Here is a 54,763-nt window from a genome sequence, read left to right on the forward strand (position 1 = left end):
GCCTAGAGCGTTTTCGAAGCAGGTGGAATCACCTTCTGGCTCAAAAAACGCGGTAAAACAAAGAACTAGGGCAGCCGAGCCGATTCAATCGGATCGGACTCTGCTCTAGATTAGCTGGAAGCGACCGAACGCGAACGTCGTCATGCCCGCGGAGGCGGGAGCGCATCGAGGCTGAGCCAGAGCGACAGCCCCTCGCCCGGTGCATCGGGCGGCCCGTCCGCGACGATCCGTACCGCATCGGCGCGCGCCCGGTCGAGGATCGCGGCGGGCACATCGGCGGAATGATAAAGGCGATCCGCTTCCCCCAGCAGCCGCGCCGCGCGCAGGGTCAGGTCGTCGGGATCGCCCGAAGTCATCCGGATCGCCTCCAGCCGCGACGCGGCCCGATCGCCGCTACCTGCCAGCCATAGCGGCACGGCAGAGGCTGCATCCTCCTGCAACGGATCGATCATCCCGCCCGGCGCCAGCCCGGCGTCGATCGCGCGCCGCCGCGCGCCGGCATCCGCCCAACGCGCGCGGATGGCAGGGCGTGCGTCGAACAGCGCCTCGGCCAGCGCCCCCAGACGCACGGGCAGCATCGCCTCCAGCCGTTGCCGCAACGCCTTGGCCAGTCCCGCCGACGCGCCGCCGGTGCCGATGGCGATCAACACCGGCGCGCGATCCACGATCGCAGGCAAGGTGAAATCGCACAGTTCCGGCCGGTCGGTCGCGTTGACCAGCACGCCCCGCGCGCGCAGCCGCAGGACCGTCGCTTCGTCGCCGTCGGACACGATGGCGATCCGCGCGTCCATATCATCCTCGCCGACGATATGCGCGCCCGCCCGCTCCAGCAGGCGGCGCTTGGCGTCCGCCGCCTCGCCTTCGCCGGTCAGGATGACCGGGCGGCCCGTCAACGTAAGGAAGACGGGCAGGCTCTGCATCAGCTTTCGACCTTCGGGGCGACCCAGTCGGGGATGATGTCGGCGTCGATCAGTGCCTGGATCGGCGGACGTTCGCGCACCACCGCCCATTTGTCACCCGATACCAGCACTTCGGGGGTCAGCGGGCGGCTGTTATAGGTGCCCGCCATGGTCGCGCCATAGGCGCCCGCGGTCATGAAGGCGACCAGATCGCCCGCCTGCACCACGTCCATGTCGCGATGCATGGCGAAAGTGTCGCCCGTCTCGCACACCGGCCCGACGACATTGGCGGTCTCGCGCGTCCCTACGGGGTTCACCGCGCGAATATCGTGCCAGGCGTCATAGAGGCTGGGGCGCATCAGGTCGTTCATCGCCGCGTCGACGATGACGAAGGGCGCCTTGGCTCCCTGTTTCACCCGCACCACGCGCGACAGCAGCACGCCGGCATTGCCCACGATCACGCGGCCCGGCTCGAACATCAGGCGCACCGGCCAGCCCTGCGTCACGCGGCACACCATCGCGCCATAATCGGCGGGGCTGGGTGGCAGCGGCTGCGAGGGGTCATAGGGCACGCCAAGGCCACCGCCCAGGTCGGCGGTGCGGATGTCATGGCCCGCCGCGCGCAGTTCCTCGACCAATGCGCCAACCTTGACGAAGGCGGCCTCCAGCGGAGCGAGGTCGGTCAGCTGGCTGCCGATATGGACGGCGACGCCCTGCACGTCGAGACCGGGCAGGTCGCGCGCCGCGGCATAGCTTTCCAGCGCGCGGGCATAGGGGATGCCGAACTTGTTTTCCGACTTGCCGGTCGAAATCTTGGCATGGGTGCCAGCGTCGACATCAGGGTTGATGCGATAGGCGACGGGCGCCTTCTTCCCCATCGAGACGGCTACTTCGGAGAGCATTTCCGCTTCCGGCTCGCTCTCCAGATTGAACTGATAGATGCCCTGCTCCAGCGCGATCCGCATTTCATCGGCGGTCTTGCCGACGCCGGAGAAGACGATGCGGTTGGCCGGGATGCCCGCCGCCACCGCGCGCAGCAATTCGCCGCCCGACACCACGTCCGCGCCGAGGCCCAGCTTCGCCAGCGTCGCCAGCACGGCGGCATTGGGATTGGACTTGACCGCGAAGGCGATCAGCGGGTCGGTGAGTTGCGACAGCCCCTCGCGGAACACGCCGACATGACGCTCCAGCGTCGCGGTCGAATAGATATAGACGGGGGTGCCGACCGCTTGCGCGATGGCGTCCATCGGCACCTGCTCCACCTGCATGGCGCCGTCGACATAGGTGAAATGATCCAAGGTCTGTTCCTGTTGATTTACTTTGGCTGCTTTTCGGGCGGCAGGTCGAATTCGTCATTGCCGCGCTGGCGCGACTGGGTGAGCAATTCGACGCTGCGCTCCGGGCGCGCCTGAATGGAGGGGGTGAGCAGATCGGTGCTGGTCGGCGCGGTCGCGGCGCCCACCGGCACGGCGGGCAGTTTCTGCCCCTGCACCGGTTTCAGGGGCTGACGCCCGCCACAGGCCGTCAGGGTTAGGGCCAGCGCCATCAGTCCCAGCCCGGCAAGCGTCTGCTTCCTCATGCTCCCAGTTCCTTCCTTGCGTCGGCGATGCGCGCGCGCACCTGCGACGGTGCGGTGCCGCCATGGCTCTGGCGGCTGGCGACCGATGCGTCCACGGTCAGCACCGCATAGACGCGATCGTCGATCCGCGCGTCGATGTCCTTCAGCGTCTCCAGCGGCAACTGGTCGAGCGGCGCCGCCGCCGCCTCCGCCGCCGCCACGGCGCGACCGGTGATATGGTGCGCCTCACGGAAGGGAATGCCGCCTTCGCGCACCAGCCAGTCGGCAAGGTCGGTGGCGGTGGCGAAACCGCTTTCGGCGAGGCCGCGCATCCGGTCGGTGCGGAACGTCACCGTCTCGATCATGCCGGTCATCGCCGCGATCGAGAGGCCCAGCAGGTCGTGCGCCTCGAACACCGGCGGCTTGTCGTCCTGCATATCCTTGGAATAGGCGAGCGGCAGCCCCTTCATCGTGACGCAGAGCGCGTTCATGCAGCCCATGATGCGCCCGGCATGGCCACGCACCAGTTCGGCGGCGTCGGGATTGCGCTTCTGCGGCATGATCGAGCTGCCGGTCGAATAAGCGTCGGGCAGCTTGACGAAGCCGAAGGGCTGGCTCGCCCAGATGATGAATTCCTCCGCCAGCCGCGACAGGTGCAGCGACGTCTGCGTCGCCGCCATCAGATAGTCGAGCGCGAAGTCGCGGTCGGAGACGCTGTCCAGGCTGTTGTCGGTCGGCTTGGCGAAGCCCAGCGCCGCCGCCGTCATGTGGCGATCTGTCGGGAAGCCGGTGCCGGCCAGCGCCGCCGCGCCCAGCGGACATTCGTTGAGGCGTGCGCGCGCATCGGCGAAGCGGCTGCGATCACGGCGCACCATTTCATAATAGGCCATCAGATGGTGGCCCAAAGTCACAGGTTGCGCCGATTGCAGATGGGTGAAGCCCGGCATCACCGCATCGACATGCTCCTCCGCCCGCGCCACCAGCGCGCGCTGGAGGCCGAGCAGTCCGGCTTCGACCTCGTCGATCGCATCGCGCACCCAGAGGCGGAAATCGGTCGCCACCTGATCGTTGCGACTGCGCGCGGTGTGCAGGCGACCGGCCGCCGGGCCGATCAGTTCGGCGAGGCGCGACTCCGTGACCATGTGGATATCTTCCAGGTCCAGGTTCACCGGCACGCCGTTCGCTTCATATTCGGCGGCGATCGTGTCGAGTCCCGCCGAAATCGCATCGGCGTCCGCCTGCGAAACGATGCCCTGTTTCGCCAGCATCGCGACATGCGCCTTGGAACCCGCGATATCCTGTTTCCACAATCGCTTGTCGAAGGGGATGGAGGCATTTATCTCACGCATGATCGATGCCGGGCCGGCGGCGAACCGGCCGCCCCACATGCTGTTGGAGCCTGCTTCCGTGATATCGTCGTTCCGCGCGCTAATGATACTGCTCCTGCCTGCCGCTCTGGCGGCCTGCGATAGGCAATCCCAGCCGCCGGAGCAAGATAGCGCGCAAGCCAATGCAGGCATTGGCGGAGAGGTTTCCGCGACCTCCGGCGAAGTGAAGGGCGGCGGCGCGAAAGACAGCGCCTTCAGCTACAAGCTGGACCGCAGCAAGGCCGGCGCCGCAGCGCCCACCCTGACCTTCCTCGATCCCGCTGGCGGGGACATGACGCTTCAGGATTTCGCGGGCAAACCGATGCTGGTCAATCTTTGGGCGACATGGTGTGCGCCCTGCGTCGCGGAAATGCCGACGCTCGACCGCATCGCCGCCACCCATGGCGCCAAGGGTCTGGCCGTCCTCACCATATCGCAGGACAATCTGGGGATGAAGGCGGTGAAGCCCTTTTTCGAGAAGCACAAGCTGCCCCACCTCAAGGGCTATGCCGACCCGGAAAACCAGCTTGGCTTCCACTATGCCACCGGCCAGTTGCCGACAACCATCGTCTACGACGCGCAGGGCAAGGAAATGGTGCGGGTGGTCGGCGCGATGGATTGGGAAAGCGCGGAGGGCAAGGCGTTGATCGACGCGGCCATGGCGTCCTGATTGCCGTGCCGGATCACTTGCTCAAACCGGAATACGCAAAGACGAACGAGGATGAGAAATCCTCCATGCCAGTTGATTGCAAAATGATATTCGACGAATGCAAAGACTCTGCTTGCCATATGAGCTATTCGGTTAATAGGATGATCGGCTTTTAGCGATAACATCTCAAGAAATATTACGATTTTCCTGCATTTTTTTGCACTGCAATAGAGGGTTTCAGAGAGCCGACCGTCGTCCCCCTTGTCATCCATAATGAAAAACCAGGGGGCATGAATGACGAGACTATCTGCACTGAAACTTTCCTTGATCATGGCATCGTCCTGGTCAGCCTGCGCGATGGCGCAGGACGCACCGCAGGAGCCGCAGGCCGATGACGGCGCGGCCATCATCGTGACCGGCACCCGCGCCGTCGGCATGTCGGCCGCCGACAGCGCCGCGCCGGTCCAGGTGCTGGGCGAAGCCGCCCTCGCCAAGGTCGGCCAGCCCAACCTCAACCAGGCGCTGACCCAGATCGTGCCGAGCTTCACCGCCCAGACCCAGGGCACCGACATGTCGAACTTCGCGCTGTCGGCCCGTCTGCGCGGCCTGTCGCCGAACCACACGCTGGTCATGGTCAACGGCAAGCGCCGCCATGGATCGTCGATCCTTCAGGTCATCGCCGGCCCGTTCCAGGGTTCCGCCGCGCCCAGCATCGACCTCATTCCGCCGGACGCCGTCGACCATATTGAAATCCTGCAGGATGGCGCCGCCGCCCAATATGGTACCGACGCGATCGCGGGCGTCATCAACCTGATCCTCAAGGATGAGAATGAGGGCGGCAGCTTCAAGGTCACTGGCGGCCAATATTATGACAGCGAAGGCGAGCTGTGGAGCGTCAGCGGCAATGCCGGCTTCAAGCTGGGCGAGGACGGCTTCTTCAACGTCACCGCCTTCCACCGGCGTCAGGATTATACCACCACCGGCACAGGGCAGGTCCAGATCACCAAGCCCGACGGCACGTTGCAACCCAATACCCCGGCGCAATGGTCGAACCTCACCGGCGACGCCCTGTCGGGCATCAACGGCGGTCAGGCCAAGTCCGAACTCAGCCTGCTCTTCTACAATATGGGCTATGATTTCGGCGGCATCGAATTCTACAGCTTCGGCGATATTTCCCGTCGTATCGGCTATGCCAAGCAGGGCTATCGCCACCCGTCGCGCATCTGCAATGTGCCCGGCAACAGGGGCGGCAGCATCACCACCGCGGCTTATGACCCCTCGCTCTGCCTGGGCAATACCGGCGTCGTCGGCATGGTGCCGCAGCAGAAGGTCGAGCAGGACGAATATAGCATCACCGGCGGCGTTCGCGGCGATGTTGCGGACTGGAACTACGACTTCGGCGTGACCTACGGTTCGGACAAGAACCAGATCTACACGATCGATTCCGCCAACCGCTCACTCTACCAGAATACCGGCTTCACCCCGACTGATTTCTATGACGGCATGTTCAAGCTGACCCAGCTGACCACCACGCTCGACATCCGCAAGGAATTCGACGCCGGCCTGGCTGGCCCGCTGACCTTCGCCTTCGGTGGTGAATATCGTCGCGAAAAATACACGATCGGCGCAGGTGACGAAGGTTCGACCTATCTGGAGGGCGGCCAGTCCTTCCCCGGCTATCAGGCGAGCGACGCCGGCACCTTCGGCCGCCATGTGAAGGCGGTCTATGCCAACGTCATCCTGGAGCCGGTGGACCGCTGGACCGTCGACCTTGCGGGCCGTTACGAAGATTATAGCGACTTCGGCGACACTAAGATCGGCAAGATCACGACCCGTTACGACTTCAACGATGCCATCGCCATCCGCGGCACGGCCAGCACGGGTTTCCGCGCGCCGACGCTTCAGGAAGGCAATTATTCGGCGACCAACGTCAGCCCGACCGGCGCCGTGCTTCAGCTGCCGCCATCCTCGACCGCCGCGCAGCTGCTAGGCTTCAGCGCATTGAAGCCCGAAAAGTCGACCAACTTCTCGGCGGGCATCGTTCTGCGCCCGATCCCGAAGCTGGCCGTCACGCTTGATGGTTATTACATCAAGATCAAGGACCGCATCGCCGGCACCGCGCAGATCCGCGGCACGGTCAATGGCGTGATCCAGCCGGGCAACGCAGCTACCGGCGTTCCGACCGGTCAGCAGGTTCTCGACGCCATCGCTGCCCGCGGCGTGGCCATCGACAATGTGCCGAACCTGGGTGTGGCGACCTTCACCAACGGCGTCGATACCCGCACCATGGGTCTCGACTTCGCGGCGAGCTATCCTGTCATGCTCGACTTCGGTCGGCTCGACCTGTCGCTGTCGGCCAACTACACCAAGACGAAGGTCACGAAGAACCGCATCCCCGGCCTCTTCAGCGCCCAGTCGGTCAGCTATCTGGAAGACGCGTCGCCCGACTACAAGATCGGCTGGGGCGGCCTGTTCACCAGCGGCAAGTTCAGCCTGAACGTGCGTGAAACCTTCTACGGCAGTTCCAGCGTGCTGGTATTCCCGGCGATCAGTGGCGCACCATCCTTTACCGGCGTCGTGAAGGCTGCGGCCATCACCGACCTGGAAGCCGGCTATGACTTCACCGACTCCGTCACCATCTCGGTCGGTGCGAACAACCTGTTCAACAAGCGCCCGGAAGTGCCCAAGCTGTTGACCGGCTACACCATCGCACCGGGCGTCTCGCCCTATGTGAATGGCAGCACGACCTATAATTCGCCCTATGGCCATGGCGCCTATGGCAGCTCGGGCGGCTATTATTACGCTCGCATCGACTTCAAATTCTAACCGAGGTCACGAAGGGAGGGCCGGTCCGGAAACGGGTCGGCCCTTTTCATTGGGGGAATTCATGAGCCTGTCCCGCCGTCAGGCACTGGGCGCTGCATTGGCGATGCCGGTCGCCGCGAAGGCCGCCCGCGCGGCCACGCCCCTGTTACCGGACAGGGGCAGCTTCGCCGCCACGCCGATCGCCTATCTCGACAGCGCATCGACCCATCCGATCAGCCTTGGCGCCCGCGCGGCGATGGACGCCTATGTCGCGGGCCGCACGCTCGATCCCGCCGCCCTCACCCGCAAGCCGGTCGACCGCGCCGCCACGATCGGCAAGTTCGCGCAGTTGGTGAATGCCGATCCCGACGAAATCACCTGGGTCCAGTCCACCACCATGGGCGAACAGGCGGTGCTGCGGGCGCTGGGCTTTCCCCATAAGGGCGGTCGCATCGTCACCGACATGCTCCATTTCCATGCCGGCTTCCCCATGTATCAGGAACTGGCGAAGCGGGGCCTCGACGTCGCCTGGGTGCAGGCGCGGGACGGCCGCATCCTGCCGGAGGACATGGCCAGGGCGATCACGCCCGGCACGCGGCTGGTCAGCCTCTCGCTCGTTTCCACCTATAATGGCTTCCAGCACGATCTGAAGTCCGTGTGCGACCTCGCCCATGCGGCCGGGGCGCTGGTCTATGCCGACATCATCCATGCCGCCGGCGCGATCCCCGTCGATCTCCACGGCAGCGGCGTCGATTTCGCCGCCTGCGCCACCTATAAATGGCTGATGGGCGATTTCGGGCTCGGCTTCCTCTACGCCCGGCGCGGCGTGCTGGACGCGCTGCCGCTCGCAGACTTCGGCTATTATGGCTTTGCCGCTCCCGGCGCACCACCCGGCATCGCCCTGTCGCCGCCACAGACCCATGTCTATCCGATGGACCCGCCCGGCGACACGCCGGTCAGCTATACGATGCGTCCTGGCACGCTTGGTCACTTCGGAACGGGCACCTATGCCCAATCGGTTATCGCCGCGACCGACCATAGCCTCGACTATATCGGCACGCTCGGCGTGCCCGCGATCCAGAGCCATGCCCAGGCATTGATCGGCGCTCTGCGCGAAGGCCTGACAACCAAGGGTTACAGGGTCATCACGCCACCCGGCACCACGACGCCGCTGTTGACCGCCCTGCTGCCTGACGCGAAGGCCCGGCTCGCCGAACCGCTGGCGAGGGCGCAGGTGCGTATCTCGCTGCACGATCATCATTTCCGCATCGCGCCTTCGGTCTTCAACGATATGAAAGATGTTGATCGCCTGCTCGGCGCGCTGCCACCCGCCTGATTCCGAGGGAGAGTCATATGAAGCGCCTTCTTGCCGCCGCCCTTTTGCTTGCAGCCACGCCCGCCTCCGCGCAACCCGCGCCCGCGCCGCAGCCGCTGCCCGCCAAGCTGCCCTTCTCTCCCGCCGTGCGCGTGGGCGACATCCTCTTCCTGTCCGGCCAGATCGGCCAGGTGCCCGCGGGCATGGACAGGCACAAGGAGGGGTTCGACGCGGCGGTGAAGGGCGCGATGGACTCGATCGGCAGGATCTTGACGGATAACGGCCTCGACTTCGGCCATATCGTCAAATGCACGGTGATGCTGGACGACATGGCCGACTGGCCCCGATTCAACGCCGCCTATCTTCCCTATTTCGACGGCAAGCGCCTCCCCGCCCGCAGCGCCTTCGGCACGGACGGGCTGGCACTCGGCGCGCCGCTGGAAGTGGAATGCCTCGCCGCGTTCAAATAAGGCTGGCAAATAAGGCTGGAGACATCGGCGTTGCGCGCGGGGCGGGCCTGTCAGACGTCCGCCACGCCGCCTGGCCCCCGCATCCGGGTGAAGATGTTCCAGGTCGCGATGAACAGGGCCGCGATCACCGGGCCGATAATGATGCCGCTGAAACCGAATAGCTCGATCCCACCCAGCGTGGAGATCAGCACCACATAGTCGGGAATGCGCGTGTCGCGGCCGACCAGGATCGGGCGCAGCACATTGTCGACCGACCCGATCACCAGCGCCCCGCACACCACCAACACCACGCCCTGCCAGATCGCGCCGGTCGCGAACAGATAGATGGCGACCGGCACCCAGACGATCGCAGTTCCCACAGCGGGCAACAGCGAGAAAGCGCCCATCAGCACGCCCCACAGCAACGCGCCCTGAATCCCCAGCGCCCAGAAGACGATGCCGCCGATCAGACCCTGTACGATCGCCACGACGATGCTGCCCTTGATCGTGGCGCGGATGACGATAACGAACTGCTCGAACAAGGCCGTGCGCTGGCCCGCCCGCAGCGGCGCGGCCGTGGCGATCCGTTCCGACAGCGCTTCCCCGTCGCGCAGCAGGAAATAGGTGAGGTAGAGCATCACGCCCAGCGCCACCAGGAAGCTGAAGGCGCTCTGCCCGATCTGGAAGGCCTGCGTCGCCAGCGTGCGGAAACTGCTGGTGATGCCCTTCGTCACCATGTCCTGCGCGGCGTAGAAATTGGTGAGGCCCAGCCGCCGCAGATAGGGCGTGGCCCAGTCCGGCAGGCTGTCCACCACCTGCGCGAAAAGCCGCGCGAAATTGATCTCGCCCGTCTGGATCTTGCCGTAGAAATAGGCCGCTTCCTGCAACAGCGCGGCCCCCAGCACGAAAGCCGGAACGATCACGATCGCCAGGATCAGGAACAGGGTGACGAGCGCCGCGCCGTTCCGATGTTTCGGCATGGCCGCCAATATCTGCCGGTTGATCGGCGCGAAGACGATGGCGGCGATCACGCCCCACAGGATCGCGGCGAAGAAGGGTTCGACCACCAGGGCAAAGGCGATCGACACCAGCAGCACGAAACCAAGGAAGAAGCCGTCCTCGATTTTCGGCGTGACGTTCAGCGGCGGCGGGGTGGGTTCTACGGTCATGGCCGTGTCTTTGCAAAATTTGCGCCCCAAATCCATCGCGCAACGATCATCATAACCTGCCCCCTGTCCTTTTCGCCGTTCCATCGGTAGAGAGGCCGCTTCCTTCGCTCTTTTGGGACCAGCATCGACCGTGGCACGCGAAATCACCGGATTTTCCAACCCGCTGGTGAAGCGCGTCCGATCCTTGCGCGAAAAGAAATATCGCAAGGCCGAAGGTCTTTTCCTGGCCGAAGGGCTGCGCATCCTGACCGAAGCGCGCGAGGAAGGCGTGCTGCCCGAAATGCTGTTCCACGCCGGATCGACGCACCCGCTGGCGCTGGGGCTGATCGATGCGATCGAGGCGAATGGCGGCGACGTGATCGAAACCACGCCCGATATCCTGTCCAAGATCAGCGGCAAGGATAATGCCCAGGCCGTGGTCGGCGTCTATCGCGACCGCCTCACCCCGCTGGAGAAGCTGGACCGGAGCAAGGCCGACATCTGGATCGTCGCCCAGTCGCTGCGCGATCCCGGCAATCTCGGCACCATATTGCGCACCGGCGACGCGGTCGGCGCGGGCGGCCTCATCCTGATCGACGATTGCGTCGATCCCTTCTCGGTCGAATCGGTGCGCGCCAGCATGGGCGCGCTCTTCACCCAATCCATCACCCAGGCGCGCTGGGGCGAGTTCATGCACTGGCTGCGGCAGGGACCGGGCGAACTGATCGGCACCAGCCTGAAAGCCACGCAGGATTATCAGGAACCGCGCTACCAAAGCCCCAGCTTCCTGCTGGTCGGCAATGAGGCGCAGGGCCTGCCCGAATCCTATGAGGCCGAATGCGACCAGCTGGTGAAGATGCCGATGCTGGGCAAGGCCGACAGCCTGAACGCGGCGGTGGCGACGGCCGTCATGGCCTATGAACTGCTGAACCAGAAACGGAAACAACAATGACCGTCATCCCAACAAAAGCTGGGATCTCTCTTTTCTTTTGAGGCGAACAGAAGAAAGGAAACGCCAGCTTTCGCTGGCATGACGAACGGGGGCAAAAACGAGATGACAGCAGCAAACGGCATGGGCGAAATGTGGCGGCACAAGCGCGTGCTTGCGGCCAGCCTCATTGGCACGGCGGTGGAGTTTTACGACTTCTACATCTACGCCACCGCCGCGAGCCTGATCTTCCCTTCGCTCTTCTTCCCCGCTTCCTCGCCCACGGCGCAGCTGATGGCCTCCTATGGCAGCCTCGCCCTCGCCTTCTTCGCCCGGCCCGTCGGCGCTGCCGTGTTCGGCCATTATGGCGACCGCATCGGGCGCAAGGCGACGCTGGTCGCCTCGCTGATGCTGATGGGCGGCTGCACGTTGCTGATCGGCTTCCTGCCGACTTATGCGATGATCGGCTATTGGGCGCCGCTGATGCTGTGCCTGCTGCGCTTCGGCCAGGGCTTTGGCCTCGGCGGCGAATGGGGCGGCGCGGCGCTGCTGGCGGTGGAAAACGCTCCACCCGGATGGCGCGCGCGCTTCGGCATGTTCCCGCAGCTTGGCGCGCCGGTCGGCTTCATCGCCGCCAACGGCCTGTTCCTGATCCTCGGCGCTTTCCTGACCGACGCGGATTTCTTCGCCTGGGGCTGGCGCCTGCCCTTCCTCGGCAGTGCGGTCCTTGTGATCCTCGGCCTCTGGGTCCGCCTCAAGCTCACCGAAACGCCGGAGTTCGCCGCCGCGCAAAAGGAAACCCCGCCGCCCGCCGTGCCGCTGGCGACTTTGCTGTCTTCGCACCTCGGCGCGGCGATCGCGGGCACCTTCGCCTGCGCCGCCTGTTTCGCCGTCTATTATATCGCGACCGCCTTTGCGCTCGGCTATGGCACCACCGCGCTCAGGATCGACCGCGAAATCTTCCTCGCGATCCAGCTCGGCGCGATCCTGTTCATGGCGCTCAGCATCATACTGGCCGGCTGGTGGTCGGATCGCACCAGCCCCACCACGGCGCTCGCCTGGGGCTGCGTCGGCACCGTGGCGATGGGCATCGTCTTCGGCCCGCTGATCGGTACCGGCGCGCTGCTGCCGATCTTCATCGCGCTCAGCCTCGCGCTGTTCGTCATGGGCTTCATCTACGGGCCATTGGGCGCCTATCTGCCGGCCCTCTTCCCGATCCAGCTGCGCTACACCGGCGCGTCCTTCGCCTTCAACCTGGGCGGCATAGTGGGCGGCGCGCTGGCCCCGATCGTCGCCACCTGGCTGATCGGCGCGCAGGGCGTCGGTCTGGTCGGCCTCTACATGTCGGCTGCCGCGCTCATCAGCCTTGGCGGCCTCTGGTTCACCAGCCGCAACCCCTAAGGCATTCTGAAGCCGGCTGAAAGAGCCGGTGGCTCGCAGAATGCCGACAACAAGAGCGCTTCAGATCGCCTTGCGCATCAGCAGCATCGGCACGCCGCTATCCTCGAACGGGCGCACGCCCTCGAACCCGAAGCTGTGGTAGAGCGGCACCCCCGCCATCGTGCCCGACAGTTCGAGCGCGGCGAAGCCCTCCGCCTTCGCCGCCGCCTCACATAGCGACAGGATCATCGTCCCCACGCCCTTCCGCACATGGTCGGGATGGGTATACATCGCCCGCACCCGCGCCGGCTCGCTCGCCGGGTCGAGCAGCCGGTCGTTGCGCCCGGCGCTGTGATTGCCGCCATAGGCGGTCGCGCGCCGGCTCCAGCCGCCGCACCCCGCAATGTCGCCGCCATCCTCGATCACGAAATAGGTGCCGTCCGCGATCAGCCGGCTGTCCAGCCCCATGAAGGCATGGCTGGTCTGCACCTGCTCGGGCGTCAGGAAAGTGGATTGCAGCCGGTCGATGGCCAGAGTCATGACAGCGGACAGCGCCGCTTCATCGGCGGGCGTGGCAAGGCGGTGGGTCAGCATGGCCCGCTCATGAATGGAAGCAGCCGGCCCCGCAAGGGACCGGCTGCGCGAAGATGGGAGGGGGAGGGATCAGAATTTGAAGCCGACCTTCCCATACCAGAAACCGCCGTTGAAGCCGAAGGGCGACACGTCGGGATAGATATCGCCGGTGAAGCGGCCACCGGTCGAGGCATAGACCGGACCCAGCGTCCCCTTCGTATTGGAGAATTTGTCAGGATAGTTGCTGAAGATATTCTGGGCGCCCGCGCTCAACGTGAAATTCTCGTTGATCTCGTAGCTGACCTCCAGGTCGAACACGAACTCGCTGCCGAAGGTCTGCGACACCGGGCCGTCATCCGTCACGGTATATTTGCCGTACCAGTTCATGCGTCCCAAAATGGACAGCGGCCCTGCGGTCCAGTTTTCGGTCAGGATGACGCGGGTCTTGGGCAGCGTCTTTTCCAGCTGGGCGACGCGCACATCCGATACCACCGTGGGATCGCGATCCGTGACCTTGGTCTTGTTCCAGTTGAAGGCCAGGGTCGAATTGAGCGAGCCGAGGTCGCCCACCATGAAGCGATAGCTGCCGACCACGTCGATGCCCTGCGTCCGCGTGTCGAACGCGTTGGTCAGGAACTGCACCTCGTTGACCGTGGCATAGTTGGCCAGGCCGAGCGACTGGAGCGTCGGCCGGTCCGCATCCGCGATCACGAAGGTGCCAGACGTACCGATGCGGTCCTTCACCTTGATATTATAATAGTCGATCGTCAGCGTCGCGCCCGGCGCAGGCGTGAAGACCGTGCCGACCGAGAAGCTGACGGATTCCTCGGGCGTCAGCGACTTGGCGCCCAGATAGGCGGCGACCGGACTCGTGACCGGCAGGGTCATCGATTCGATCGCGTTCGGGTTGCCGGGGTTGAAGGTCGTGGCGATGCTGCTCGAATTGACCTGTCCCGGCGTCGGCGCGCGGAAACCGGTCGCCACCGTGCCGCGCAGGGCTAGGATGTCGGGCACGACGGCATAGCGGGCGGAGAATTTGCCCGTGGTCGAGTTGCCGAAGTCGGACAGATGTTCGTAGCGGCCGGCGATGCCGAAGGACAATTGGTCGGTCACGTCGCCTTCGATGTCGATATAGAGGCCCTTGGAATTGCGGCTGCTCTCACCCGCGATCGCCGGGCCATAGCCGGGAAAGCCGTTGGCGCCGACCGGCAGGGTCACGGACAATTGCGTGCCGTCGGCATTCAGCACCGGCGTTCCGTCCTGATGGAAGACGAGGTTGCCGGTATAGGGACCGACCGCATAGGAGGCCGCGTCGCCCAGGCCCAGCTCATAGGATTCGCGGAAATATTGCCCGCCAAAGGCGATGGTGATCGGGCTGGCGAAGCCGACTTCCCAGGGATAGCTGAAGTCCGCGTTGAACAGGGTTTCGCGCTGTTGCAGCTTGCCCAGATAAAATTCGGTCGGCGACGTGATGCCCAGCGAGGGGTTCATCGTGCCGTTCATCGAATATTTCAGCGTCGACTGGCCATAGCTGCCCGACAGGTCGTAGTTCAGGCCGAAGCCCGTCGTGCCCTTATAGCCGACCGTGCCCGAAATATCGTCGATCTTGCCGAAGAAGATCGGGGTGAAGCCGCCCGAATAGACGCAGCTCCAGTTCTGCACCAGCGGATCGGAGCAGGTCGCGACCTGCGTATAATCGCGCGTGGTCGGATCATAGCCGTTTGGCGCATAGACATTGCCGCCAGCCGCACCAGTCTGAATGCCCGGCAGCGTGTTGTCGAAATCGGTGAAATAATCGTTGAAGATGCCGTTATGGCCGAAGCTGTTGCCTTCGATATCGACACCGGCGGTGTCAACCGATTGGCGATAGTTGAAGCTTTCCTCCTGGAAGCTGTGGCCATAATTGCCGAAGAAATAGACGCTGCTGTCATCGCTGAGGTCGAAATGGCCGTTGGCGAAGATGCGGTAGGATTCCATCTTCGGATTGCCGTAGCGCTGCGCCAGCGCGGGCACGCCGATGTCGGGCTGCTCCTGCGCCAGCAGATGGGCGCCGGCGCGGGTGACGCCACGGCTGGTCTTGCCGGCGTTCACATATTCGCCGCTGATGTTGATGACGCCGCTGTCGCCCAGCTTGAAGCCAGCGTTCAGCGCCACCTGAACATCCTTGCCATCACCGCGATAATATTGGCCGTAGCGGGCATAGCCGGAATAGCCGACATCGTCGCGCAGCGTCATGTTGATGACGCCCGCGATCGCATCCGATCCATATTGCGCCGATGCGCCGTCGCGCAGCACTTCGACCGCCTTCACCGCGATCGCGGGGATCTGCGCAAGGTCGGCGGAATGGGCGCCCGCCGACTGGGCGTTGGCGCCGATCTGCACCAGCGCGCTGCGGTGCATGCGCTTGCCGTTCACCAGCACCAGCGTCTGGTCGGGCGCCAGGCCGCGCAGGTTGGGGGGACGGACGAAGGAGGAACCGTCGCCGATCGCATAGCGCGCGACCGAGAAGGAGGGGACGAGATTCTGGATGACCTGGTTCATGTCGGCCGTGCCCTGCTTCTGCAGTTCCTGGCCGGAATAGACGTCGATCGGCGTCGGCGATTCCGCAACCGTGCGGTCGGTGCGACGGGTGCCGGTGACGATGATGGTTTGACCCGATGCCGCCGCCGGTTCTTGCGGTGCAGCATCCTGCGCCAATGCGGGCATCGAATAGAAGAGCGCGACGGCAATGGCGCCGCGCGAAATCAGACCCTCATATTTCATCCAAAAAGCCCCCAATTATGTCTTGTACAGAGGCCTTTTCGACATCCCCTTCCGACCCGTTTACCCTGACTTGCCAAGGCCGCATGAATAGGTGGCCGAAATCGGGGATTTCGGCGCGGGACTATTCAGCAACATCTGGAAACGGAAGGCTGGCACAAATCCACCAAGGGAGAAATGGCCCTTTTTTGCAGTGCCGCATAATCTGTTGCGCCTGCGAAGGTCGGACGTATGTCCGAATTTGTCAAATCATTGCAACATATAGAAAAAGGCGGCACCCCATGGGGGCACCGCCTGTTTCTTTTTTACAACTGTCAAGAAGCGATTTGGACTATCAGCCCTCGCTGCGCACGTCGCGGCGCTCGGCGATGCGAGCGCGCTTGCCGGTGCGGCCGCGCAGATAGTAAAGCTTCGCACGACGCACGACGCCGCGACGGACGACGGTGATCGAATCGATGTTGGGCGAATAGAGCGGGAACACGCGCTCCACGCCCTCGCCGAACGAGATCTTGCGCACGGTGAAGTTGGAACCCATGCCCTTGTTCGAACGGGCGATGCACACGCCTTCATAGTTCTGAACGCGGCTGCGCTCGCCTTCGATGACCTTCACGCCGACGCGCAGGGTGTCGCCGGGGCGGAAGTCGGGAATATCCTTGGCGAGGGCGGCAATGTTTTCCGCCTCGATCTGCTGGATGATGTTCATATAACGTCAGTCCTTGGTCTTTTGCTGCGCACCAGAGGGCGACTGGTCCCGAACGCCGATATGGCGTTCCCAAAGGTCCGGCCGCCTTAGCCGTGTATCGACCTCCGCCTGTTGTTTCCGCCAGGCGGCGATCTTCGCATGATCCCCCGATCGCAACACTTCGGGGATCGCGCGCCCCTCCCATTCCACCGGGCGGGTATAGTGCGGATATTCGAGCAACCCCGTTTCAAAGGATTCCTCGACTCCGCTGGAAGCCGCGCCCATTACACCGGGAAGCAGCCGAACACAAGCATCGAGCAGCAGCAAAGCCGCCATTTCCCCGCCCGACAGGATGATGTCTCCCATGCTGACCTGCTCGATCGGGCGGGCGTCGAAAATCCGCTCGTCAAACCCCTCGAACCGGCCGCACAGGATCGTTGCGCCCGGCCCCGCCGCCAGTTCGCGCACGCGCGCCTGCGTAATGGGCTTGCCGCGCGGCGTCATCGCAAGCACCGGCAGGTCGGATCGCCTTTCCAGCGCATGGTCGACCGCATGGCCCAGGATGTCGGCGCGCAGCACCATGCCCGCCCCACCGCCTGCCGGCGTATCGTCCACGGTGCGATGCCGGTCGGCGGCGAAATCGCGGATATGGATGGGATGGCAGGCCCATTTACCCTCGGCCAGCGCCCTGCCCGCGAGCGACACGCCCAGCGGCCCAGGAAACATCTCGGGATAGAGGGTCAGGATTTGCGCGGTGAAGCTCATTTACGATAGCCTTGGACGATCAGATACACGATGGCGAAGGCCACAAGATAGAGGATGAGCGCCGTCAGGCCGAGCATCATCGAACCCGCCATCGCCATGCCGCATGCGTCGACGCCGCAATCCTGCTTCGACGCCATGGCCGCCCGCAGGAACACGAAAGCCGCCAGCAGACAGGCCAGCAGTGGAAGCGGCAGCGCGGACAGCAGCGCGATGCGCCGGCTGCTCCAGCGCGGCCGCAGGGCGACGATCCAGTGCGAACACAGGACCGACAGGGCGGTGATCGCCAGACCGGAAATGAAGACCAGCCCGATGTCGCTCATGTCCGACGCCTTTTCCGCATCCAGGCCGCCGACATGCCGCCCGCCAGGCAGATGGCGCCGCAAATGGTGAGGACGACGCCGATATTCAGCAGCAGGTCGGCAAAGGGCCGTTCGGGATGCAGGAGCGATGGCAGGATGAACAGCATCGGCAGCGGGCAGATCAAGCCGACGGCGGCCGCGACCTTCACCCAGCGCGGCCATCCGATCCCGAACAGTCGCCATCCCGCGACGAGCATCATCAGCAGATAGATAGCGGTGACGATCTGGGCCATCGCCGCCGCTTAGAGCGAATCCCGGTCGGAGGGAACATCTGACGGCCGGAAAATCGCGGAAACAGAGGGGCACGCCGAAGCAAGCCCGCACCGGCATCCCGTTCCCCGCCGATCAGGGCAGCTTGATCGCCAGCTTCAGCTCCTGAATCTGCGCCGTTACGGTCGGCGCCAGCAGGATCGTCCCGGCTACCCTGCCCCGCTCGCAACGCCAGGTGAAGCTGCCCGACAGGTTGCCCGTGGCGGTGACGGGCGCATCGGTGCTGCACGCGCCGACCTCGCGCTTCAGCGTGGCGAGTTTCTTCGCCCAGTTGTCCATGTCGCTGTCCATCAGGAAGTTCATCGCCAGCCGGTCCTGCGCCACGCCGACACTCCCCGCGGCATAGATTCGCCCTGCCGCCCCATAGCCATCCGCCAGCAGCGCCGACACCGGCACGTCGCCCGCGATCAGCGCCCCCGCCTGCTTCAGCGCCAGCGCCGCATCCCAGGCCGGCCCTGCGCCGCCATTATAGGTGCGGTTGGTGAAGACGAAGATGCCGACGCCATAATCGGGCATCAGCATCACATGGCTGCCATAGCCCGGATAGCCGCCGCCATGCGCCAAGGTCAGCCCCAGATCGCAATCCTGCGCGATCCGCATGGCAAAACCATAGGCCGCCGCCTGTCGGCAGGCGGTCGGCCCGCTCTTCCCATTGCGCTGGGCGATGGTGACGAAATTGCTCCCCTCCGCCAGCATCCGCACGGCCGATCGCGATACCGGCCCGGTTTCGGCCTCATCGCGCGCCGGCCAGGCCGACAGCAGGAAGGCGACCCAACGCGCGTAGTCGGCGGCGCTCGTCTGCAGCCCGCCCATCGCGCCGAAGGCGCCATCCGCCATGGTCGGCTCATTCTTCCACCGGCCATCCTCCCAGCGATAGCCGAGCGCACGGCGCTCCAGCGGCCATTCGCTCACCTCATAGCCGCTCGATGTCATGCCGAGCGGCGCCAGCAGGCTCCTTTCGACATAAGCCCGATAGGACATGCCGCTCACATGGGCGATAATCCGCCCCAGCAGCGCATAGCCGAAATTGCTATATTCATAGCGGCTGCCCGGCGCGGTGCTGAACGGCACGCCCTGCGCCAATATCCTGCTGAACTCGTCCTGCGGCATCGGCGTCTGCCGGTCGCCCCAGGGATTGTCGTCGACGAAACCCGCGCTGTGGGTCAGCAGGTCGCGAATGCGGATATGCGGACTGTCCTTGGTCGGATAGGTCCAGCCGCGCATTTCGGGGACATATTTTTCCGCCAGATCGTCGAGCGACAGCTTGCCATCCTCGCGCAGCTTCAGGATCGACAGGGCGGTGAAAGCCTTGGTCATCGACGCGATGCGGAACAGGCTGTCGGGCGTCACCGGCCGCTTCTGGACCAGATCCTGCACGCCCAGCCCCTTCACATGGACCAGCCGCCCGTTGGCGACGATGCCATAGACCAGTCCCTGCGTATGGCTATCGACCTGAAAGTCGGCGAACAGACGGTCGATTTCGGGCATGGCGGCAGCGATCTTCTTCTCATCGGCCGCCCTGGCCGTCGCGGGGAGGAAGGCCAGAAGCAGCAGCAAGGGGAAGAAGCGTCGCGTCACCGGGTCCAGTCCTCCACCTTCAGGCCAGGGATATCGCCAAAGTCCTTCGGATTGCGCGTCACCAGCACCATGCCGAGCGCCAGCGCATGGGTGCCGATCAGACGATCGAAGCCGTTTCGGCGGACGCCCGCCTGCCGCATGACGCCGGCGTAGACGCGCGCAGCCGTGTCGTCGAAAGGCGCGATGCGCAGCAGGGACAGGAAACTGTCAATCCGTCGCCCGTCTCCAACCGGATCGGCCGACGAGCGGTTGCCCACCCGTAATTCGGCGGCAGTGATCGCCGAAACGGTCAACGCGCCGAATGACCCGGCCATGCGTTCGGCCAGAACCGCGCTGCGTCCCAGCAGGAAGTCGATGCAGACATTGGTATCGAGCAGATAGGCAGGCGCGGTCATGCGGCTTCCGTCGCACCGCCATTGTCGCTCCAGTCGCGCTCTCCCTGGCTGATGTCGCCCCGCCCCTCGCCCATGAAGCCGGCAGACATGCTGCCATAAAGCCCCATCAGTATATCGCGCGAACGGTCCTGCTTCCAGAAGGAGAAACTGCCATCGTCATGCGGGACGACCATCACCTCTTCCCCATCGGAGAGGCCCAATGTGCGCGGCAACCGCAATGCCAGGCTATTGCCCGACTTGAAGACCTTGGCCCGATATTCCTCGCCCATGGCTCCCTCCGTATATACGGAGTGTATATACTATTCGGCGAAGGCCGCGTCAATCAATGCGCCGTCGTCGCCCAGCGTGACGACATGCATCGGCGCCATGAAGCGCTTGCCGGGCTTGTCGCCGACGGATGGCCGCTGGACCTCGATAATATCGCCCGCGCCGAAATTCTCGACCGCGACGATCTCGCCCAGCGCTTCGCCGGTGCTGGAGGTGCAGGGCAGGCCGATCAGATCGGCATGATAATATTCGCCTTCGCCCAGTTCGGGCAGGGCGGAACGGGGCACGGTCAGTTCCGTGCCGCGCAGCGCCTCGGCCGCGCTTCGGTCGCCGACCTCGGCGAAGCGGGCGACCGCGCCATTGGGGCCGGGGCGCACCGACTTCAACGTCAATATGCGCCCCGCCGCATCGAAGCCCTTGAAGCTTTTGAGGCTTTCCGCCCCTTCGCCAAAGAGCTTCAGACGGACTTCGCCCGCCACGCCATGCGCGCCGATGATGACGGCTAGAGTGACGGGCTTGTCGGTCAAGATAATCAGCCCTCGGCCGCTTCTTCTGCGGGAGCGGCTTCTTCGGCGGCCGGCGCAGCAGCGGCTTCAGCGGCGGCAGCCTTGGCGGCTTCGGCAGCTTCAGCGGCTTCCGCAGCCTTGGCGGCGCGATCTTCGGCGCGATCCTTGGCCTTCTGACCCGGCTCGGCCTTGTTCGGGTTGTTGCGCGCAGCGCGTTCCTTCACGCCGGCGGCGTCCAGGAAGCGGGCGACGCGGTCGGTCGGCTGCGCACCAGCGGCAACCCAGTGCTTCGCACGCTCGACGTCCAGAACGACGCGCTTCTCGTCGCCCTTGGGCAGGACGGGGTTGTAGCTGCCGATACGCTCGATGAACTTGCCGTCACGCGGCGCGCGGCTGTCGGCCACGACGATGCGGTAATAGGGACGCTTCTTGGAGCCGCCGCGCGACAGACGGATGGAGGTTGCCATTAAACTTGCCTTTCTACTCTGATCTGATCTGCTGAAATTGCTTATTTCTTCATGAAATTCTGAAAACCGGGCGGCAGCTTGGGCATGTTGCCACCCAGACCACCCAATCCGCCAAGCCCGGAAAGATCGGGAGCGCCTGCCCCCTCCGGCCCACCCGCGCCGCCAAGCATTCCGCCCATGCCGCCGCCGGTGAACATCTTGGCCAGCCCCTTGAGGCCGCCCATCTTGCGGATCTTCTTCATCGCCGTTTCCATTTCCTGATGCATTTTCAGGAGGCGATTGACTTCCTGCACAGTGGTGCCGGAACCCTTGGCGATACGGATCTTGCGCTTGGCGTTGATCAGGGCGGGCTTTTCGCGCTCCTTGGGCGTCATCGAGCCGATCATCGCGTCGAGATGAATGAGCGTCTTGTCGTTGGCGCCGCTGTTCGCCATCGCCGCCTGCGCCTTCTTGAGGCCCGGCAGCATGCCCGCCAGCGCGCCAAGGCCGCCCATGCGGCGCATCTGGTTCAGCTGCGCGCGCAGGTCGTTCATGTCGAACTGACCCTTGGCCATCTTCTTGGCCAGCTTGTCCGCTTCCTCGGCGTCGATCGTCTCGGCCGCCTTCTCGACCAGCGAGACGACATCGCCCATACCAAGGATGCGCTGCGCGACGCGCGCGGGGTGGAACGGCTCGATCGCATCCAGCTTTTCGCCGGTGCCTGCAAATTTGATCGGACGGCCGGTAACGGCGCGCATCGACAGCGCCGCACCGCCGCGGGCATCGCCGTCCATGCGGGTCAGCACCACGCCGGTCAGCGGCACCTGTGCGGAGAAGCTGGTCGCCACGTTCACGGCGTCCTGACCCGTGAGCGAGTCGACGACGAGCAGGATTTCAGCCGGGTTCGCGACGTCCGCGACCGCCTTCATCTCGTCCATCAGCGCTTGATCGACGTGCAGACGGCCAGCGGTGTCGAGCATAACCACGTCGAAGCCCTGAAGCTTCGCCGCCTGAAGCGCGCGCTTGGCGATATCGACCGGCTGTTGACCCGCGATGATCGGCAGGGTCGCGACATCGGTCTGCGTGCCGAGCACCGCCAGCTGCTCCTGCGCGGCCGGGCGCTGGACGTCGAGCGACGCCATCAGCACCTTCTTGCGCTCCTTTTCCTTCAGCCGCTTGGCGATCTTCGCGGTGGAGGTCGTCTTGCCCGAACCCTGGAGGCCGACCATCATGATGACGGCCGGCGGGGTCACGTCGATCATCAGGTCGCTGGTTTCGGCGCCCAGCGTTTCTGTGAGCGTATCGGAGACGATCTTGACGACCATCTGTCCCGGCGTGATCGATCGCAGCACATCGCTGCCGACCGCGCGTTCGGTGGCCTGATCGACGAACTGGCGGACGACGGGCAGCGCCACGTCGGCTTCCAGCAGCGCGATTCGCACCTCGCGCATCGCGGCGCGGACATCGTCCTCCGTAAGCGCACCGCGCCCACGCAGCTTGTCGAATACCCCACCGAGACGATCGCTTAGCGAATCGAACATCATCACCTCATTTGGGCCGAAAGGCCCGGAAAACTGCGCTTACCCATCAAACGACAAAATCGCCGGCGGGCGAAACCTCGCCGGCCAGCGTCCATCCGATGCCCCATGCTGGGCGTCCTGGAGTCGTCAGGGTTCCAGGGACGAAGCCCTGAATGCGGCTCGGCCTTTAGTGCAAAGCCGCCAGAAGCGCAAGCGCGCTATCCCGCCATGAGCGCGGCGGCTGTGGACGCAGCGACCTGCATATGTCCCAGCACCTCCACCAGCACGCAGCGCGCGACGATGACGGCCATGCCCCAGACATAGGCCGGATGCACTGCTTTCCCCATCCGCACATCGCCATGCATCGCCAATCCCACATAGAGAAGCTGCATCAGGGTGGCGCTCGCACCGGCCCATGCTCCCAGCAGCGGCATGGGCAGAATGCGTCCGAAGGCCGGTTCCAGCATGGCGATGGTGCCGCACAGCATCAGCCGCTTGTGCCAATCGCTCCGGTTCCGCAGCAGGACAGCCGCCATGGTAAGACCGGCAAAGGCCAGCATGTCGAGCGGCCCGAGCAGCAGGAAGACGCCCGGCGTAAAGAAAGGCGGTACCCGTCCCATCTGCACCGCCAGAATCGACGTTGCGATCCCCCATGGCACGATGAAACAGGCCAGTGCGCCGGCAACCCAGCCAAGCTGCCGATGGACGTCGGCTCGCCCGCGCAGGATCAGCAAGGCCTGGGCCAGAAACAACAGGGTCCAAATGATCAATGACAGCGCATGGACATACACCCACCAGGGCACCTTGGCCACATCCACCATGCCGCGCAGCGCGAAGGAGCCGAATCCGCCGATGACGGTCGTGGCGATCAGCATCGCCATGCCGGTGAATATCCGCCGCTCCCGCGCCTGCCGCTGCACTGCCCCGATCGCCGTCGCTCCGACCACCGCCATCATTGCGCCAATCTCCCGCTCTTGGGCAATAATAGCGCAGCCGTCGGCCCCGATATTGTAAGAAGCCGCCACGCTGACGCGCAACGCTTGCGCAGCCCCCGACTTTGCGTCAGCACACGCCCTCGACAGAGCAGAAAAAGGGGAGCCGAGACGTCATGAGCTGGACACGCCGCAAGCCGATGGAGGCGATGATGCCCAGGGAGGCGGACCACCAGATGGCGCGCACCCTGTCCTGGCCGCATCTGCTGGCGCTGGGCGTCGGCGCGATCGTCGGCACCGGCATATTGACGCTGATCGGCGTCGGCGCGGACCGCGCTGGCCCCGCCGTCCTGCTCTCCTTCGCCATTGCCGGCGCGATCTGCGCCTGCGCCGCGCTCGCTTATGCCGAACTGTCCACCATGATGCCGGCGGCGGGCAGCGCCTATAGCTATTCCTATGTCGTGCTCGGCGAAGGCATCGCCTGGATCGTCGGGTGGAGCCTGATCCTCGAATATAGTCTGGTCGTGTCGACCGTGGCGGTCGGCTGGTCGGGCTATGCCGCGCCGCTGCTGACGGCCATCGGCTTTCCAGAGGCGCTGACGCAGGGACCGGAACTGGGCGGCCTCATCAACCTGCCCGCCATCTTCATCATCGCCGTCGTTGCGGGCCTGCTGATGTTCGGCACGCAGGAAAGCGCGCGTCTCAACACCATCCTCGTCCTTATCAAGATCGCGACGCTCAGCCTGTTCGTCTGGGTCGCCCTGCCCGCCTTCGACGCGCAGAATCTCGAACCCTTCATGCCGTTCGGCTTCGCCAAGCATATGGGACCGGACGGCGTCGAGCGCGGCGTGATGGCGGCGGCCGCGATTATCTTCTTCGCCTTCTACGGCTTCGACGCCATCTCGACGGCGGCGGAGGAAGCCAAGAACCCGGACCGCGACCTTGCCATCGGCATCGTCGGCTCGCTGATCGTCTGCACGCTGATCTACGTCCTTGTCGCCGCCGCCGCGATCGGCGCTCTGCCCTTCGCCCGCTTCGCCGACAGCCCGGAACCGCTGGCGCTCATCCTGCGCGAAATGAGCCAAGGCGGCATCGCCCGGATCGTCGCCATCGCCGCCGTGATCGCGCTGCCGACCGTGCTGCTCGGCTTCCTCTACGGCCAGAGCCGCATCTTCCTGGTGATGGCGCGCGACGGCTTCCTGCCGCAGAGCCTCGCGAAGATTTCGAAGCGCGGCACGCCGGCGCGCATCACGCTGGTGACGGCCATACTGGTCGCAGTCATCGCGGGCATCCTGCCGATCGACGAAATCGCCGCGCTCGCCAATGCCGGCACGCTGATCGCCTTCACCGCCGTGGGTCTCTGCCTCCTCGTCCTGCGCAAGCGCGCGCCGGACCTCAAGCGCCCCTTCCGCACGCCTGCCGCCTGGTTCGTGGGCATCGGCGCGGTCGCGGGCTGCGCCTATCTGTTCGCCAGCCTGCCGATGAAGACCATCCTCGCCTGCGCGATCTGGAATGCGATTGGGTTGGCGGTCTATTTTCTCTACGGGCAGCGGCGGGCTGCGGCTGGCCTGATCAGGCCGCCAGCGGCTTGACGCCCAGTTCGTCCGCATGTTGGCGCGCCACGGCCAGATCGTGGCGCGTCTGCATCCGCATCAGCGTTTCGGCATCGATGCCGAACAGCTTTTCGAAGCGGATTGCCATCTCCGCCGTCAAATCCTGCCGCTGATTGAACAAACGACTGACCGTCTGCCGCGTAACCCCCAGATGATCGGCCAGATCACCCAGCTTCAGGCCATGCGCTTCAACGACTTCGGTCCTCAACCAGTCGCCGGGATGGACTGCCAGCGATGCGTGCATCTTAAGCGCCATGATAATCCTCCAAATCCATATCGATCAGCGCGCCCTGCTCATCGATCCGAAAGGTCAATCGCCAGTTGCGCGTTACCGTCATCGCCCATGTTCCGGTACGATCGCCTGTCAGCGGATGCAGCCCGTAATTGGGCGGCTGGGAGAGTATCTCCAGCGATGTTGCCGCATCGATGAAGGCCAGCATCTTGCGCAGCCTTGCCACATCGCCAACCAAGCCCTTGGCGTTGCCCGTCTCGAAAAAGCGGCGCAGCCCCTTATGCGCTATGCTCTCGATATCCATCCGTAACGCCATAGGTTACATCGCGCAAAACGTCAATCAAGACGTTACATTGCACGCGGACTCGCCTTTTCCCCCCACTCCCACTACATGCGCGGCCATGGGACGTTTCTCGAAGATGCATGGCCTGGGCAACGACTTCGTCGTGATCGACGCGCGTGAAAGCGCCATCGAGATGACGGAGGCGCGCGCCCGCGCTATTGCCGACCGCCATGCCGGGATCGGCTGCGACCAGCTGATCCTGATCGGAGAAGCTGACGACGCGGACGTGTCGATGCAGATCTTCAACGCCGACGGCAGCGAGGTCGAGGCCTGCGGCAACGCCACACGCTGCGTCCCCCTGTTCGTCGGCCGCGACGTGCTGATCCGTACCAAGGCCGGGCTGCTTGACGCCAAGTCGGTAGATGGCGGCGCCAGCGTCGACATGGGCGCGCCCCGCTTCGACTGGGACGCGATCCCGCTCGCCTATGCGATGGACACGCTCAGCATGGGCGCCAGCTGGGAAGACCTGCCCGCGCCCGCCGCCGTCAATGTCGGCAACCCCCATGTCGTCTTCTTCGTGGATGATCTGAACGGTGTGAACTTCGACCGTCTCGGCCCGCTGATCGAGCATGATCCGCTCTTCCCGAAGCGGGTGAACGTCAATTTCGCGCAGCCGGTCGGCTATAGTCATATCCGCCTCGTCGTGTGGGAACGCGGCGCGGGCCTGACGCGGGCCTGCGGCACCGGGGCCTGCGCCACCGCCGTCGCCGCGATCCGTCGCAAGCTGATGACCGGCCCCGTCACCGTCAGCCTGCCGGGCGGCGACCTCGTCATCGACTGGGCGCCCGGCGGCACGATCCGCATGACCGGCCCCGCCACCCATGTCTTCGACGGCGAGGCCGACTGGTCCCGCTTCTGACCACCATGACCTCCTCCCCCGCCAAAGGTCCAGAGATCATCACCATGGGCTGCCGCCTCAACATCGCGGAGAGCGAGGCGATCCGGGATATGGCGCAGGGGCAGGACGACCTGATCGTCGTCAACAGCTGCGCCGTGACCGCCGAAGCAGTGCGCCAGACCCGGCAGGCGATCCGCCGCGCAAGGCGGGAGCGCCCCGACGCCCGCATCCTCGTCACCGGCTGCGCGGCGCAAACCGAGCCGCAGACTTTCGCCGCCATGGCGGAGGTGGATGGCGTGATCGGCAATCGGGAGAAGATGGAGGCCGACAGCTACACCACCGTTCGTGTCGAGCGAAGTCGAGACACGACCAGCGCGACGCTTCTCGACTTCGCTCGAAGCGAACGAGAGGTTGTCCGCGTCTCCGACATCATGGCCGTGCGCGATACCGCGCCGCATATGGCGTCCGCCTTCGCCGACCATGCCCGCGCTTTTCTGGAAGTGCAGAATGGTTGCGACCATCGCTGCACCTTCTGCATCATTCCCTATGGCCGGGGGAACAGCCGCTCCGTGCCAGCCGGCGCCGTGGTGGAGAAGGCGAAGCAACTGGTCGACGCCGGCTACCGGGAAATCGTCCTGACCGGCGTCGACGTCACCAGCTACGGTCCCGACCTGCCCGGCAGTCCGTCGCTCGGCCTGCTGATCGAGCGCATATTGAAGGGCGTGCCCGACCTCCCCCGCCTGCGCCTCTCCTCGATCGACAGCGTGGAAATCGACGAGCGGTTGTTCGACCTGATCGCGCACGATCCGCGGATGATGCCGCATCTGCATCTGTCGCTTCAGGCGGGTGACGACATGATCCTGAAACGCATGAAGCGCCGTCACACCCGCGCCGACGCGATCCGCATCGTGGAAAAGTTGAAGGCGGCGCGCCCCGACATCAGCATCGGCGCCGACATCATCGCCGGCTTCCCGACCGAGGATGAGGCGATGTTCGCAAACAGCCTCGCGCTGGTGGACGAATGCGACATCGTACACGGCCATATCTTCCCCTATTCGCCCCGCACCGGCACGCCCGCCGCGCGGATGCCGCAGGTCGACCGCGCGACGATCAAGGCCCGCGCCGCGCGCCTGCGCGACGCCTGCTCCACCCGCCGCGACGGCTGGCTGCACAGCCTGATCGGCACCAGCCAATCGGTGCTGGTCGAGCGCAGCGGCCTCACAGGTCACGCCGAAAATTTCGCCCCGGTGCGCTTCGCATCGGCCAAGCCCCCCTCCTCCATCGTCCGCGCAATCATCACGGGCCTTGAGAATGACACTCTGATCGCGCAAGAGGCAGCATAATGACTGATACCGGCACCAGCTGGCGCGACCGCCTATTCGGCGGCCTCAAGCGCACGTCCGACAGGCTCGGCGACAATCTCACCGGCCTTTTCTCCAAGGCCGCGCTCGACGCACAGACCCTCGACGAGATCGAGGAGGCGCTGATCGTCTCCGACCTTGGCCCCGCCATGGCCGCGCGCGTGCGCGATCGCCTGGCCGAAGGGCGCTACAACAAGGAACTGACCGAGGACTATCTGCGCGAGATCATCGCGGAGGAGATCGAGAAGACCCTCGCCCCGGTCGCGCGCCCGCTGGAGATCGAGGCCTTTCCACGCCCGCAGGTGATCCTTGTGATCGGCGTCAACGGTTCGGGCAAGACCACGACCATCGCCAAGCTCGCCAATAATTTCCTGGAGCAGGATTATGGCGTGATGCTGGCGGCGGGCGACACGTTCCGTGCGGCGGCGATCGGCCAATTGAAGGTGTGGGCCGAGCGGCTGGGCATCCCCATCGTCGCGGGCAAGGAAGGCGGCGACGCGGCGGGCATCGTGTTCGACGCGGTCAAACAAGCCACGGAAACGGGCATCGACGTACTGATCGTCGACACCGCCGGGCGCCTCCACAACAAGACCGAACTGATGGACGAGCTGGCCAAGGTGCGCCGGGTGCTGGGCCGATTGAACCCCGCGGCCCCGCATGACGTTGTCCTCGTTCTGGACGCCACCACGGGACAGAATGCGTTGAACCAGATCGAAGTCTTCAAGGAAACCGCGCAGGTGACGGGGCTGGTCATGACCAAGCTGGACGGCACCGCGCGCGGCGGCGTGCTGGTCGCGGCGGCGGAGAAATATCGCCTGCCCATCCACGCCATCGGCGTGGGCGAGAAGATCGAGGATCTGCGCCCCTTCGATCCGGGCGACATGGCCAGGGCGATTGCGGGGACGGCTTATGCCCGCTGACGCCAAGCCGGCCGCAAAGCCCGCACATAATGGAACGCTAAGCCTGGCGCTCGATTTCGGGCCGCTGCTGGTCTTTTTCCTGACCTACAAGGGCGCGGGCTGGATCTGGGGGCCGGGCAATCCGATCACCGCCATGACCTTCGGCACCGCCGCCTTCATGATCTCGATCGTGGTCGCGGTCATCGTCTCCAAGGTTAAGCTGGGCCGAGTGTCGCCCATGCTCTGGCTGTCGGCTCTGCTGATCCTCTTCTTCGGCGGCCTCACCATCTATTTCCACGACCAGAGCTTCATTCAGCTCAAGCCCACCATCATCTACAGCTTCTTCGCGATGATGCTGTTCGCCGGGCTGCTGCGCGGCAAGCCACTGCTCAAATATCTGCTCCAGGCGGCCTATGACGGCCTGACCGAAACCGGCTGGATGAAATTGTCGCGCAACTGGGCCTTCTTCTTCGTCGCCATGGCGATCGCGAACGAGGTAATGCGTCGCACGATGACGTTCGACACCTGGCTGGCGGTCAAGGTCTGGGGCGTGACGATCGTGTCGGTCGTCTTCGCCGGCGCGAACATCCCGATGCTGATGCGCCATGGCCTGACTCTGGGCGATGGCCTAGACAGCGACGAGGTGGGCGAAACCACCCCGCCGCAGGGCTGAGACCCGAACCGAAGAAAATCAGGCGGCGCGGGCCTGCACGACCTCATCGATGATGATGTCGCGCAGATGGCCGTCGCGATCGGGCCAGAGGATCGAGGCCCCCACCCGCATCCCGATCAGCGCCGCGCCGACCGGTGTCAGGATGGAAATGCGCCCCAGCGCCACGTCGGCATGGCTGGGATAGACCAGCCGCACCCGTCGCGCCGTGCCATCCCGCGCATCGCGATAGGTGACGTCCGATCCCATGGCGACGACATCGTCGGGCAGTTCGCCCGGCGCGCAGAGGCTGGCGCGGCCGACTTCCTCCAGCAATAGCTGGCACACGTCCGGAAAGCGGTCTCGCGCCGCCCAGGCGAGATCGGAAATCATGTCCGCTTCGGGTTCGACAAGATGAATGGGCGGCACCGCCGCCCAGCTATGATGCAGGGTCATGGAGAAGGCTTCCTGATAGAGAGGTGCCGCCCGCATTGCGGGCGTCAGACATCAGCTAAGGTGCCCCGGACCCTGCCGGCGGCGCGCCTGTCAGGTCCGGGGCGGATCGCCCGCGAGAAGCTGGCCTCCGTGATGGCGGAAGCGCGAAAAGACTGTACCGCTCTGCACGGACCGATCCTGTGCGACGGGCGCTACCCTGTCAAGCAAAGCGCCTCTTACGGTCAGCTTTCGACACGAATTTCTGCGATCGTTTCGCAATAGGCACATATCTGTTTTCTTGGGCGTTGGGGCAGCATATGGGAAGCGGCGGAGGCGTCCACGCCCCGCCCGGACCATAGAATCAAACGGTCGCGCCAGCCTGCGCACGGCCGTCCCATAACGAACCCGAGGAGTTCCGCCATGGCCTTTGTTCTGCCCGACCTGCCCTATGCCAAGGATGCCTTCGGCGACATCCTGTCGGTCGAAACCTTCGATTTCCACCACGGCAAGCATCACAACGCCTATGTCGTGAAGGCCAATGAACTGGTCGCCGCCGACGCCTCGCTCCAGGGCAAGTCGCTGGTCGAGCTGATCAAGTCGGCCAAGGGCGGCCTGTTCAACCAGGTCGGCCAGATCTGGAACCACACATTCTACTGGCAGTCGCTCTCGCCGACCAAGACCGAGCCGACCGGCAAGCTGCTCGACCTCATCAACGAAGCCTTCGGTTCGGTCGACGCGCTGATCGAAAAGCTGAAGGCGGAAGCCGTCGGCCATTTCGCCAGCGGCTGGGCCGCGCTGATCCTGAAGGACGGCAAGCTGGAAGTGACCAGCTATCATGACGCCGACACCCCCGTCGCACATGAAGGCCATGCGCCGCTGTTGATCGTCGATGTGTGGGAACATGCCTATTATATCGACTATCGCAACCTGCGCCCCAGCTATGCCGACCGCATCCTCAAGGAAGCGATCAACTGGGACTTCGCTGCGCTGAACCTCGACGGCGAAGGCGCCAGCCGCGCCGACCAGCCGGCCTGATGACGGAACCGCTCCTGCACCGACGGTGCAGGAGCGGATGCCGCTCCAAAATGGAGCCGGTGCAATATTCCCTTAATTTTGTCGGCACATGATCGGCCTCCCATGGGAAAGGGCCAGACATGGATATAAGTGCGCTGCGCCGGCAGCATGATGAAATCGGCCTGACGGCCCGCCTGTTGCGACAGGCCATATCCGACGATCGCCTGCCCCGCAGCGTCGCCGCGCTTCGCTGGCAACTGGCACGCCAGCTGATGGCCCATCTGGCGCTTGAAGACGGCATCCTTTACCCTGCGCTGGAACGGTCCCTGAGCGGAGAGACGCGCGAGCGCGCCATTGCGCTGCGCAAGGATACCGGCGCGCTGGCAGATCGGTTCGCCATCTATCTCGCGACCTGGAGCGACGACCGTATCGCCGCCGAATGGCCCGCCTTCTGCAAAGAGACGCGGATTATCCTCGACACCCTGAATAGCAGGATAGAGCGCGAGAATCGTCTCCTCTATCCGCTGGCCGCGGCGGCAATGGATCGCAACCGGCCCGCTGCCCGCCGCGCCTGATCGGGGTCAGGCGGCTTCCAGTTGCGCCACGAACCGGTCGGTCGCGCGCTGCAACGCCTGCGCCGTGCGCGACAGACCTGTTGCCGCGCTCGACACCCGGTCGGACAGACTTTCCGTGCTGCGCGCCATGTCGGCGACCTGCTCCATCCGGTCCGCCATCACCGTCGCATCGCGTGCCGTGTCACGCGCGGACTGGCCGATCGCCGTCGTCGTATCGCGTTGCAGGCCCACCGCGCGCTGGATTTCCTGCGCCGTGCCAGCCAGTTGTTCCACAGCACCTGCGACGTCGGACAAGGCTTCCTGCGCCTGCCCCGCCCCCTGCTGCGCCGACAGGGCGAGCGACTGGATTTCTCCGGTCGCACTTGCTGCCTGCCCGGCAAGCTGCTTCACTTCCTGCGCGACCACGGCAAACCCGCGCCCGACATCGCCGGCACGCGCCGCCTCGATCGTCGCATTGAGCGCCAGCAAATTGGTCCGCCCGGCGATCTGCGTGATCGAATCGGCAAAGCTGGTAATCGATGCGGTTCGGCTCTGCATGTCGCGCATCGCCTGATGCCCTGCGCTCGATATGCGCTGCGCTTCTCCGCCCAGCATTGCCTGCTGGGTTGCCGCGGTCGCGATCGCCGTGATTGATTCGGACAATTGCTCGATCCGGTGCGCCAATTTTTCCGCACGACTGGACGATTGTTCGGCGGCCATGACCGTCTCGTCCGTGCCTGCGCTCGCCCGCCGCGCCACATCGTTCAGCGCGCGCGCCGACTCTTCCAGCTCGCCGGTCGCCGTGCTGACCGCGAGGACGACATCAGCGATCGACTGACGGAATGCCTGCACCAATCCCAATGTCTCGGTCCGCCGGTCTGCGGCGAGCCGCGCCCTTTCCAGCTCGCGCTCGGTACGCAGCGTCGTCTCGCGCTCGCTTGCATCGCGGCTCGACGCCATGGCGGATTCGGCGGCGGCACGTCCGGCTTCCGCTTCCTGCGCCAGCCGGGCAGCGCCACTCGCATGCCCGTCAAGCACCAGCAACAGCGCCCGCAACCGGGTCGTCAGATAGCAGAGTACGGCCGACTCCAGCACGACGGCGACGGCATGAATGGCAACGCGCTGCACATCGCCACCACCCAGAAAAACCCAGGACGGCACCAGAAAGGTCAGGGCGAGATGGTGAAGTGCCACCATGGCGCCCGCCAGCAGGATCGGTCGCCAATCATACAGCAGAGCCAATCCGGAAAGCGCGACGAAGAAAAACATGTGGCCGTCCATCTGCCAGCGATGGCCAGTCATCAGGAACAGGCCGAGGGCGGGCTGCACCGCCGCGAGCATGCCCACCGCCAGCCGCACGTCCAGATCCTGCCGCTGCCGCATGACCATGATCGTGGGCAGGGCATTGGCCAAGGCAGACATCATGAGAACCCGCCCGACATTGTCGAGCTGAAGCCCGAGTCCCATCAGGCCCAGCGTCGCGGTCCAGAGCCAGTTGCCCAGCATCAGGATACGCAGCCCATGTAAACGCAGGCTAGTAAGGCCGTTCATCGCGCTCATCAGACACTCTCACCACAACCGCCGGCACGGGCGGAAATCGCAATGACTCCCGCATGGAGCAATGGCGCGGCCAACCGCTCCCTTTCGCCTTCAACAAGCAGCGAACCTGCCCAAGGCCCCGCCGATACGAGGCGCGCGCCATGCATGATCGCCAACGACGCCAGACCGGTGCGGCTTTGCTCCGTCATCGGAACGAGCAGCATGCGACCGCTCACCGGCGGCACGGCATAAAGCGCAACCAGGCCGAATATCGACAGCCCGCAATGCGCGAGCAGGGGCAAGCGCCCTCGCAGGGAGGAAAGACATCTCATCCCCTCCATTATGGAGGAAGAGGGTAAGGATAGGATTAACGATCTTCGGTGATCGCCAGCCCCAGCCGTCCGGCCAGTTCATCCAGATCGACATCCGGCCGCACCAGCAGCCAGTCGCGGCTGTCCGCGCCGTTCACGACCGTGACCGCGCCCTTGGGACAAACGCCCAGACAATTCACCTCGATGATGCCGGCCGCCGCCTTGCGCCCTTTCCTGAGCGACAGATGCTTGCGCAGCGCCTTCCCCAACCGCTCGTCGCCGCGCGGCCCGAAGCCGCCATCCAGCTTTTTCGAGCATTTGCGGCACACCAACACGGCGTTCTGCCAGTTGGAGCGGACATGATCCTTAATCGTCCGCGCCCCTCGGCTTCCAGGTGCGCCGCTCCTCGGCCGCACGCAGCACTTCATAGGCGGCCTGGATCGCCTGGAACTGCACGGCCGCCTCCGCATCGCCCGGCTTCACGTCGGGATGATATTCCTTGGCCAGCCGCCGCCAGCTTTTCTTCACCGCCTCGAAACTGGCGTCATCTTCCAGTTCGAGCGCCTTGAGCGCATGAAGCTCGTCACGCGACCGGCTGCCGTCGCCCGGCCCGCCCCAGCCATGATAGGCGCTCGACTGGAAACCGCCAGCGTCACGGCGCTCGGCCTGTTCGCGCTGCGCCCGTTCCTCAGCGTCCAGTCCCTGAAAATAATCCCAGTTCCGGTTATATTCGGCCGCATGATCACTGCAAAAATACCAGCGGTCGCGGCTGTTGGGCGATTTGGGCGCAGGGCAATCACCCGGCTTGTCGCAGCCATAGCGATCGCACAGGCGCACCTGCTGCGCCTCGCGCGCTGAACCATAGCTGCGCCAGCGGGGAAAGCCCCAGTCATTGGATCGGCTCTGTCTTGCCATCGAACCAGAGTAGGGATTTGGTCGGCGAAACGCCACCCTGCCGCAGTGCAAAAACAGTGCAAAAAATGCCAGAGGGCCTGTAAGCCGGGTTCTGTCCACTCCGTTACGGAGATAGGCGACCATTCCTCTAGGGGACGGATTGCTCCGTTCCTCCAGCAACCAACCCGGGCGGTCTCGGCCGAAACATGCCTAGCAGCCTTGCGACTGCGCGCCGCCCCTATTCGGTCTTGCTTCCGGTGGGGTTTACCGTGCCGCCGCCCGTTGCCGGGGGCGCGGTGCGCTCTTACCGCACCCTTTCAATTTCGCGGGGTCGAAACCTTCGCGACCTGCTTTCTGTTGCACTGTCCCTTGGATCACTCCAGCCGGCCGTTAGCCGGCACCGTCATTTCGTGAAGCCCGGACTTTCCTCGCCGTGGAAGTTACCCGCCACGCCGCGGCCGCCCGGCCCTCTGGCGAGCAGGGCCTTAGACCGATTCTTGGCGCCAGTCACCCCCGTTCAGTCATCTCCCTGCGGCTTGGGCAGCAGCAAGGCGAGCAGGATGGCGCGGCATTCACCGTCGATGATCCCGTCGATCAATTCCGGCCGGAACCGCCGCTGGAAGGCGACAACCGCCGCATCCGGCTCGGCGATATCATAGCCGAACCGCTCCAGCGCCAGCATGAAGGCGCTGTCGGTCCAGAGCGGGTCCATCAGATTCCTGGTCGGCCGCGGCAACGCCAGCCGCAGCCGCGCCAACTGCCCCCAGGGAAAAAGCTCGCCCGGATCCTGTTTGCGCGCGGGCGCCACATCGCTGTGCCCGACGATATTGCCGCGCGTGATACGATGCCGCTGGACGATATCGTGGATCAGCGGGATCAGCGCATCCATCTGCGCCTCGGGGAACGGGCGATAGCCCCATTCATGCCCCGGATTGACGATTTCTATGCCGATGCTGGCGGAATTGATGTCGTCGGTGCCGCGCCAGTGCGACCGGCCAGCATGCCAGGCCCGCTTGGCCTCATCGACCATGCGGACGATCCGCCCGTCTTCGGTCACAACATAATGGGCCGACACCTTCGATTCCGGATTGGCGAGCCAATCGATGGCGCTCGCCGCATCGGGCATGCCCGTATAATGGAGCACCAGCATGGAAATCGGCGATTTGCGCTCGTCGAAATTGGGCGACGGCGTTTCGGTCATCGGGATATCGGTCATCGGGAAAGGCCAGTCACTTCCAGCAGCTCGATCATCACGCCCTTCCGGTTGCCTGTTCGCGCGGCAGCCTGTGGCAACCATGGCCGAGAGCGACGCAGCAATCAAGCATGGTTAAAGGCCTGAGGCGCCCGATAATCAGCCGACGCGGCGCACCCGGCCCACGGCATGGGCCGGCAAAGGCGCCTGCCGGGCGTAACCGCCGCGAAATTCCGGATGGGCAATGAAGTCGTCGCCCTGCCCGATCACCGTCTCCCCCGCTCCCAGCAGCAGCACCGACCGCGCATGGCTGTGCCGCGCCAGCAGCCCGAGCACGACCTGCCGCCGCTCCGGCGTGAAATAGAGCAGCACATTGCGGCAGAGCAGCAGATCATATTCGCCCGACGGCGCCGCAGGATCGAACAGATTGTCCTGACGGAAATCGATCATCCGCCGCAATTCCGGACTGGCCCGCCAGTCGTCGCCATGCGGTTCGAACCATTTGATGAGGTCGCCGATGGCCAGGCCGCGCTGCACGTCCATCTGGGAAAAGGCACCGGCGCGCGCCCGCTCGATCGCCGCGCTGGACACGTCCGTCGCCAATATCTCGATGCGCCAGCCATTCCAGCGCGCCCAATCGTTGCGCAGCTGGATGGCTATGGAATAGGCTTCCTGCCCCGTCGAGCAGCCCGCACTCCAGATGCGCAACGTGCGATCCTGCCGTTCATAATGGATATGGGGCAGTATCTGGCGGGACAGCATGTCGAAAATCTGGAGATCCCGGAAAAAGCTGCTCTCATTGTTGAGCAGCGCGTCGATCACCGCTTTCTCCAGATCGGCATCGCTTTTGCGCAGAAGGCGCGCGGCAAGGGCATCGATATCCGCCAACCCATGATCGCGCAGCACCGGACGCAGGGCGGTTTCCATGCGCCAGGCGCGCCCTTCGGACAGAGTCTGCCCCGTTCGCGCTTCGAGCATTCCGGAAAGAAGGCGGGCAGCGCCCTGGTTCAGACGGCCGGTCGGTGCAGCAGACATGTCGGCCATCACGCGCACACCTTCCCGCGCCGGCCGACGAAAGCCATCATCGCTGCCGGTTCCAGCAAGGCGCAGCTGAGGCCCGCGCCGACCACCGAACCGGGCATGCCCCAGACGACGCTGCTCGCTTCATTCTGGGCGACGATCCAGCCGCCCGCCGCCACGATGTCGCGCGCGCCTGCGGTGCCATCGCGTCCCATGCCGGTCAGCACGATCCCTGCCGCACCAGCGCCATATATCTCCGCCATGCTGGCGAACATCGGATCGACGCCCGGCAAATTGCCGGCCGGCGTGCGGTCGGGATTGAGCTGGACCATGACACGGCCATGCAGCCCCTTGCGCAGTTGCAGATTGGCGTCGCCAGGGGCGACATAGACCGTATCGGGCGCCAGAAGATCCCCCGTTTCCGCCACCTTCACCCGCAGGCTGGTCATGCGCGAAAGTTGCTGTGCGAAATAGACGGTGAAGCTGAGCGGCAGGTGCTGCGTCAGCAGGATGGGCACGCCCAGCGGCGCCGACAGCCCCTGGAAAAGCTGGCCCAGGGCATGGATGCCACCGGTCGACGCGCCGATGCCAAGACAGGCCAGCGGTTGCTCGACGGACGGGGCTGCAGGCGGCGCGGCCGGCCGCGATTGGGCCGCAATCGCCGATCCTCCATCGAACAGCCGGTTGAGCCGCTCGATCAGAGCCTGGGGAAACTGCTCGCCAAAGCTGCCGCTGCCCGGTTTCGACACGATATCGCTCGCACCGAGCGCCAGCGCCTCGATCGCCGCGGCGCTCCCCTCCTCGCATTTGCCGGACAGGATCGCGACCTTGACGCCCGCATTCGCCTGCAGGATCGCCGGCAGGGCGGCAAGCCCGCTCTGGCCCGGCAACTCGATGTCCAGCAGCACCAGGTCGACCACATTGTCCGCCAGATAGCTCAGCGCATGTTCGGCGCTGTTCGTCTTGTGGACGACAGCATAGCGCGGATCGGCGTTTAGAATGCGTTCGATGACAGTGCGCACGACGACCGAATCGTCGACGACAAGCGTACGAATCGGACGGGTTTCGTTGCTGGGACTGGTCATGATCGGCACGATGGCGGTCATCACGTCGCTTTCTGCACCAACAAGGGAAGGAAGGGTGAAACTCCCCGGATCAGGGTCGATGGCTCGGGCGGCTAGATGACCCCCACGATCGCCAGCTTGCTTTCCAGCGTTTCCCTGTCGAACGGCTTCATCACATATTCGTCGGCGCCGGCCTCGACCGCCGCCTTGATATGACTGATGCCATTTTCGGTGGTGCAGAAGATGATCTTGGGCCGCGCCTCCATCCGGGCGCTCGACAACGCCTGGAGAAACTCCATGCCGCTCATCACCGGCATGTTCCAGTCGAGCAGGACGACATCGGGCGGAGACGCTTCGCACTGGGTCAGGGCATCCTGCCCGTCCACAGCTTCGCTTACCGTCAGGTCGAGCGATTCGAGGATATGACGGGCCACCTTGCGGATGACCTTCGAATCGTCGACGACCAGGCAATTCTTCATGAAACGTCCTTTTGGATTATGCGCCCCGTGTGCACGAAGGTTAACCGGCAAAACGAAGGATTTGGTAAACGCGCGAAGAAATCATGCGGCTTGCGCGGCAGCACAGCCCTCGATGAAACCGGCCAGGGAGACGAGCAGCCAGGGATATCCCTCATGCTCCACGATGGCGCGGGCAAAGGGGGTCCAGGCGGCGTCAAGCTGTCCGCGCAGCGGCAATTCGCCTTCGGGCACATGGCAGATGTCCGTGACGCTATCGACCATGAGGCCGTAGCTGTGACCGCTGATGTCGGCGATGATCGCCAGTCCGCGCTGCTCGGCAGGGGTCGCCCGGCCATGCACGATCGCCGCCACGTCGATGATGGTCAGCACCCGACTGCGCAGCGCCGAAAGCCCTGCGACATGGGCGCCCATGCCGGGTACCGGCGAAATATCGGTCAGCCGGACCACCGCCTCGACCTCACCGGCTTCGACCGCGATCCGCGTACCCGCCAGCATCGCCAGAAGATAGAGTTTTTCCATGACCTTACCCCTGTCCTCCGGCGATCGCCGCCATCAGCGCATCCTGGTCGTAGCGATAGATGCTGCCATCCTGCGGCCCCGTCGCGCGGGGCGAGGCGCGTAGCTGCACGACCCGGCACCCCATGATCTCGGCCACCTGCGCCGCGTCCGAGCCGCTGCACAGCACCACGTCGCGCGGGTCCACCGCCGCATCGGCGGGCAATCCCAGCAACACGTCATGGCCCGCCTGCCGCAGCAGTGGCGCCAATATCTCGCGCGTCCAGCCATCCTCGCTGTCGGCGAGCAGGCAGCGACCGCGCGGCTGCTCGGCCATCGTCTCTTCGGGCAGGCCCGCGAACAGGGCGAAGGGGTTCAGCACTTCCAGATGCTCGCCCTCGATCACCGACACGCCGCTCACCACGCCGTGCATCGCCACCATGTCCGGCACCAGCGGCATCTCCACGATGTCCAGCACGGCCGCGACCGGATAGCAGGCCTCCCGATGGTCGTCGCGCAGGCGTAGTGCCGACACCTTGTCCCTGTCGAAACCCGCCTGGCCATTGGCGACCGGCACCAACCGCCCGTCCAGCCGCACGAAAGCGCGGCCGCCCGACCGGCCGAACAGCCGCGCGTCGATATCCTCGACCCGCTCGATCAGCGACAATTTCAGCAGGCGGCGCTCGCCCGTCAATTCCTCGAAGCGCAACGCCGCGACCATCTCAACCCGCGCCTGCGCATCGGCCTGGTCTTCCTGCTGTTGCGCGCGGTCGTCAATGATGTTGGGCAGGCGCGCGGCGTTCGCCAGGCCCGCCGCATCCAGCAGCAGCATCGGCCTGCCATTGTCGGGCAGGGTCATGCCGGCATAGACGCCGCTCGCCATCACCAGCGGGGAGGCAGGCCGGATCACCAGTTCCTCATGATTGTCGACCGCCGCCACGCCCATGGCGAAGGGCACGCCGGTGGCCGAGCGCACCACCATGATCGCGCGCGGGCCGACCTGCGCCGGCCTGTCCATGCCCAGCACGTCCTCCAGCGCGATCATCGAATGGCGCACGCCGCGGATCGTCGCGATCTGCGCGCCGCCGACCTCGCTGATCTGGAGCATGTCATTATTGTCGTGCAGGATTTCCACGACGGCCGAGCGCGGGATAGCGAAATGCTGCCCGCCCGCGCGCACGATCAGGCCCGGAATGATGGTCAGCGTCAGCGGCACCCGCAGCGTAATGCACAATCCCTGCCCCGGCTGATTGTCGAGCGCGATGAGGCCGCCGATCCGCTCCACATTGGCGCGGACGACATCCATGCCCACGCCACGGCCGGAAATGGCGGTCACTTGCTGCGCGGTCGACAGCCCCGCCTGGAAGATCAGGTCCAGCCGGTCCTGCTCGCTCATCCGGGCGGCCGCGTCGGGCGTCAACCGCCCCGCGGCAATCGCCTTCTCGACCAGTCGCGCCGTGTCGATGCCCGCGCCGTCGTCGGCAATGGCGATGACGATCTGGTTGCCCGACTGCCGCGCCTCAACCCGCAGCCTGCCGGCCTCCGGCTTGCCCTTCGCGCGACGCCTGTCCGGCGTCTCGATGCCATGGTCGATGCTGTTGCGCACGATATGGGTGAGCGGGTCGACGACCATCTCCACCATCTCGCGGTCCATCTCGACATCCCCGCCCTCCAGGGTCAGGTCGATGCGCTTGCCCAAGTCGCGGCCGAGGTCGCGCACCATGCGCGGGATCGCGGCGAACAGGCGATCGACGCGCTGCATCCGCGTCTTGGAAATCACGTCGCGCATGTCCGCCACACAGGCCGACAGCCGCTCGAACACCGTGTCCAGTTCCGGATCGGCGGAACGTTCGCGCAGCTTGCGCGACAATTCGTTGCGCGCCAGCACCATGTCCGACACGCCGTTCATCAACTGGTCGATCAGGCTGAGCGGCAGGCGGATGGTGCGCGGCGCGGCGTGGCTTGCCTGCCGTGCGACCGCCGCCGTCACCGCTCCCGCTTCCGCCATGGCCCCTTCGGACTGCACCATGGCATCGGCCGGGGCGCTGAGCGCTGCGATCAGATAATCATCATTTTCGTGCGGCAAGGCGGCGCCCATGGCCACCGCTTCGGTCAGTTCGCCGATTCGATCCATCAAGCCCAACACGGCGTTGACGGTGGCCGGGTCCGCTTGCCGGTTGCCGGCGCGAATCTCCGACAGGACATCTTCGGCGGCATGACTCAGCCGCTCGAAACGCGGGAGGTTCAGGAAGCCGCAACTCCCCTTGACCGTATGGAAGAAGCGGAAAATCGCATCCAGCCGGTCGCGATCGGACGGATCGGCTTCCCATGCCACGACCTCCCCGGCGAGCGCTTCCAGCGTCTCCTGGGTCTCGGATATGAATTCCTGTAGTAGTTCGTCCATTCCCAGTCGGCCCCACGGATGCGCGCAACCGCACCATGGCGGGACGTGGTTAAGGGGCCGTTAAAGCCGCGACAGGCCGTAAAAAGGGGCACCGCGATGAAATCGCAGCGCCCCTTTTTCTGGTTCAACGCATGAACCGCTCTTGCTTATTTTTCCTTCTTTTCGACGGCCTCGCCCGCCTTCTGGCCTGCCTCGCGTGTAGCATCGGCCTTGTTTTCCAGCGCGTCGGCAGCATTTTCAGCCGCATTTTCCGCATTGCCGGTCAGATTATCAGCCATGGCTTCCATGTTATCAGCCTGGTTGTCGAGCTTATCCGCCTGATTCTCGTATGCGTTCTCGACCTTGTTTTCCTGCTTGGAATCACACGCAGCAAGCGCGACCATGCTGGCAAGGCCAAGGACAGTGACGAAGGTTTTCACGGCGTTTTCTCCTGTTGCGCCCCCTACGGGCTGACGTCGTCTCACAAGGTCTGGCCGCCAAAACGACCAGTTAACCCTGACGCCCAACAACTGGCCGCGCAGGGGATGGTTCCGATCGCAAGCTCGTTTCGTCGTAAAAACGACTATTTTTTCAGGGAATCCCGGATTTCGCGCAGCAAAATTACCTCTTCCGGCGTCGGCGCAGGCGCCGCAGCTTCCGGCTCGGGCTTGGCGGTCAGCTTGTTCACCAGCTTGACCAGCAGGAAGATGATGAAGGCCAGGATCAGGAAGTTGACCAGCACCGTCAGGAACTCGCCCCAACCGAACATGGCGACGCCCGCGCCCTTCAGATCGGCATAGCTTTCGGGATTGCCCTTGAACCCGGCAGGCAGGTCGCCCAGCCGGATAAAATAGCCCGAAAAGTCGGCCCCGCCGAAGAGATAGCCGACCACCGGCATGATCAGATCGTCGGTCAGCGACTTGGTGATGGTGGCAAAGGCGCCACCGATGATCACGCCGACGGCAAGGTCCATGACGTTGCCGCGGTTGATGAAAGTCTTGAATTCGGAAATCAGCCCCATGGTGTAAGCCCCTTATACCATCTGCGATAATGACTGCATGGCCCGTTGCGCCGTCGGGGGCAACGTCCTATTTCAGCGGCGAAACAATGCCGAGGATGTTCCATGACGCTTCTGCGCCGCTACTCCACCCTGCTTCTTCCCCTGTTCGGGGCGCTCGCCCTGTCCGCCTGCGGCATCAACAGCGTGCCCACCGCCGAGGAAGAGGCCAAGGCCAAATGGGCCGATGTCCAGGCACAATATCAGCGCCGCGCCAATCTGACCGGCAATCTCGTCGCCACGGTCAAGGCGGCGGGCAAGCAGGAACAGGCGACACTGACCGCCGTGACCGAAGCCCGCGCCAAAGCGACGTCGATCCAGGTCAATGCCGAGGATCTGTCCGATCCCGCCAAGGTCGCGCAGTTCCAGGCGGCGCAGGCGCAGCTCAGCCAGGGCCTTGGCCGCCTGCTCGCCTCGGTCGAGGCCTATCCCGACCTCAAGACCAACGAGAATTTCCTGCAACTCCAGTCGCAACTGGAAGGCACGGAAAACCGCATCGCCGTCGCCATCCGCGACTATAATGGCGCGGTGCAGGCCTATAATACCCGCATCCGCACCTTCCCCGACGCGATCGGCGCGAAGTTGATCCACGGCGCCAAGCCCATGGCCCCGTTCCAGGCGACCACGCCGGGCGCCGAAGAAGCGCCGAAGGTCGACTTCGGCAACTGACGCGGTGCCCATCGCCTCCCCTGTGCCGACGGACCATCCTCCCGCCCCGTTCGGCCTGAGCCTGTCGACGGCCTGCACTTTCCCCATCGGAAGGCGCGGGCCGACCGGGCCGGGGCGGCTTATCATTCCTGTCCTGCTCCTGATCCTCGTGCTGCTGGCCTTCGCGCCGGCGGCGTGGGCGCAGAGTTTTCCGAAATATAATGACAGCGGCGTGGTCGATGCGGCGAACCTGCTCGATCCGGCGCAGGAACAGGCGCTCAGCCAGAAACTGATCGAGCAGAAGAAGGCGAGCGGCCGGTCGCTGGTCGTGGCGACCATTCCCGACCTTCAGGGCTATGAGATCGCCGACTATGGCTATCGCCTCGGCCGGAACTGGAAGATCGGCGACAAGGACAGCAATGGCGCGCTGCTCATCATCGCGCCCAATGATCGGAAGATACGGATCGAGGTCGGCTATGGCCTCGAAGGCATACTGACCGACGCCCTGTCCTCCCAGATCGTACGCAGGGACATCGCGCCGCGCTTCAAGGCCGGCGACATGGCGGGCGGCATCAATGCCGGCGTGGACCAGATCACCTCGCTGCTCGCGCTGCCCCCGGATCAGGCGCGGCAGCGCGCGGCGGCGGCCGAAGCCGACGCCCGACAGCAGGATGACGGTGGCGGCGCGATCATCGGCTTCTGGGTGATCTTGTTCATCATCTTCTTCGTGGCCCTGCCGCTGTTGTCGCGTGCACGCGGCGGCAAGCGCTATCGGCGTGGCGGCGGCGTCCCGCCCGTCATCATCTGGGGACCGGGCACCGGCGGTTCCGGCTGGGGCTCGGGTGGCGGCTGGGGTGGCGGATCGGGCTGGGGCGGCGGCGGCGACAGTGGCGGCGGCTTTTCCGGTGGCGGCGATTTTGGCGGCGGCGGCGCGTCGGGGGACTGGTGATGCAGCTTCATCTTACAAAAGCGGACCATGACCTCGTTTCCACCGCCGTAGGGGAGGCGGAGGCCCATACCTCCGGCGAGATCGTCACCATCGTGGCGCGCCGGTCCGACAGCTATCATGATGTCGGCCTCAGCTGGGCGGCGGCGGCGGTGTTCATCGCCCTCGCCCTGATGACCGCCTTCCCCACGCAGCTGCGCGCTTTCCTCTCGATGCTGCTGCTCGACTGGGAGCATGAGCTGGCCGACTGGAAGCTGCTGATGGGGCTGCTCGGCCTCCTCATCCTCAAATTCCTGGTCGTGCGCTATCTGCTGGCGATCATGCCGCTACGCATGCTCATGACCCCGCGCGCGACCAAGGCGCGGCGGGTGCGGCGGCGCGCCATCCTGCTGTTCCGCACTGCCGCCGAAGCACGCACGCGCGGACGCACCGGCGTCCTCATCTACCTCTCGCTCGACGAACATCGCGCCGAGATCGTCGCCGACCGCGCGATCAACGGGAAGGTCGCGCCCGAAGCCTGGGGCGAGGCGATGGCCGCGCTGATCGCCGCGATCCGTGCCGACCATGCGGGCGAAGGCCTTGCCGCAGCGGTGGGGCAGGTAGGGAAGGTGCTGGCCGCCCATTTCCCGCGCGCCGACGATGACATCAACGAACTCCCCGACAGGCTGATCGAATTATGACCGACCCCGACCGGACCGCTCCCGAAGAAATGATGTGGGAGGGCCGCTTCATCACCGCCAAAAGACGCGGGAAATGGGAATATGTCGGCCGCGCGCGCGGCATCCACGCCGCGGTCATCCTGGCGATCGACGAGGCCGCGGACGGCCGCCACGTCCTGCTCGTCGATCAATATCGCGTGCCGCTCGGCCGCCGCTGCATCGAACTGCCCGCCGGCCTCGTCGGCGATCATGACGAGGGCGAGGACGCCAGCCTCGCCGCCGCCCGCGAGCTTGAGGAGGAGACGGGCTATCATCCCGCCCGGCTCGAATCGCTGGGACAATATTACAGCTCGCCGGGCATGGTGTCGGAAAGCTTCACCCTGTTCCGCGCCCATGATCTGGTGAAGACGGGCGAGGGCGGTGGCGTGGAGGGCGAGGACATCCATGTCCATCGTGTGCCGCTCGCCACCCTGCCCGACCAGATCGCCGCCTGGCGGGCGGAAGGCTATGCTATGGACGTGAAGCTGTTGCTGCTGCTTGGCGCGGGGATGATCGCGTAGGAAAAGCGTCGCGTCGCGCGAATGAGGGGGAGATGGGCTTGGTCAAGGCACCCGATACCAGCCCGCCACCCGGTCGAGCGCCAGCGTCAGCACCAGCTTGCCCGCACGAGTCGGCCAACCCAGCGCCTTTTCCGCTGCAGCCAACCCCTCGCCCGCGCAGGCCACGCGCCAGAGAATATCGGCCAGCCCCGGCCCCGCCGCACCGATCGCGCCGTCGAAGCGCTCCTTTGCAGATAATTGCGCCATTGTCGGATCAGGCCACCCACCAGCGCCACGCCGTCCGCCTTCTCGGGGCGCGGCATCCCAGCGCATCGTCACCCGCGCGCCTAGCCCGGCCTTTTCCCAGTCTGCCCGCAACATGTCGCCGGCGAGATAATGGCGCTCGCTCAAATGGCCACGCGCATGCAGCCAGGCGAGCGGCGATTCGCCGAGATGCACCGTCACCAGCTGCTGCCGGCCATCCGGCCCTTCGACCAATTGTTCGACATGGTTCGTCACGCTCACCTCCATCCAAAAGAATCAGGATCATGGGACTTGCCATGCCGGATAATCTGTAGGAAAGAGAAAACCAAATAGGTTATAAGCGAGGATGGCATGATTACCCGCATCCGCGAGGTCCGCAAGGCGAAGGGATTGACCCTGGAGCAGGTCGGCGCCCTGTGCGATCCGCCCACCACAGCCCAGACGATCGGGCGACTGGAAACCGGAACCCGCACCGTCTCGGTCAAATGGCTGAACCGAATCGCGCTGGCCCTGGGCGTCACCAGCGCCGAACTGGTCGCCCTGCCCGGCCAGAGCGAGATTCCCGTCGCGGCGCTGCTCGGCCCCGATGGCGCGCGTGCGCCGACCCGCGCCCTGACCTTTCCGCCGCCGATCGCCTCGGACGGCATGGTCGGCGTGCATGTCGGCGCCAGCATCGGCGACTATCGCGCGGGCGACGCCATCTGGTGCCGCCGCATCGCGCCGGAGGACTATGGCAGCGCGCTCAATCGCGACATATTGCTGCCCCGCCCCGCCGGCCGCTTCCTGTTTGGCCGCCTGATCGGGCGCGAAGGCGACCGGTTGCAGATGCTGCCACTGGGGTCCGGCACCCGCCAGCTGGTGCTGACCGACCCGCCCTGGGCCGCCGTTGCCGAGCAACTCGTCCGACGACTCTAGTGGTCCGATTCTGACATTCGATACCGCTTGAGGCCATGTCGCACAAGAATGTCAGAATCTGTTCGGACCACTAGAAATATTTGATTTTAGAGGATTTTACGATTTTGACATTTGCAGGCCCATCCCAACCGCCAGGGGATGCAAATGTCAAAATCAATCCACTAGCCATTCTGCCGCTCTGCGCTTAACCATGCGTCAAAGCTGTGCATTCAAAGAGGGACCATGACACTCAACGTCCTCATGCTGTCGACCCTCTTCCCCGACATCAGCCGGCCCAATTTCGGCGTGTTCGTGGAACGGCAGGCGCGCGAACTTGCGAGCCGCGCGGAAACCGACGTCACCGTGATCGCGCCGGTCGGCCTGCCGCCATGGCCGCTGTCCCATGCCGGCCGCTATGCCCCGCTGCGCGCGCTGCCGCGCAAGGAACGTTGGCGCGAACTGACCGTCTATCGCCCGACCTTCCCGATCATTCCCAAATTCGGCGGCCGCACCAATGTCGGCGCCATGACCCGCGCGATCCTGCCGCTCATCAGGCGGCTCCATACGGAAAAGCCGTTCGACGTCATCGACGCCAGCTTCTTCTTCCCCGATGGCCCGGTGGCCCAGCGCCTGTCGAAGGCGCTGGGCATCCCCTATTCCGTCAAGGCGCGCGGCGCCGACATCCATCATTGGGGCACGCAGGGCGGCACGCGCAAGATGGTGCGCAAGGCCGCCGACGATGCGGCTGGCCTCCTCGCCGTGTCGGATGCGATGCGCCGGTCGATGGGGCGCATGGGCATCGATACCGACAAGATCCGCGTCCATTATACCGGCGTCGACCTGGACACGTTCGAGATTACCGACCGCGCGGCAGCCAAGGCCGCGCTCGACTTCAACGGTCCGGTGGTGCTCAGCGTCGGCGCGCTGATCCCGCGTAAGGGACAGGATCTGCTGGTACGGGCGCTACCGCAATTGCCCGACGTCACGCTGCTGCTGGCGGGTCAGGGGCAATATCGGCGGACGCTGGAGAATCTGGCGCAGGAACTGGGCGTCGAGCGGCGCATCGGCTTCCTCGGCTCCGTCCCCCATCACAAGCTGCCGCGCATCTTCGCTGCGGCCGATGTCATGGCGCTCCCGTCCGAATCGGAAGGGCTGGCCAATGCTTGGGTCGAATCGCTCGCCTGCGGCACGCCGATCGTCATCAGCGACGTCGGCGGTGCCCGCGAACTGCTCGACCGGCCGGAAGCGGGCCGGATCGTCGAGCGCGACCCTGATGCGATCGCCGCCGCCATCCGCGCCATATTGGACGATCCTCCAGCTCAGGCGGCAGTGCGCGAAACGGCGCTGCGCTTCACCTGGCAGGCCAATGGCGACGCCCTGCTCGACCATCTTCAGAACATCGCGGCATCGGGCTGATTCGCGACCGGCAGCAATCGGGCGCGTCCGTCCGGCATCGGGAACCGCCCTTCGTCGAACGGCACCTCGCCCCAGCGCCACGGCGTCAGTTCGGCATAGGCAGGATTGGAAATCGGCGCATGGCGCTTGAGGTTCAATAGGCGCGCGCCGTCATTCTGATAGGCGGTCAGCCGCACATGCTCGCGATAGATGTCGGCCGCCCATTCATAATGGAACGCATCGCCCCACCCCATCGCCTGCGCCACCCTGGTCAGCATCCACCAGTCGGGCCGCGCCTCGCCGGGCAAGTCCCGCAGCCGACGCTGGCGGCTGACGAGCCGGTCCATTCCGGTGAGCGTCCCATCCTTCTCGATCCAGGCGGCCGAGGGCAGCAGGCAGGTCCAGCCCGCTCCATCCGATTCCAACCGATCGGTCGCGCGAATCGAGAGCGGCACCAAGGCGCGCGCCTCCCGCAGCCAGGGCGTCGCTTCCTCATCCGCCCCGATGCTCCACAAAGCCTTGATCCGGCCGTCGCGCATCGCTTCCAGCAGCCCAGCCCCGTCCAGCCCCGGCGCCATCGCCATGCGCCGGGCGCCCCAGAAACGTCCGGTCCGGGCCAGCGCCTCGGCATCGAAGCCCATATGCGCGGCCAGGCTGTCAGCCATGCAACCCACCTCGCGCGCGCCCATGCCATTGGCCCCGCCGCCGATCAGAAACGGGGCCGCGCCCGGTCGGCCGATACGCCCTGTCGCGAGATGGAGGTTCAGCACCGCTGCTGCTTTCCCGCCGCCGGCCAGCGTAACCGCCTGCGCGTCAACCGCCCATGTCTCGTAAAAAGCGCGAATCGACCCCGGCGGCAGGCCGCAGGCGCGCGCCACCGACCAGACGTCATGGCCCTGCCGCAGGCCATCCCAATAGCCCATCGGCACGGCAACATGCCGCTTCAGCCAAAGCGAATCGACCAGGCCCATATCGTGACAATGGAGCAGCAGCCCGCCCAGCAAGCGCCCCATGCCGCCGGGCGCGACCGGCAGATGCAGGTCCGCCTCGATTGCGTCAGCCTCACCCGGCGACGCAAGATGGATCAGCCGCGCACCATTCGACCGCGCCGCCTGCACCCGATCCATCAGCACCGGATGATCGCGCCCGATCGCACCCCCGACCAGCAGGATCGCGCCGGCCCGATCGATATCCTCGAACGCGGCGGGCATGACATCCTCGCCAAAGGCGGCGCGCTGCAATCGCGCAGTGTCGCCCAGCCAAGGCGCATGGATATGAGCCGAGCCGAAAAAGCCCTTCATCAGCTTGTTGGCGACATAATAATCCTCGGTCAGCAATCTGCCACCGACATGCAGCGCAATACTGCCGGGACCATGGCGCTTCAGGATGGCCGTCAATCGCCGCGCAATCTGCGCGATCACCCGGTCCCAGCCCTGCCGCCGCCCCTCCATCACCGGGTGCGACAGCCGCCCTTCAAGCCCCGCGCTGTCCTCCAGTTCGATCGCCCGCGCGCACAGCAATCCGCCATTGGCGGGATGGGTCGCGTCGCCTTCGATCCGCAATTGCCGGCTCTTGTCGGTCAGCACGCGCAGGCCGCAGCCCATGGCGCATTGCCCGCACTGGCTTCGCACGATCGCCATAGTCAGCGCGGTTTCCAGGTGCGATCGGTCATGGCTTCCGCCCTAGCGGATCGAAGCCAAGGACAAAAGCGGCGCTTGCCTGCGCCGTTCGACCGGCGCAAACAACCGGCATGATGACGCTGCTGCTTCGCGCCCTGGCGCTGCTCACCCTGCTCGGCTCCTCCATGGCGCAGGCTGCGCCAGGCGATCATGGACCGCTGCTGCTGGCGGCGGCGAGCATGCAGGAGGCGATGAACAGCGCCGCCGACGCCTGGGCGGCGCGCGGCCACCCCCGCCCGGTCCTGTCCTTTGCCGGTTCCTCCGCCCTTGCCCGACAGATCAAGGCCGGGGCGCCCGCCGACCTGTTCCTGTCCGCGGATGAGGAATGGATGGACGATGTCGAGCGGGCCGGACTGGTGGCGCGCGGTACGCGGGCCAACCTCGCCGGCAACCGGCTGGTGCTGGTCCGCCCCGCCGACAAGCCGGTCGCCTTGCGGATCGGGCGCGGCATGCCGATCGCCCGCGCGCTGGGCGACGGACGCCTGGCCATGGCCGATCCGGACAGCGTTCCCGCGGGAAAATATGGCAAGGCGGCCCTCAGCGCGCTGGGCGTCTGGCCGCAGGTGGAGACCAAGGTCGCCCGCGTTGACAATGTCCGCGCCGCCCTTGCGCTGGTCGAACGCGGCGCCACGCCGCTCGGCATCGTCTATGCGACCGACGCGCGCGCCAGCAAAAGCGTGGCCGTGGTCGGCGCCTTCCCGATCGGAAGCCATGCACCGATCCGCTATCCGATCGCCCGTCTGACCGCCAGCCGGCACAAGGATGCCGAAGCCTTTCGCCGCTTCCTGCTGTCCTCGACCGGCCGGTCGATCCTGGCGCGCTATGGGTTCAGCGCGCCCTGATTCTCATTTCTGGCAGGCGACGATCGCCGCGATGACCGACAGCGTTTCCTCGGGATCGCGCACCTTCACCGTATCCAGCCCCAGTTCCTTGGCCGGATAATCGTTGCCGCCCGGGAAAATGGCGTCGCCGATGAACATCATCGCATCGAGCGCGATCCCGCTCGCGTCGCGCAGCTTCTTGAGACCATAGGCCTTGTCGACGCCCTCGCGGGTGATGTCGATGGAGGTTGCGCCACCCATGTTGATCGACAGACCGGGCAGGCGGTCTCGCAGGTCCGCCTGAATAATCTTGCGCTTGGCAAAGTCGGGATCCCAGCCTTCCTTGGCATGGATCGGCGCCTGCTGGCCGAGTGCGGAGAAGGTGATCTGGCTGCCGCGGTCCTCGATCCGTTCGCCCCAGGTCTGTTCCGGCACGAAGCCGGTCGCTTCCAGCGATGCGTCGAACGCCTCCAGGATCGCCCCCTTCTGCCCGTCGTCGAACAGTTCGGCATAGACCGGCTTCCAGCCGCCATCGCGCCAGGTGAAGAGCTTGGTGCCGGTCGTCGGCATCAGCCACAGCCGCGTCACGTCCGCGCGCGCAGGCAGGCGGCTCGCCACCTGCTTGTCGAACTGCGGCCAGTCTCCGCCCGAAATCACCGCGACATGCGCGACGTCCAGCAGGTCGGCCAGCGCCTCGCCCATCGCCTCGCCCAAGGGCTGCTTGCTTTCGGCCAGCGTTCCGTCGAGGTCGAAGGCAATCAATTCTTTCATGCACCTGTCCAGTCAGATGAAGTTGACAAATAAGAGTGGCTGCGACCCTCGGATCGCCGGGCGCTACACCATCGCTCCGGTTTTTTCCAGTCAGCCGGATCACATGATCGCATCGAAAATGTGACAAACCAAAGACATGGCATACTCGCCCCCGCCGGCGCGGATGACCAGGCTTTCTTGACGACGGAAAGCATATCCCTCACCCAGCATGACATGAATTTTTCCCTGACGCCGGACGACTGGACGGTCATCAGCCTGTCGCTCAAGGTCAGCATGGTCGCGGTCGCAGCCATGCTGCCGATCGCCTTCGCCCTCGCCTGGATGCTGGCGCGCTGGCGCTTTCCGGGCAAGCTGCTGCTCGATGCGCTGGTCCATCTCCCCCTCGTCGTGCCGCCGGTCGTGACCGGCTGGCTGCTTCTCATCCTTTTCGGCATCAACGGCCCTGTCGGCCGCTGGCTCGACCAGTGGTTCGGCGTCACCTTGCTGTTCCGCTGGACCGGCGCCGCGCTTGCCGCCGCGATCATGGCCATGCCGCTGATGGTGCGGGCGATGCGCCTGTCGATCGAAGCCGTCGATCGGCGGCTGGAGCAGGCGGCCCAGACGCTGGGGGCATCCCGGCTACGCAGCTTCCTGTCCATTTCGCTGCCGCTGTCCCTGCCCGGCGTACTGGCGGGCGCGATGCTGGGCTTTGCCCGGTCGATCGGGGAATTCGGCGCGACCATCACTTTCGTCTCCGACATTCCCGGCGAAACCCGCACCCTGCCGATCGCCATCTATGCCGCGCTGCAAGTGCCGGGCGCGGAAACGACGGTCAGCCGCTTCGCCATCATCTCGGTTCTGCTTTCGCTCGGCGCACTGCTCCTGTCCGAACTGCTCGCACGCCGGGTGACGCAGGGACGCATGCCCCATGTCCTTTGACATCGCCGTCCGCGTCCGCCTGGGTGATCGCAACATCGCCCTTGCATGCCGTTCCGATGCCCGACTGATCGCGCTCATCGGCCCGTCAGGGGCAGGCAAGACCAGCATCCTCAACATGGTCGCCGGACTGCTAACGCCCGATGACGGGCATATCGCCATTGGAGGGCGGCGGCTGTTCGACAGCAAGGCAGGAATCGATCTGCCGGTCGCCGACCGTCACGCCGGCTATTTGTTCCAGGATCTGCGCCTGTTCCCGCACATGCGGGTGGAGGCTAATCTGCGCTACGGGCGGCGGCCCGGCGGCCGGCTTTCGCAGGAGGACATGCTTGCCTTTCTCGGCATCGGCCATCTGCTGCATCGCATGCCCGCCAGCCTTTCGGGCGGCGAGGCGCAGCGGGTCGCGATCGGCCGCGCGCTTCTGTCCGCTCCCCGCTTTCTGCTGATGGACGAGCCGCTCACCGGCCTCGACCGGGAGCGGCGCGAGGAGATATTGCCGCTGATCGAACGGCTGCGCGACGAAATCGGCCTGCCGATCCTCTATGTCACCCACGATCTGCGCGAAGCCGAACGGCTGGCCGACCTGATCGTCGAGATACCCGACAGATGAGCCGCCATGTCGACAAAGATGGTCGACAGCCGCCCAATTGACCGCCATCAGGAGAGCATGCAGCAACAGGAAAATGATCCGCTGACCCCTTCGGACGAGTTACAGGAAAGCGCCGGCGCGATCGAACAGCGCCTCGATCGGCTCGAGCACATGATGGCAGACAGCATCAGCCGGCTGGACCGGCTGCAACATCTGGTCGAATTGGTGCTGAGCGAAGCGCATCTTCGCCGACGGGAGGATTTTTCCGCCTCCGAAGGCAACCCCCACTGGTCGAGCGAGGGCTTCCCCATCCTGCGCAGAAATTGGCCGGTATATTTCGGCAGCGATCGCCAGGACGACGAATTGGCGGCAGAGAATTTCCTGGCCGGCGGATGGTTCGCACGGGAATCGTGGGGCGTCTGGGGCAGCGACGCAGTTCAGGCGATTCGGTTCGCGCTGGAAGATTATCGGGGCGGATATGTCACCGTGCATCTGGGGCTGCATTGCTTCGTCCCGCCCGGCATGGAACGACCGAGTGTCGATATTCTCGCCAACGGCTATTTTCTTGGAAATCATAAACTTGGCCCGATGGGGCGGGTTATCACACTACGCCTTCCTCCTTCCTGCATAGGCGATGGCAATATCGTGCTTCAGCTACAGCATGACGCGGCAGCATCGCCCGCCGCCCTGGGAGCCGCGCCGGACGATCGCATCCTGGGCGTGGGACTTACGATGCTGGATGCCGCCTAGCACCTGCCCTTCCAGAGAAAGAGGAGAGCAGAAAGCGGCGCGAACCGAGAGCGATTTTCAGGAAGAACAACATAAATATATTTGGCCGAACAGATATCGACGCGATGCAACAGATCGCATCTTGATTGCAGAGCCGCTTCATTTGCGGTTACTGCTCGCACAAAGTGCAGGGGACGCAGGCCCTTGACGTGATGCATGGTTCAATTGGCGCGCATTGCGATGCGCGGATCATCAGGGAGCGAAATACAGGCGCATGGCCAATCTGATCATCACCGGGGGCGCGGGTTTTATCGGCGCGAATTTCGTTCGCCACTGGCGCAAGACGGCGCCCAATGACGCCATCATCGTGCTGGATGCGCTGACCTATGCCGGCAATCCCGCCAATATCGCCGACGTGCCCGACGTGACGCTGGTCGAGGGTGATATCTGCGACACGGCGCTCGTCTCGCGGTTGATGGCCGATCATGACGTCGATACGATCGTCCACTTCGCTGCCGAAAGCCATGTGGACCGCTCCATCACCGGCCCCGATGCCTTCGTGACCACCAATGTCATCGGGACCCACAGCCTGCTCAAAGCCGCCAAGGCCGCCTGGCTCGACAAGGGCAGCGGCCGGCCGCACCGCTTCCACCATGTGTCGACGGACGAGGTCTATGGCACGCTGGAACTGGACGATCCGGCGTTCAGCGAAACCACGCCCTACGCCCCCAATTCGCCCTATTCGGCGTCCAAGGCCGGGTCCGACCATCTGGTGCGCGCCTATCACCACACCTATGGGCTGGAAACGACGACCAGCAACTGCTCGAACAACTACGGCCCCTACCAGTTTCCCGAAAAGCTGATCCCGCTCTTCACCCTCAACGCGCTGTCGGGCAAGAATCTGCCCATCTATGGCGACGGCATGAACATCCGCGACTGGCTCCATGTCGAGGATCATTGCGTCGGCATCGAACTGATCCTGCGCAAGGGCCGGATCGGGGAAACCTATAATGTCGGCGGCGGCCAGGAACTGCCCAATATCGAGGTGATCAGGGAGATCTGCCGCGGCGTGGATGAGGCGTTCGCCCGCAATCCCGCACTTGCCGCGACATTCCCGCACGCACCCGCAGCCCAGGGTCGCCCTTCCGCCGAGCTGATGACCTATGTGCAGGATCGCAAGGGGCACGACCGTCGCTACGCGATCGACGAAACCAAGATCCGCAGCGAACTGGGCTACGCGCCGTCGCGCGATTTCCCGCAGGGCTTTGCCGACACGCTGAACTGGTTCCTCGACAATCAGGACTGGTGGCGCCCGCTGATCGGCCGGGCCGCGCTCGTGGCCTGACCATGGATGCGCTTTCGGCCGGCTTTCCAACAGTCGGCCGAAAGCTGCACAAAAGGGCTTGACCGCCCCGCGAACCCCGCCTATCTGCGGCCTCCCAAGCGGGGCTGGCCCCGCAGATGATGCCCGATCGTCTAATGGTAAGACTACGGACTCTGACTCCGTCAATCGAGGTTCGAATCCTCGTCGGGCATCCAGAACTTTTCCAATAAAATCAGTATCTTCCATCTCACGTGACCGCAATCTTGCGGGGTTTTCATGTTGCATGAAATTCCCGCACATTTCCGCCATTTTCCGCGCATTTCCGAGCGCTCCCGGCGGCTCCATGCAACATGGATGCGACATGGAAACCCCCTATAAATCAGCAACCGTTTCGCCGTCCTTTGACAAGGCTCAGCACGGACTATTGCCTCCCCGATATGCTGACCTATGGTTGGACAGGGGGAAATCATGGCGCGGAAACAAGACAACAGCGGCTGCGGCTTGGCAGCCCTCTGCCTGGTCATCATCGTTGCGATCGGGAAGTGCTCTGGCGGAGGATCCTCAACAGATGAGCAGGCTTCCGTGACGGCGCCGGCGGCGGCCAGCCCCACAATCTCCACGATTATGCATGTCGCCTCAGCATCATTGAATTGTCGCGCTGAGCCGG

At 64.9% G+C, this 54,763-nt stretch carries 62 protein-coding genes, 1 tRNA gene and 1 other RNA gene (2 of these 64 running past the window's edge); 27 read left to right on the forward strand and 37 right to left on the reverse strand.

The window, feature by feature from the left end:
- On the forward strand, positions 1–6 hold the final stretch of the coding sequence (locus DM806_RS07225) for a response regulator transcription factor (protein ID WP_179042545.1). It extends 609 nt beyond the left edge of the window; the window shows 6 of its 615 coding nt (coding positions 610–615); its start codon lies off the left edge, out of view; its stop codon occupies positions 4–6.
- A 134-nt stretch (positions 7–140) separates the two neighbouring features.
- Here DM806_RS07225 and DM806_RS07230 read toward each other — a convergent pair whose 3' ends face one another.
- The 4 genes from DM806_RS07230 to argH are packed head-to-tail and all read right to left on the reverse strand — an operon-like array spanning position 141 to position 3,845.
- On the reverse strand, positions 141–920 hold the full coding sequence (locus DM806_RS07230; RefSeq protein WP_179042546.1) for a precorrin-2 dehydrogenase/sirohydrochlorin ferrochelatase family protein: 780 nt from the start codon (positions 918–920) through the stop codon (positions 141–143).
- A complete protein-coding gene (lysA, locus tag DM806_RS07235; RefSeq protein WP_179042547.1) occupies positions 920–2,197 on the reverse strand; it encodes a diaminopimelate decarboxylase in 1,278 nt (425 codons plus the stop codon). The genes DM806_RS07230 and lysA overlap by 1 nt, the downstream gene beginning before the upstream one ends.
- Before the next feature lie 17 nt (positions 2,198–2,214).
- Positions 2,215–2,478 (reverse strand): hypothetical protein, encoded by a 264-nt coding sequence (locus DM806_RS07240; RefSeq protein ID WP_179042548.1) that lies wholly within the window; start codon positions 2,476–2,478, stop codon positions 2,215–2,217.
- The gene (gene argH / locus DM806_RS07245) at positions 2,475–3,845 is read right to left on the reverse strand and encodes an argininosuccinate lyase (RefSeq protein WP_179042549.1); all 1,371 of its coding nucleotides are present in this window, start codon (positions 3,843–3,845) and stop codon (positions 2,475–2,477) included. The genes DM806_RS07240 and argH overlap by 4 nt, the downstream gene beginning before the upstream one ends.
- A 43-nt stretch (positions 3,846–3,888) precedes the next feature.
- On the opposite strand from argH, the gene DM806_RS07250 reads away from it, so the two are divergent.
- The 4 genes from DM806_RS07250 to DM806_RS07265 all read left to right on the forward strand — a co-directional run bounded on the left by DM806_RS07250 (position 3,889) and on the right by DM806_RS07265 (position 9,063).
- Positions 3,889–4,494 carry a TlpA family protein disulfide reductase gene (locus DM806_RS07250; protein ID WP_179042616.1) on the forward strand — a complete coding sequence of 202 codons (606 nt, stop codon included), beginning with the start codon at positions 3,889–3,891 and terminating at the stop codon, positions 4,492–4,494.
- 273 nt (positions 4,495–4,767) lie between these two features.
- Positions 4,768–7,299 carry a TonB-dependent receptor plug domain-containing protein gene (locus DM806_RS07255; RefSeq protein WP_179042550.1) on the forward strand — a complete coding sequence of 844 codons (2,532 nt, stop codon included), beginning with the start codon at positions 4,768–4,770 and terminating at the stop codon, positions 7,297–7,299.
- A gap of 61 nt (positions 7,300–7,360) precedes the next feature.
- The gene (locus DM806_RS07260; protein WP_179042551.1) at positions 7,361–8,614 is read left to right on the forward strand and encodes an aminotransferase class V-fold PLP-dependent enzyme; all 1,254 of its coding nucleotides are present in this window, start codon (positions 7,361–7,363) and stop codon (positions 8,612–8,614) included.
- A gap of 17 nt (positions 8,615–8,631) precedes the next feature.
- Positions 8,632–9,063, forward strand: coding sequence for a RidA family protein (locus tag DM806_RS07265; RefSeq protein ID WP_179042552.1), 432 nt, complete (start codon positions 8,632–8,634; stop codon positions 9,061–9,063).
- Between the two features lie 50 nt (positions 9,064–9,113).
- Here DM806_RS07265 and DM806_RS07270 read toward each other — a convergent pair whose 3' ends face one another.
- Positions 9,114–10,211 (reverse strand): AI-2E family transporter, encoded by a 1,098-nt coding sequence (locus DM806_RS07270; protein ID WP_179042553.1) that lies wholly within the window; start codon positions 10,209–10,211, stop codon positions 9,114–9,116.
- A gap of 130 nt (positions 10,212–10,341) precedes the next feature.
- Here DM806_RS07270 and DM806_RS07275 point away from each other — a divergent pair, with 130 nt between their 5' ends.
- Together DM806_RS07275 and DM806_RS07280 are read left to right on the forward strand one after the other, a co-directional pair.
- Positions 10,342–11,142, forward strand: coding sequence for a TrmH family RNA methyltransferase (locus tag DM806_RS07275; RefSeq protein ID WP_179042554.1), 801 nt, complete (start codon positions 10,342–10,344; stop codon positions 11,140–11,142).
- 102 nt (positions 11,143–11,244) lie between these two features.
- Entirely contained in the window at positions 11,245–12,519 is a 1,275-nt protein-coding gene (locus tag DM806_RS07280) for an MFS transporter (protein WP_179042555.1), read from the forward strand.
- Positions 12,520–12,579: 60 nt separating this feature from the next.
- Here DM806_RS07280 and DM806_RS07285 read toward each other — a convergent pair whose 3' ends face one another.
- From DM806_RS07285 to DM806_RS07345, 13 genes are all read right to left on the reverse strand, one after another.
- Positions 12,580–13,092, reverse strand: coding sequence for a GNAT family N-acetyltransferase (locus tag DM806_RS07285; RefSeq protein WP_179042556.1), 513 nt, complete (start codon positions 13,090–13,092; stop codon positions 12,580–12,582).
- A 69-nt stretch (positions 13,093–13,161) separates the two neighbouring features.
- Positions 13,162–15,834 carry a TonB-dependent receptor plug domain-containing protein gene (locus DM806_RS07290; protein ID WP_179042557.1) on the reverse strand — a complete coding sequence of 891 codons (2,673 nt, stop codon included), beginning with the start codon at positions 15,832–15,834 and terminating at the stop codon, positions 13,162–13,164.
- Positions 15,835–16,165: 331 nt separating this feature from the next.
- Positions 16,166–16,534 (reverse strand): 50S ribosomal protein L19, encoded by a 369-nt coding sequence (gene rplS / locus DM806_RS07295; RefSeq protein WP_179042558.1) that lies wholly within the window; start codon positions 16,532–16,534, stop codon positions 16,166–16,168.
- A 6-nt stretch (positions 16,535–16,540) separates the two neighbouring features.
- Positions 16,541–17,278, reverse strand: a complete 738-nt coding sequence (trmD, locus tag DM806_RS07300) for a tRNA (guanosine(37)-N1)-methyltransferase TrmD (RefSeq protein WP_179042559.1) — start codon at positions 17,276–17,278, stop codon at positions 16,541–16,543.
- Entirely contained in the window at positions 17,275–17,598 is a 324-nt protein-coding gene (locus tag DM806_RS07305) for a hypothetical protein (protein WP_179042560.1), read from the reverse strand. Before DM806_RS07305 ends, trmD begins: the two co-directional genes overlap by 4 nt.
- The gene (locus DM806_RS07310; protein ID WP_179042561.1) at positions 17,595–17,870 is read right to left on the reverse strand and encodes a hypothetical protein; all 276 of its coding nucleotides are present in this window, start codon (positions 17,868–17,870) and stop codon (positions 17,595–17,597) included. Before DM806_RS07310 ends, DM806_RS07305 begins: the two co-directional genes overlap by 4 nt.
- Positions 17,871–17,982: 112 nt before the next feature.
- Positions 17,983–19,485, reverse strand: coding sequence for a serine hydrolase domain-containing protein (locus DM806_RS07315; RefSeq protein ID WP_372859349.1), 1,503 nt, complete (start codon positions 19,483–19,485; stop codon positions 17,983–17,985).
- Positions 19,482–19,880 (reverse strand): type II toxin-antitoxin system VapC family toxin, encoded by a 399-nt coding sequence (locus tag DM806_RS07320; protein WP_179042562.1) that lies wholly within the window; start codon positions 19,878–19,880, stop codon positions 19,482–19,484. Before DM806_RS07320 ends, DM806_RS07315 begins: the two co-directional genes overlap by 4 nt.
- Positions 19,877–20,149, reverse strand: coding sequence for an AbrB/MazE/SpoVT family DNA-binding domain-containing protein (locus tag DM806_RS07325; RefSeq protein ID WP_179042563.1), 273 nt, complete (start codon positions 20,147–20,149; stop codon positions 19,877–19,879). Before DM806_RS07325 ends, DM806_RS07320 begins: the two co-directional genes overlap by 4 nt.
- Before the next feature lie 30 nt (positions 20,150–20,179).
- Positions 20,180–20,674, reverse strand: coding sequence for a ribosome maturation factor RimM (gene rimM, locus DM806_RS07330; RefSeq protein WP_179042564.1), 495 nt, complete (start codon positions 20,672–20,674; stop codon positions 20,180–20,182).
- A 5-nt stretch (positions 20,675–20,679) separates the two neighbouring features.
- The gene (gene rpsP, locus DM806_RS07335; protein WP_179042565.1) at positions 20,680–21,120 is read right to left on the reverse strand and encodes a 30S ribosomal protein S16; all 441 of its coding nucleotides are present in this window, start codon (positions 21,118–21,120) and stop codon (positions 20,680–20,682) included.
- Positions 21,121–21,161: 41 nt separating this feature from the next.
- Positions 21,162–22,643, reverse strand: a complete 1,482-nt coding sequence (ffh, locus tag DM806_RS07340) for a signal recognition particle protein (RefSeq protein ID WP_179042566.1) — start codon at positions 22,641–22,643, stop codon at positions 21,162–21,164.
- A 194-nt stretch (positions 22,644–22,837) separates the two neighbouring features.
- Positions 22,838–23,575, reverse strand: a complete 738-nt coding sequence (locus tag DM806_RS07345) for a hypothetical protein (protein ID WP_256869153.1) — start codon at positions 23,573–23,575, stop codon at positions 22,838–22,840.
- A gap of 152 nt (positions 23,576–23,727) precedes the next feature.
- Here DM806_RS07345 and DM806_RS07350 point away from each other — a divergent pair, with 152 nt between their 5' ends.
- Positions 23,728–25,143, forward strand: a complete 1,416-nt coding sequence (locus tag DM806_RS07350; protein WP_179042567.1) for an amino acid permease — start codon at positions 23,728–23,730, stop codon at positions 25,141–25,143.
- Here DM806_RS07350 and DM806_RS07355 read toward each other — a convergent pair.
- Together DM806_RS07355 and DM806_RS07360 are read right to left on the reverse strand one after the other, a co-directional pair.
- Entirely contained in the window at positions 25,124–25,420 is a 297-nt protein-coding gene (locus DM806_RS07355) for a HigA family addiction module antitoxin (protein ID WP_179042568.1), read from the reverse strand. The genes DM806_RS07350 and DM806_RS07355 overlap by 20 nt on opposite strands.
- Complete coding sequence (locus DM806_RS07360; protein WP_179042569.1) at positions 25,410–25,700, reverse strand: type II toxin-antitoxin system RelE/ParE family toxin; 291 nt, start codon at positions 25,698–25,700, stop codon at positions 25,410–25,412. The genes DM806_RS07355 and DM806_RS07360 overlap by 11 nt, the downstream gene beginning before the upstream one ends.
- A 97-nt stretch (positions 25,701–25,797) precedes the next feature.
- Between DM806_RS07360 and dapF the strand changes: the two genes are divergently transcribed.
- The 4 genes from dapF to ispZ are packed head-to-tail and all read left to right on the forward strand — an operon-like array spanning position 25,798 to position 29,510.
- Positions 25,798–26,598: a diaminopimelate epimerase gene (gene dapF / locus DM806_RS07365; protein ID WP_179042570.1), complete on the forward strand. Its 801-nt coding sequence runs from the start codon at positions 25,798–25,800 to the stop codon at positions 26,596–26,598.
- 5 nt (positions 26,599–26,603) lie between these two features.
- Positions 26,604–27,920 (forward strand): tRNA (N(6)-L-threonylcarbamoyladenosine(37)-C(2))-methylthiotransferase MtaB, encoded by a 1,317-nt coding sequence (mtaB, locus tag DM806_RS07370; RefSeq protein ID WP_179042571.1) that lies wholly within the window; start codon positions 26,604–26,606, stop codon positions 27,918–27,920.
- Positions 27,920–28,858 (forward strand): signal recognition particle-docking protein FtsY, encoded by a 939-nt coding sequence (gene ftsY, locus DM806_RS07375; RefSeq protein WP_179042572.1) that lies wholly within the window; start codon positions 27,920–27,922, stop codon positions 28,856–28,858. Before mtaB ends, ftsY begins: the two co-directional genes overlap by 1 nt.
- A complete protein-coding gene (gene ispZ / locus DM806_RS07380) occupies positions 28,848–29,510 on the forward strand; it encodes a septation protein IspZ (protein WP_179042573.1) in 663 nt (220 codons plus the stop codon). Before ftsY ends, ispZ begins: the two co-directional genes overlap by 11 nt.
- Before the next feature lie 18 nt (positions 29,511–29,528).
- On the opposite strand, the gene rnk is transcribed toward ispZ, so the two are convergent.
- The gene (gene rnk / locus DM806_RS07385) at positions 29,529–29,942 is read right to left on the reverse strand and encodes a nucleoside diphosphate kinase regulator (RefSeq protein WP_179042619.1); all 414 of its coding nucleotides are present in this window, start codon (positions 29,940–29,942) and stop codon (positions 29,529–29,531) included.
- Positions 29,943–30,341: 399 nt separating this feature from the next.
- Here rnk and DM806_RS07390 point away from each other — a divergent pair, with 399 nt between their 5' ends.
- Both DM806_RS07390 and DM806_RS07395 read left to right on the forward strand, forming a co-directional pair.
- Positions 30,342–30,956 (forward strand): superoxide dismutase, encoded by a 615-nt coding sequence (locus tag DM806_RS07390; RefSeq protein WP_179042574.1) that lies wholly within the window; start codon positions 30,342–30,344, stop codon positions 30,954–30,956.
- Positions 30,957–31,075: 119 nt separating this feature from the next.
- Positions 31,076–31,510, forward strand: coding sequence for a hemerythrin domain-containing protein (locus tag DM806_RS07395; RefSeq protein WP_179042575.1), 435 nt, complete (start codon positions 31,076–31,078; stop codon positions 31,508–31,510).
- A 6-nt stretch (positions 31,511–31,516) separates the two neighbouring features.
- Here DM806_RS07395 and DM806_RS07400 read toward each other — a convergent pair whose 3' ends face one another.
- The 13 genes from DM806_RS07400 to mscL form a co-directional block, all read right to left on the reverse strand.
- Positions 31,517–33,049 (reverse strand): methyl-accepting chemotaxis protein, encoded by a 1,533-nt coding sequence (locus tag DM806_RS07400; RefSeq protein WP_179042576.1) that lies wholly within the window; start codon positions 33,047–33,049, stop codon positions 31,517–31,519.
- Complete coding sequence (locus DM806_RS07405) at positions 33,049–33,330, reverse strand: hypothetical protein (RefSeq protein ID WP_256869154.1); 282 nt, start codon at positions 33,328–33,330, stop codon at positions 33,049–33,051. The genes DM806_RS07400 and DM806_RS07405 overlap by 1 nt, the downstream gene beginning before the upstream one ends.
- Before the next feature lie 65 nt (positions 33,331–33,395).
- The gene (locus tag DM806_RS07410) at positions 33,396–33,767 is read right to left on the reverse strand and encodes a (2Fe-2S) ferredoxin domain-containing protein (protein WP_218647394.1); all 372 of its coding nucleotides are present in this window, start codon (positions 33,765–33,767) and stop codon (positions 33,396–33,398) included.
- A complete protein-coding gene (locus DM806_RS07415) occupies positions 33,706–34,254 on the reverse strand; it encodes a J domain-containing protein (protein WP_179042578.1) in 549 nt (182 codons plus the stop codon). The genes DM806_RS07410 and DM806_RS07415 overlap by 62 nt, the downstream gene beginning before the upstream one ends.
- 64 nt (positions 34,255–34,318) lie before the next feature.
- Positions 34,319–34,707, reverse strand: an RNA gene (gene rnpB, locus DM806_RS07420) — RNase P RNA component class A.
- A gap of 43 nt (positions 34,708–34,750) precedes the next feature.
- Complete coding sequence (locus DM806_RS07425) at positions 34,751–35,449, reverse strand: N-acetylmuramoyl-L-alanine amidase (RefSeq protein WP_179042579.1); 699 nt, start codon at positions 35,447–35,449, stop codon at positions 34,751–34,753.
- A gap of 135 nt (positions 35,450–35,584) precedes the next feature.
- Positions 35,585–36,469: a CheR family methyltransferase gene (locus tag DM806_RS07430; RefSeq protein WP_372859356.1), complete on the reverse strand. Its 885-nt coding sequence runs from the start codon at positions 36,467–36,469 to the stop codon at positions 35,585–35,587.
- Positions 36,469–37,551 carry a chemotaxis protein CheB gene (locus DM806_RS07435; RefSeq protein WP_179042580.1) on the reverse strand — a complete coding sequence of 361 codons (1,083 nt, stop codon included), beginning with the start codon at positions 37,549–37,551 and terminating at the stop codon, positions 36,469–36,471. Before DM806_RS07435 ends, DM806_RS07430 begins: the two co-directional genes overlap by 1 nt.
- A gap of 71 nt (positions 37,552–37,622) precedes the next feature.
- On the reverse strand, positions 37,623–37,988 hold the full coding sequence (locus DM806_RS07440; RefSeq protein ID WP_179042581.1) for a response regulator: 366 nt from the start codon (positions 37,986–37,988) through the stop codon (positions 37,623–37,625).
- Positions 37,989–38,069: 81 nt separating this feature from the next.
- Positions 38,070–38,507, reverse strand: coding sequence for a chemotaxis protein CheW (locus DM806_RS07445; RefSeq protein WP_179042582.1), 438 nt, complete (start codon positions 38,505–38,507; stop codon positions 38,070–38,072).
- Positions 38,508–38,511: 4 nt separating this feature from the next.
- On the reverse strand, positions 38,512–40,887 hold the full coding sequence (locus tag DM806_RS07450) for a chemotaxis protein CheA (RefSeq protein WP_179042583.1): 2,376 nt from the start codon (positions 40,885–40,887) through the stop codon (positions 38,512–38,514).
- A gap of 146 nt (positions 40,888–41,033) precedes the next feature.
- The gene (locus DM806_RS07455) at positions 41,034–41,306 is read right to left on the reverse strand and encodes a hypothetical protein (RefSeq protein ID WP_179042584.1); all 273 of its coding nucleotides are present in this window, start codon (positions 41,304–41,306) and stop codon (positions 41,034–41,036) included.
- Positions 41,307–41,449: 143 nt separating this feature from the next.
- On the reverse strand, positions 41,450–41,887 hold the full coding sequence (gene mscL, locus DM806_RS07460) for a large conductance mechanosensitive channel protein MscL (protein WP_179042585.1): 438 nt from the start codon (positions 41,885–41,887) through the stop codon (positions 41,450–41,452).
- Between the two features lie 102 nt (positions 41,888–41,989).
- On the opposite strand from mscL, the gene DM806_RS07465 reads away from it, so the two are divergent.
- The 4 genes from DM806_RS07465 to DM806_RS07480 all read left to right on the forward strand — a co-directional run bounded on the left by DM806_RS07465 (position 41,990) and on the right by DM806_RS07480 (position 44,736).
- Positions 41,990–42,592, forward strand: a complete 603-nt coding sequence (locus DM806_RS07465; protein ID WP_179042586.1) for a LemA family protein — start codon at positions 41,990–41,992, stop codon at positions 42,590–42,592.
- 121 nt (positions 42,593–42,713) lie between these two features.
- Positions 42,714–43,520 (forward strand): TPM domain-containing protein, encoded by an 807-nt coding sequence (locus DM806_RS07470; RefSeq protein ID WP_179042622.1) that lies wholly within the window; start codon positions 42,714–42,716, stop codon positions 43,518–43,520.
- Positions 43,520–44,197 carry a TPM domain-containing protein gene (locus tag DM806_RS07475; RefSeq protein WP_179042587.1) on the forward strand — a complete coding sequence of 226 codons (678 nt, stop codon included), beginning with the start codon at positions 43,520–43,522 and terminating at the stop codon, positions 44,195–44,197. Before DM806_RS07470 ends, DM806_RS07475 begins: the two co-directional genes overlap by 1 nt.
- Complete coding sequence (locus tag DM806_RS07480; protein ID WP_179042588.1) at positions 44,194–44,736, forward strand: NUDIX hydrolase; 543 nt, start codon at positions 44,194–44,196, stop codon at positions 44,734–44,736. The genes DM806_RS07475 and DM806_RS07480 overlap by 4 nt, the downstream gene beginning before the upstream one ends.
- Before the next feature lie 42 nt (positions 44,737–44,778).
- Here DM806_RS07480 and DM806_RS07485 read toward each other — a convergent pair whose 3' ends face one another.
- Complete coding sequence (locus DM806_RS07485; protein ID WP_179042589.1) at positions 44,779–45,246, reverse strand: DUF6456 domain-containing protein; 468 nt, start codon at positions 45,244–45,246, stop codon at positions 44,779–44,781.
- Positions 45,247–45,330: 84 nt separating this feature from the next.
- Between DM806_RS07485 and DM806_RS07490 the strand changes: the two genes are divergently transcribed.
- The gene (locus DM806_RS07490) at positions 45,331–45,894 is read left to right on the forward strand and encodes a helix-turn-helix domain-containing protein (RefSeq protein ID WP_179042590.1); all 564 of its coding nucleotides are present in this window, start codon (positions 45,331–45,333) and stop codon (positions 45,892–45,894) included.
- 222 nt (positions 45,895–46,116) lie between these two features.
- Positions 46,117–47,289 (forward strand): glycosyltransferase, encoded by a 1,173-nt coding sequence (locus DM806_RS07495; RefSeq protein WP_179042591.1) that lies wholly within the window; start codon positions 46,117–46,119, stop codon positions 47,287–47,289.
- Here the strand turns inward: DM806_RS07495 and DM806_RS07500 are convergent.
- A complete protein-coding gene (locus DM806_RS07500) occupies positions 47,265–48,908 on the reverse strand; it encodes a molybdopterin oxidoreductase family protein (RefSeq protein WP_179042592.1) in 1,644 nt (547 codons plus the stop codon). The genes DM806_RS07495 and DM806_RS07500 overlap by 25 nt on opposite strands.
- Before the next feature lie 110 nt (positions 48,909–49,018).
- Between DM806_RS07500 and modA the strand changes: the two genes are divergently transcribed.
- Complete coding sequence (gene modA / locus DM806_RS07505; protein WP_179042593.1) at positions 49,019–49,789, forward strand: molybdate ABC transporter substrate-binding protein; 771 nt, start codon at positions 49,019–49,021, stop codon at positions 49,787–49,789.
- 3 nt (positions 49,790–49,792) lie between these two features.
- Here the strand turns inward: modA and DM806_RS07510 are convergent, their stop codons facing one another.
- Positions 49,793–50,539 carry an HAD-IIB family hydrolase gene (locus DM806_RS07510; RefSeq protein ID WP_179042594.1) on the reverse strand — a complete coding sequence of 249 codons (747 nt, stop codon included), beginning with the start codon at positions 50,537–50,539 and terminating at the stop codon, positions 49,793–49,795.
- A gap of 213 nt (positions 50,540–50,752) precedes the next feature.
- Here DM806_RS07510 and modB point away from each other — a divergent pair, with 213 nt between their 5' ends.
- The 6 genes from modB to DM806_RS07540 form a co-directional block, all read left to right on the forward strand.
- The gene (gene modB, locus DM806_RS07515) at positions 50,753–51,457 is read left to right on the forward strand and encodes a molybdate ABC transporter permease subunit (RefSeq protein WP_179042595.1); all 705 of its coding nucleotides are present in this window, start codon (positions 50,753–50,755) and stop codon (positions 51,455–51,457) included.
- A complete protein-coding gene (locus DM806_RS07520) occupies positions 51,447–52,064 on the forward strand; it encodes an ATP-binding cassette domain-containing protein (protein ID WP_179042596.1) in 618 nt (205 codons plus the stop codon). The genes modB and DM806_RS07520 overlap by 11 nt, the downstream gene beginning before the upstream one ends.
- A gap of 6 nt (positions 52,065–52,070) precedes the next feature.
- Positions 52,071–52,793 carry a hypothetical protein gene (locus tag DM806_RS07525; RefSeq protein WP_179042597.1) on the forward strand — a complete coding sequence of 241 codons (723 nt, stop codon included), beginning with the start codon at positions 52,071–52,073 and terminating at the stop codon, positions 52,791–52,793.
- A 253-nt stretch (positions 52,794–53,046) separates the two neighbouring features.
- Positions 53,047–54,117 carry a dTDP-glucose 4,6-dehydratase gene (gene rfbB, locus DM806_RS07530; RefSeq protein ID WP_179042598.1) on the forward strand — a complete coding sequence of 357 codons (1,071 nt, stop codon included), beginning with the start codon at positions 53,047–53,049 and terminating at the stop codon, positions 54,115–54,117.
- 120 nt (positions 54,118–54,237) lie between these two features.
- Positions 54,238–54,311: transfer RNA gene (locus DM806_RS07535), tRNA-Gln, on the forward strand.
- Positions 54,312–54,564: 253 nt separating this feature from the next.
- A protein-coding gene (locus tag DM806_RS07540; protein ID WP_218647395.1) for an excalibur calcium-binding domain-containing protein crosses the window boundary here: on the forward strand, positions 54,565–54,763 show its 5' portion. The gene runs 359 nt beyond the window's last position; the window shows 199 of its 558 coding nt (coding positions 1–199); its start codon is at positions 54,565–54,567; the stop codon falls past the right edge of the window.

The sequence above is a fragment of the Sphingobium lactosutens genome (assembly GCF_013393185.1).
Classification (GTDB): Bacteria; Pseudomonadota; Alphaproteobacteria; order Sphingomonadales; family Sphingomonadaceae; genus Sphingobium; species Sphingobium lactosutens_A.

Bases quoted from the DNA above. Each gene is read 5' to 3' on its own strand.
- DM806_RS07395 (WP_179042575.1), top strand. From the start codon at position 31,076: ATGGATATAAGTGCGCTGCGCCGGCAGCATGATGAAATCGGCCTGACG.
- trmD (WP_179042559.1), bottom strand. From the start codon at position 17,278: ATGAGCTTCACCGCGCAAATCCTGACCCTCTATCCCGAGATGTTTCCT.
- modB (WP_179042595.1), top strand. From the start codon at position 50,753: ATGAATTTTTCCCTGACGCCGGACGACTGGACGGTCATCAGCCTGTCG.
- DM806_RS07265 (WP_179042552.1), top strand. From the start codon at position 8,632: ATGAAGCGCCTTCTTGCCGCCGCCCTTTTGCTTGCAGCCACGCCCGCC.
- DM806_RS07465 (WP_179042586.1), top strand. From the start codon at position 41,990: ATGACGCTTCTGCGCCGCTACTCCACCCTGCTTCTTCCCCTGTTCGGG.
- DM806_RS07410 (WP_218647394.1), bottom strand. From the start codon at position 33,767: ATGAAGTGCTGCGTGCGGCCGAGGAGCGGCGCACCTGGAAGCCGAGGG.
- DM806_RS07440 (WP_179042581.1), bottom strand. From the start codon at position 37,988: ATGAAGAATTGCCTGGTCGTCGACGATTCGAAGGTCATCCGCAAGGTG.
- ispZ (WP_179042573.1), top strand. From the start codon at position 28,848: ATGCCCGCTGACGCCAAGCCGGCCGCAAAGCCCGCACATAATGGAACG.
- argH (WP_179042549.1), bottom strand. From the start codon at position 3,845: ATGTGGGGCGGCCGGTTCGCCGCCGGCCCGGCATCGATCATGCGTGAG.
- DM806_RS07400 (WP_179042576.1), bottom strand. From the start codon at position 33,049: ATGAGCGCGATGAACGGCCTTACTAGCCTGCGTTTACATGGGCTGCGT.
- DM806_RS07350 (WP_179042567.1), top strand. From the start codon at position 23,728: ATGAGCTGGACACGCCGCAAGCCGATGGAGGCGATGATGCCCAGGGAG.
- DM806_RS07425 (WP_179042579.1), bottom strand. From the start codon at position 35,449: ATGACCGATATCCCGATGACCGAAACGCCGTCGCCCAATTTCGACGAG.
- DM806_RS07270 (WP_179042553.1), bottom strand. From the start codon at position 10,211: ATGACCGTAGAACCCACCCCGCCGCCGCTGAACGTCACGCCGAAAATC.
- DM806_RS07525 (WP_179042597.1), top strand. From the start codon at position 52,071: ATGTCGACAAAGATGGTCGACAGCCGCCCAATTGACCGCCATCAGGAG.
- DM806_RS07345 (WP_256869153.1), bottom strand. From the start codon at position 23,575: ATGATGGCGGTGGTCGGAGCGACGGCGATCGGGGCAGTGCAGCGGCAG.
- DM806_RS07490 (WP_179042590.1), top strand. From the start codon at position 45,331: ATGATTACCCGCATCCGCGAGGTCCGCAAGGCGAAGGGATTGACCCTG.
- DM806_RS07255 (WP_179042550.1), top strand. From the start codon at position 4,768: ATGACGAGACTATCTGCACTGAAACTTTCCTTGATCATGGCATCGTCC.
- DM806_RS07485 (WP_179042589.1), bottom strand. From the start codon at position 45,246: ATGGAGGTGAGCGTGACGAACCATGTCGAACAATTGGTCGAAGGGCCG.
- DM806_RS07355 (WP_179042568.1), bottom strand. From the start codon at position 25,420: ATGGCGCTTAAGATGCACGCATCGCTGGCAGTCCATCCCGGCGACTGG.
- DM806_RS07480 (WP_179042588.1), top strand. From the start codon at position 44,194: ATGACCGACCCCGACCGGACCGCTCCCGAAGAAATGATGTGGGAGGGC.
- modA (WP_179042593.1), top strand. From the start codon at position 49,019: ATGATGACGCTGCTGCTTCGCGCCCTGGCGCTGCTCACCCTGCTCGGC.
- DM806_RS07520 (WP_179042596.1), top strand. From the start codon at position 51,447: ATGTCCTTTGACATCGCCGTCCGCGTCCGCCTGGGTGATCGCAACATC.
- DM806_RS07360 (WP_179042569.1), bottom strand. From the start codon at position 25,700: ATGGATATCGAGAGCATAGCGCATAAGGGGCTGCGCCGCTTTTTCGAG.
- mtaB (WP_179042571.1), top strand. From the start codon at position 26,604: ATGACCTCCTCCCCCGCCAAAGGTCCAGAGATCATCACCATGGGCTGC.
- DM806_RS07280 (WP_179042555.1), top strand. From the start codon at position 11,245: ATGACAGCAGCAAACGGCATGGGCGAAATGTGGCGGCACAAGCGCGTG.
- DM806_RS07415 (WP_179042578.1), bottom strand. From the start codon at position 34,254: ATGGCAAGACAGAGCCGATCCAATGACTGGGGCTTTCCCCGCTGGCGC.
- DM806_RS07325 (WP_179042563.1), bottom strand. From the start codon at position 20,149: ATGGGCGAGGAATATCGGGCCAAGGTCTTCAAGTCGGGCAATAGCCTG.
- DM806_RS07250 (WP_179042616.1), top strand. From the start codon at position 3,889: ATGATACTGCTCCTGCCTGCCGCTCTGGCGGCCTGCGATAGGCAATCC.
- DM806_RS07310 (WP_179042561.1), bottom strand. From the start codon at position 17,870: ATGGCCCAGATCGTCACCGCTATCTATCTGCTGATGATGCTCGTCGCG.
- rpsP (WP_179042565.1), bottom strand. From the start codon at position 21,120: ATGGCAACCTCCATCCGTCTGTCGCGCGGCGGCTCCAAGAAGCGTCCC.
- DM806_RS07230 (WP_179042546.1), bottom strand. From the start codon at position 920: ATGCAGAGCCTGCCCGTCTTCCTTACGTTGACGGGCCGCCCGGTCATC.
- mscL (WP_179042585.1), bottom strand. From the start codon at position 41,887: ATGGGGCTGATTTCCGAATTCAAGACTTTCATCAACCGCGGCAACGTC.
- rplS (WP_179042558.1), bottom strand. From the start codon at position 16,534: ATGAACATCATCCAGCAGATCGAGGCGGAAAACATTGCCGCCCTCGCC.
- DM806_RS07450 (WP_179042583.1), bottom strand. From the start codon at position 40,887: ATGGACGAACTACTACAGGAATTCATATCCGAGACCCAGGAGACGCTG.
- ftsY (WP_179042572.1), top strand. From the start codon at position 27,920: ATGACTGATACCGGCACCAGCTGGCGCGACCGCCTATTCGGCGGCCTC.
- DM806_RS07510 (WP_179042594.1), bottom strand. From the start codon at position 50,539: ATGAAAGAATTGATTGCCTTCGACCTCGACGGAACGCTGGCCGAAAGC.
- DM806_RS07285 (WP_179042556.1), bottom strand. From the start codon at position 13,092: ATGCTGACCCACCGCCTTGCCACGCCCGCCGATGAAGCGGCGCTGTCC.
- ffh (WP_179042566.1), bottom strand. From the start codon at position 22,643: ATGATGTTCGATTCGCTAAGCGATCGTCTCGGTGGGGTATTCGACAAG.
- DM806_RS07290 (WP_179042557.1), bottom strand. From the start codon at position 15,834: ATGAAATATGAGGGTCTGATTTCGCGCGGCGCCATTGCCGTCGCGCTC.
- rfbB (WP_179042598.1), top strand. From the start codon at position 53,047: ATGGCCAATCTGATCATCACCGGGGGCGCGGGTTTTATCGGCGCGAAT.
- DM806_RS07305 (WP_179042560.1), bottom strand. From the start codon at position 17,598: ATGAGCGACATCGGGCTGGTCTTCATTTCCGGTCTGGCGATCACCGCC.
- DM806_RS07260 (WP_179042551.1), top strand. From the start codon at position 7,361: ATGAGCCTGTCCCGCCGTCAGGCACTGGGCGCTGCATTGGCGATGCCG.
- DM806_RS07320 (WP_179042562.1), bottom strand. From the start codon at position 19,880: ATGACCGCGCCTGCCTATCTGCTCGATACCAATGTCTGCATCGACTTC.
- DM806_RS07495 (WP_179042591.1), top strand. From the start codon at position 46,117: ATGACACTCAACGTCCTCATGCTGTCGACCCTCTTCCCCGACATCAGC.
- DM806_RS07430 (WP_372859356.1), bottom strand. From the start codon at position 36,469: ATGGCCGACATGTCTGCTGCACCGACCGGCCGTCTGAACCAGGGCGCT.
- DM806_RS07435 (WP_179042580.1), bottom strand. From the start codon at position 37,551: ATGACCGCCATCGTGCCGATCATGACCAGTCCCAGCAACGAAACCCGT.
- rnk (WP_179042619.1), bottom strand. From the start codon at position 29,942: ATGACCCTGCATCATAGCTGGGCGGCGGTGCCGCCCATTCATCTTGTC.
- dapF (WP_179042570.1), top strand. From the start codon at position 25,798: ATGGGACGTTTCTCGAAGATGCATGGCCTGGGCAACGACTTCGTCGTG.
- DM806_RS07500 (WP_179042592.1), bottom strand. From the start codon at position 48,908: ATGGCGATCGTGCGAAGCCAGTGCGGGCAATGCGCCATGGGCTGCGGC.
- DM806_RS07445 (WP_179042582.1), bottom strand. From the start codon at position 38,507: ATGGAAAAACTCTATCTTCTGGCGATGCTGGCGGGTACGCGGATCGCG.
- DM806_RS07240 (WP_179042548.1), bottom strand. From the start codon at position 2,478: ATGAGGAAGCAGACGCTTGCCGGGCTGGGACTGATGGCGCTGGCCCTA.
- DM806_RS07475 (WP_179042587.1), top strand. From the start codon at position 43,520: ATGCAGCTTCATCTTACAAAAGCGGACCATGACCTCGTTTCCACCGCC.
- DM806_RS07390 (WP_179042574.1), top strand. From the start codon at position 30,342: ATGGCCTTTGTTCTGCCCGACCTGCCCTATGCCAAGGATGCCTTCGGC.